We start from the raw sequence: 57671 nt of genomic DNA on the forward strand, positions 1-57671 counted from the left end.
GTATTAGGCACGCCGCCAGCGTTCGTCCTGAGCCAGGATCAAACTCTCCAATAAAGTGTTACTCATTGAAAAGAGCGATTAGCTCATGTTGAATCTGACTAATTTCTTAGTTTTCACTTGACGTGAAACCCGCTCACTCGTTGTTCAGTTTTCAAAGATCAACTTCGTTTTTAGCGTCGCTGCGTTCTCAGCAGCAACTCTTATAGTATATCATGTCCATTTCAGAAAAGCAACAACTTTTTTAAGCTTGTCTTTTCTAAAATCAACCAGCCGTTTGAAGCGGCGTTTAATCAATATATCAAATATTGCACCCAAATACAAATTGTAATTAATTCCAAATAAAAATACAGAAAAGGCCGGTCACCCCACGGGCGACCAGCCTTTAAAATACTTACTTATATTAATGACATTATTCTGCGCCAAGGAAAATGTAGCGGCAGAGGATCAAAACAGTCAGAATCCACATCAACCAGTGAATCTTAACTTTGTTCTTGTTAACCATGTTGCTGAATACAGCAAGAATTACGTAAGATACGATACCTGCCGAGATCCCGTTAGCAATACTTCCGGAGAACGGCATCAGGATAATGGTCAGGAATGCCGGGAATGCATACAGGAAATCGTCCCATTCAATCGACTTCACTTGACCCATCATCAATACACCAACTGTAATCAATGCCGGAGCCGTTGCAGCGGATGGAACTACTCCAGCCAGCGGCGCAATGAACAGAGCGCAGATGAACAGGATTCCCGTAGTTACGGAAGTCAGACCTGTACGTCCGCCTTCAGCAACGCCTGCCGTACTTTCCACGAAGGAAGTGATCGTACTTGTACCAAGCACAGCACCCGTACTAACGCCAACTGCGTCAACAAGCATCGCCTTACCGATCATCTTCTCGCCTTTTTCCTTATCCTTCATCAACCCGGCCCGTGTAGCCGTACCAACAAGTGTACCAAATGTATCGAACAACTCAACAAAGGTAAAGACGAATACAATTTCGAGCAAACCAAGCTTGAACGCACCTGCGATATCAAGTTTGCCGACTGCTAGGTCGCTCAGGTTAGGGAACCAAGTTGCATGCGACAAGCCGCTTACGTCAGTAACTCCCATCGGAATACCAATCAAAGTTGTTGCCACGATACCTATTAATAAAGCGCCTTTTACACGCATTGCCATCAGAATAGCAATCAGAATCAAACCGATTAATGTTAATTGGACATCATGACTATGAACAAAATCGCCAAAAGCAAAGTTAATGCTGCTGCCAGGAATCGTAACCGTTGCATCTTCAACTCCCGACAAGTTTGCGGCGATCAAATTACTCATTTTCAAACCGAGGCTTGCTACGAACAAACCGATACCCACCGTGATAGCGGCTTTAAGACTTTGTGGAACGGCAACGAGCAGCAATTGACGAACCTTCGTAATCGTGAGGATGATAAAAATGATACCGGAAATAAATACGGCCCCAAGGGCGGCTTGCCAAGTGATTTCTCCTCCAGAGCTAAGAACAACGGTCATGAAGTACGCATTAAGTCCCATACCAGGCGCAAGCGCGATCGGGATGTTAACGAATAATCCCATAATAATTGTAATCAGGCCCGCCCCTACCGTCGTTGCGAAGAAAACACCATCAGCAGGAATACCAGCTCCGTTTGGTCCAAGGAACAACGTGTTGACGAATAAAATATAGGCCATCGTCATAAATGTCGTAATACCCGCGATGATTTCAGTTTTTACATTTGTTCCGTGTTCCTTAAGCTTAAAGAACCGATCCATTGTTAAATTTCCCCCTTAAAAGTGCTTGTTCAAAAGCTATAGCTTAAAATAAGTCAGGAACGACAAAAAACCCGGGTTGTTACTAGCTTCCCAGGTCACTTGCTGAATAGAAGAAGCGCCGGGAGAATAGAATTCCAAGTCCGTACCCCGCATCTGGCGGATAAGGACATGATTCTATATATCGTCCGGAGTTATTGCCGGTGCGCCTCTTCTTTCCGTAGCCAGATCATTTACGGTGACCTCGTAGAAACTTCCGGGCCAATTCCCGGAATTATACGAAAAGCATATAGAAATTTGTCGATAGTTCCTGTAACAGCAGCTCTTTACTTGAAGATTTGCTACATGGACTATTCTAGGCGCGAACAATATTCTTGTCAACATGAAAAGCGAATGTTTTTGGATGTATTTCTTTTTAATGTTCGTGATTTGTCAAAAAATTAGTAATTTCTCCTATAGTATTGTTATATTATCCTGTATCCATACCACAAAATATTAGAATAAGACGATATGTTGTCATATTACATGGTCTAAGATGAGATCAAATACAACAAAAGGAGTGGTAAAAAATGGAACTATATATTTTGGAAAGCATTCGCACAAATAATTTTACAGACCCTGACATGTACTCAAAAATTACGGGGGTGTGGCAGAGCATACAAGCTCGGCCCGAGGTCGCGAACACGGTCATTTTCGGCGTATACCACAACTATGAGAGTAATTACAAAGGCGATTACGATCTTTCGATTGCTACCTCTTCCTTCAGTACAACTAACAAGCTCACTATATCTGAACAAGGTTATGAAATTTTCAAAGTAGACAGCTCCAAAGACAATGGTGTATTCGAAACCTGGCAGCAGATTTGGGCTTTAGAAGAAAACGGGGAGTTAGACAGAGCTTACACATTCGATTTTGAAAAATACGATATAAATGGAGAGATTGAAATCTATATTGCTATTAACAAAGCGTAACCACCTTAAATCTAGACAAGTGTCTAATTCCCTTTACCCTGTATAACTATCCAATACAAAACACTAATTGTGACTCTACCTCCCTCTTTTCAGGACAGAGTGTCTTGTTAAAGGTTAAATTCATGGATATCCCAATCAAAGCAGGCTTCTTTCGGCTAGGATAGTGTTAAGCTATGAAAATGTCTTTAGGACAGGGGGCAAATACGATTTTATGATGATCTTGGAAAGTATATTTGGAGAGACGATAACTTCTTTATTTCTTCCACCATCTATGAAAATCTCTATCCTGAAGGTTCCAAACTTGCCGATGGCAGAAAGTAAGTGATCTTATCAATATCAGTTCAAAATAACAAAACGATTAACCCTGCCCTCCTTTTTCTAACTATAAAAAAAGAGGTCAAGCAGGATACTTTCATTAATAATGATCCTGAGGGACAGACATCGTATTGAAAGCTAATTCTAATAAAATAATTATCATAAGCGTCAAGACTAAAGCAGCACGGTGTTGACATTATGGAAAAGAATAATATATTAGTGAAACAGTTAAGGGCTTTGGAATTAGTACAGAAAGCAATATATCATTGGCTACATTAAGTATTGATCCACTATCAACTGACAAAGAGTGTCCAAAAATGGACACTCTTTGTCATAATGTTTCATTGGTTCTTAGTTACCCTATCTTTAATTTCTTCCTTAAATGCTCTCATCTTTTTACCAAACTCAAACAATAAAGTCGTTAAAATAGTTTCGGAACACTACTTAAAAAGACCTGAGTTGTCAATTCATGAACGAACTTTTTTAATATTTGCTCTATTATCCTTATTGTTTTTTTGTAAAGGTATATTCTTGCCACCTGTTTAAGCGATATATACTGATATCAATGTACTTCTTGGCTCTGCCCCGTACTTCTTGATTTAGTCTGAAATCCTCGATTAACTCATTAATTTGGGCTATAAAAAAACTCCCTTTCATCTGGTAAATAACGCAGATAAAAGAGAGTAACTTTTATCATCCAATGGTTGCGGGTGCAATGGGAATTGCATTGCCTTAAACACTACAAACCCTTGTGACCAAGAATTCACGTCGTTTCAGATCATCATTTCTCTCAGTTTATTCCCACTCAATCGTAGCCGGTGGCTTCGAGGTAATGTCATACACAACGCGGTTGACATTCTCTACCTCGTTGACGATCCGTACCGAGATTTTCTCGAGCACATCCCAAGGGATACGCGCCCAGTCGGCGGTCATGCCGTCGATGGAGGTTACAGCGCGGATGCCGACGGTGTAGGAATAGGTGCGCTCGTCGCCCATGACACCTACACTCTTCATATTAGGCAGAGCGGTGAAGTATTGCCAGATTTCGCGGTCAAGGCCCGCATTGGCAATCTCTTCACGCAGGATATAATCGGAATCGCGAACGATCTTCAGTTTGTCTTCCGTTACATCGCTCAATACGCGAATGGCCAGACCTGGACCCGGGAACGGCTGTCTCCAGACGATTTCCTTAGGCAAGCCGCACTCTTCGCCAACTTTACGAACTTCATCCTTAAACAGCGCCTTCAGCGGTTCGACTAATTCGAACTTCATGTCTTCTGGCAAGCCGCCAACGTTGTGGTGAGACTTGATCGTCTGCGCCGTCGCCGTACCGCTCTCGACAATATCCGTATACAAAGTACCTTGAGCCAGGAACCTAAAGTCATCAAATTTGCTGGATTCTTCGTCAAATACGTAAATGAATTCGTTACCGATAATTTTACGCTTCTTCTCAGGATCATCCACTCCAGCCAGCTTCGAGAGGAATCGTTCGCGAGCATCAATCTTGACCACTTTCATATCGAACTTGCCAACAAAGGTCTCCATCACGCTCTCAGCTTCGCCTTTACGGAGCAAGCCGTGGTCGATGAACATACAAGTAAGCTGATCACCGATCGCTTTATGAATCAGCATGGCTACGACAGATGAATCTACCCCGCCGCTTAATGCGCACAGTACCTTCTTGTCGCCAACCTGGTTGCGAATATCTCGAATGGTATCCTCAATAAAGGTCTCCATGGACCAGTTGCCCTCGCACTTACAAACTTCATACAGGAAATTCTTAATCATCTCATTCCCGTGCAGGGAGTGACGAACCTCCGGATGGAACTGAACCCCGTACAATTCGCGCTCTTTATTAACGAAGGCAGCGATAGGTGCAGACCCTGTCCAACCCCCTAGTGTAAATCCTTCCGGCATTTGTGTAACATGATCCCCGTGGCTCATCCATAATGTCTGTTTTGTATCCAGACCCTTCACCAAAGCCAGATTAGGGTCAAAATCGACTTCAGATTTACCGTACTCACGTTTGTTCGCCCGCTCAACCTTGCCTCCAAGCTGTTGCGCCATCAATTGCATTCCGTAGCAGATTCCGAAAATCGGAACACCGATGTCATAAATAGCCGGATCGATATGTGGAGCATCTTCTGCATATACACTAGCCGGTCCGCCAGAGAACACGATGCCCTTCGGCGCCAGCTCGCGAAGACGCCCCACCGGGGTATTATATGGCAACAATTCGCTGTACACGCCCAGGTCGCGAATCCGTCTAGCGATTAGTTGGTTATATTGTCCTCCAAAATCCAGAACGACAATGATTTCATTTGGCTTATTCATAACTGGCCTCCCTCAATTAATGACAATAATTATACGCAACGACGAAAGATGTCGTCAAGGAAGATCATGAGGGAGATCGCGGTAACGATATGCCAAATCTCGGCATCTCCTCAAAAAATGCATACTTTCATGTCGCCCCAACCTGACCCTTCCATAATAGAGGTTTTCCCAGTTCATTATAAAATCATCCAATTCGGTATAATTTTCTCTGTTCCCAGCTTGCACCAAAGTCATGTACTCCCGTGCGGTCATAGCTTGTGGCTTAAGGCCAAAGCATCGATATAACTGACGCCAGACGATATCGGCTGCCAATAGCAATTCATCGGAACCAGGAAATTGTCGGCGCGGCTTAAGGAGATAGAGACTCAACAAAAGCGCGTTCCAGCAAAATAGCTCCCGACGATAACTCCAGAGCAACCAGACGACAGCGGGTATACTGCACAGCACAATGGTCCACATGAGCAGATTCGGCGCAATCCTGATCCAGAGCATATGGGCCGCCATAGACAGCCCTTGCTTCATTTGGTGTGCAATCCGGACTGCTTGTTCCATGATTAAACCCATATCAAGTTCAGAAGACGTCTCTGCGATATTCTCCTGGCCAAATACGGATAAGCTCTCAAAGCCTGGCGTTGGATCAAAGGGCACCCAGCCTAGCCCAGGAAAATAAACTTCTACCCAAGAATGAGCATCCGAATAGGCAACGTCATACTGATTACTAGTTGTCGCTATAAGTTCCCCGGGTGCGAAGCCTTTGACCCATCTGGCGGGCACCCCTCCACTTCGCAGCAAGACGGTCATCGCCGTCGAGAAATGATCACAATACCCGCTTTGGCTCTCGAATAGAAAATCATCCACAAAGTCATGACCGGATGGGGGGAGCGACGTATTAAGATTGTACGTATAGTTGTTCTGTAAATAGTTCATAACCGCAGTAACTGACTCATACCGGTTCGAGCCCTGCCCGACCAGTTCGGTCCCCAGACTCCTAACGCGTAACGGCAATTGCTGAGGCAATTGCAGCGACTGCTGTATGGTTGCCTCTTCTCCAGGATCGGCGATACCCCCAGCTTGCTTCAATTGATCCAACGTATATTGCTGCGGCTGTACCCTTACTTTATAGCCATACAGCTTCTCATTTCGCTCCAATTTGCTAAAGGCCGCATTCGAGGATGAATCGTATAAGATACCGCTGTCGGCCTTCTCCTCCAGATTCTCATCGACATATAAACGTCCGGTTCCCGTGGGCAGGCCGCCCGTAAACAGAGGAATATCCCTGCTCTCCGGCTTAGAGAATATAACAGTCTGTTCAAAAATAGCTCCCGCCTCGCTCGTCTCTCCGGCCTGGGCACCGCTAGAAGCCGGGATTGCGGGGGCATCCCCCACATTTTCAAGCAAAATTCGGTCTGTACCGGACTCCAGCCAGCCTTGTCCCGTATATACATTTTTACTCTCGCCGCGCCAATATGTACGATAGGGCGAGAAAGCCGTAAAGTATCTTTCATGCCGAAGGCTCAGAGCAGACCCCAAAGTGGAATCATCCTGGCCATATCCAGACATCTTATACGCCTGGGTTTGTCTTTCCCCGAGCCGTTCGCCATTCCAATTCTCCCAGGCCCGGATCACCTCATTCCAGGCGATCTCTCTTACGGGCTTCACGGGCATGCGGATAGTAAGAAAGGCTGTCCCTAACAAGCCTGCCAATAAAAAAACAGCACTAACTGCGAGCCAAATCCGCTCCATTCCTCTTGTTCGCAGCTGACCTGCAAGATTCCGATGTCCTTCCGCTCCTAAAACCTGCATTGGCATTCGCCATGAATGGCGCAATGGCTTTGTCTCTGGGAAGGACAGACCCCCCGTTATAATCTGCAGTCTTTGCCTGAACAGGACTAGCTGCAAAAGCAGCCCCCAGCATAGAGTGCGGACAAGGCCAGCATATATATTCAGTTCACCGGCTATTTCAAGCGCCAGCAAGTAAACAATCGATGCTACGAAGAACAACATCGCGCTCTGCCTGCCAAAGGCCAATATTTGCACGGAGGATACCAACAGTGTCCAGCCGATAAGAAGCAGCAGAGCACGCGTCTCGATGCTTACCTCGTATAACCGGCCTGATTGGACAATATCTGTAAGATCATTTCCCAGCAGCTGAGCATAGCTGGAGAACCATCTTCCCCCGCTTCCCACCCCATACAGGAAGTACAGAGACGCACTGACCAGCAAAGGGTATAAGCCAAACAGCAGGCCCTTTGGCAAGTTCAGGCAGCCGATGAACAACAGTGCACCTGTGAGCATCATAAACAGAGTGATGACACGATAATGATCATCACCGATCAACTTCTGCAGCGGAAATAGCCATTCCGAGAACAACGCAAATAGCAGCAGGGAGATCACACTTCTGTTCACCACTAATTGGCGGAATGAAGCAGGGCCTCCTGCCTGTAATGGTGCAGCGAACACCGTCAGGTTATCCCCTCTGACCCTTCCTTCCAGATTAGGCGCTGGCATGTCCGTCCCCCCTGTCATTAGCTTTCGCGGACACCCATGAAGCCAGGTCAACGTAAGGGATGCCCACACGCTGCAGTCGGGCTAACCACGTTCCACGCTCCGCCTCACTGCTAGGTATCGAAGACCAGATCTCTAGTTTCACGCCCGACTCCGCCAGTTGCGTAGCTACAGATACCAGCTCGGAAGTCACTCTTCCCGTGATCAGGGTATGGATCACCCCAACACGGGAAGTCATCGCGTCAACGGGAATGACAAGACGGGAAGCCGAACGATCGGTTCTAACTCCTGCCAACAGATCAAGCCCTTGCCGAAGCCCCTGAAGGGTGGAGACGATGATCGCTTCGGCGGATGCTCCATAACGAAGCTCTATCTCACTGCCACTGGCTTCTCGATCAGACATCTCGGCTGTCTCGTTGCGAAGAAGGTCCGCAGCTGCTTGAACGGCCAGCTCAAAATTAGCCCGTACCGGAACCACCGGACGGCCCTGCTGCGCTTCAGGCTCATACGCGATATGCCGAGTATCCAGCCATAAGCAGCGAGTTTCCTTCCCCCTCACATCTGGAATCCGGGCCAGCAGCGTGCCCGTCCTCGCGGAGCCCTTCCAATAAATGCGATGGAGTGGATCGCCTGGCAAATATTCACGAATACGCGCTATAGATGAACTTGTCTCCATATTTCTAAGAATTGCACCTGAGGTCATCTCCTCATCACCAACGGGATGTACCTCTTTGCCAGGGTAAGCAGCCAGACGCGAAGGGTGAACATAAATGGTATCGTCCATGACAATCCTTCGTGTCCGTTTGAAGTAACCCAGCGGGTCACCATAACTTACGTACACCGCTTCTGTTCCGTAAACTCCTCGCCGTGGGTTCGTTATTACATATTTTACGGTGTGCTGCCTGCGAAGCCCGCTTAGCAGCAAGCTCCCATTTTCGTATTCTTGATCCGGATCCATCCGTTCAGCTTGCATCGCCAGCTTGTCCCTTATAAGCAGCCAGGGGACGGGAATTCCCCCCGCAGCCTTAATACGCAAAGTCACTTCTATAGGCTCCCCAGCCTCTGGTTGTAGAGGCAGCCAGGAGCGTTCTATCTTAACGGAGCGTGGTCCCAATAATAGAATGACCACTCCCTGAAATATCAGCAAGCCAAGCAGCAGGCATAAAAAAAGCAGCGTTGCTCCTCCCCGCCAAATGTACAGTGCGACCAGCAGTCCAGCCGCCAGTGCATACCATAACCCATTCCAAGCCCTTTCCCTCATGACGGGACACCCGGAGCACGATGAAATACAGGAACCGGTATGCCATTTAATAGGTCAGCGATGACCTGATGGGGATTCAGCCCGGAGATTCTTGCTTCGCTATTCAGCATGATTCGATGTGCTAATACAGCTTCCGCTACCTGCTTGGCATCATCAGGGACCACATAGGTTCGTCCTTGGCAGAAAGCCATAGCCTGGCTCGCTCCCAGCCAGGAGAGCGTGCCCCGCGGGCTAATGCCCAGCGAGATCTGCGGATGACGCCGGGATTTATCCGCCACTTCTACCAAATATCGCTTGATTCTATCATCCACGAGCACCATTCTGACATGGCGCTGGATCGCCATCATCTCTTCCGGCAGCAATATTGGCTTTACCACTGCTGCCTGCGGGTCGCTGAAGCGCCCCAGCATCTCTATTTCTTGCTCCGGTGCCGGGTAGCCAAGAGACAACCTCATTAGGAAACGGTCTAATTGAGCCTCCGGCAACCGATAGGTTCCCTCATATTCCAACGGATTCTGCGTTGCGAATAGCAAAAAAGGCTCAGGCAGGGGACGGGTAATCCCGTCTACCGTTACCTTTCGCTCCTCCATCGCCTCAAGCAACGCGGATTGAGTCCGCGGAGCGGCCCGGTTTAATTCATCAGCAAGCACGATGTTGGCATGAATCGGCCCCTGCTTGAACTCGAAATATCCGGATTGCGGATGATACACCGTTACCCCGGTGACATCGGCAGGCATCAGGTCGGACGTGAACTGAATCCGTCCGAAGGTACCGCCTACGCAGCTCGCCAATGTTCTGACCAGCATCGTCTTCCCAACCCCGGGCACATCCTCCAGCAATACATGCCCGCCGCATAACATCGATACGAGAATAAGTTCAATTTCCTTTCTTTTACCGACAATGACACGTTCCACCCGGTTCACCAGGCGCTCAAGCAGCTCTTGAGCCAGTTCTTGATTCATCTCTACTATTCCTCCATTTCCGGCGATTCAATCTATCAACCAGTATCGCCAGAATCTAGCAGGAATAGACCTATAAAGTATAGTTAACCAGTCGTCCCTAGCCTCGTCTAATTGAAGCGTTTTGAAAAAAACGCACAACGGAAGCATAGGCCTTAGTGCTGATAACCAGCCTTTTGGAACGAACCCCTTAAGAGAGGAACGCTTCATCTGGCCCTTACAAGCCGTTCCTCGGTGGTAGAGGAAGTGGAGAGAATCGGATGTCCTGTCGCCTCGAGAATGGAGCGCAGCGGTACCCAAATGGCTCCGTTCTTTCTCGTAATTGAGATAGATTGAGCCTTCTCATTGCCATCGGCCAAATCGGACTCGGTCATGATCACATTTTCTATCGTATCGATAATAACCTTAGATTCTCCCCAGGTAATGACGGCGCTGCGATTCGGATGATCCCAGACCACTTTGGCCCCCAGGCGCTCCATCACTGCCCGCAGCGGAACCTGGTATTGCTCTCCCTGTAAGTCGTACTCCCCGGCGGCCAGCTTCGTCTGTACGCCACCAGCCTCTACATACAGCGGCAATCCGGGAGCGAACAAGGATGCGTTTGGCACAATATGACTATCAATCCAGGCCTGGGATGGGGCAGATCGCGTTGTACGCTTCATCTTGTCGGAGATCGAAAAATGCACGGACGGCTGCTCTGCTGACAGCGTGCGGAACATGTACCCTTGTTTTTTGTAGAAATCGATAATTCCTGGAAGCGCCTTGACCGTCTCCGCGTGTCCCGCCCCGTCATGCATCAGTACAATCATCTGATTCTTCAATTTATCCGGAGTACTGTTTCGTAAAATTTCCGCAGCCGGTACGCCCTTTCGCTTGGAGTCCCCGCTGTCCACGTCCCAATCAAATATTTTATAGCCGGCCTGCTCCATTAAATCAAAATAGGTCTTGTCAAAATGATCATAGGTACCGCCTGGGGCTCGAACCAGCTCGGGACGTACTCCGGTAATCTGGCGCAGCACTTCCTCTGTCTCCTTAATCTGGCCCCAGAATACATTGAAGCTCTTGTACAGCTCGCTGTATTCATGATTATAAGTATGATTGCCAATCGTATGACCTGCCTCAACAATCCGTGTAATAACCTCTGGCATTTTCTTGGCGTTCCCCCCCAGGACAAAAAAAGTAGCGGGAACATTTTCTTTTTTCAAAATTTTTAGCACTTGATCGGTTAAATTACTGGGCCCGTCATCAAAGGTAAGATAGACAACCTTGTCTGCCTTATCGGATTGAGTCATCGCAGCCGGCGTCCCAGCGGTCAGCGTCACCGCTCCGGCAACCGCTTTATCTGAATCCAGTCCTGATAAATCCGACTCTATACTTGAGCTGTTATTTACAGCAGGCGCTGCTTGCCGCGACTGTGTAATCTGCTCTTCATGAGCCTTATCCAGCGCTGCTTCCCCTGCCCCAGCCACCGTCTGTTCCGGTGTAATCCTGCTCTCCAAGGCCCCGACCTGTTTGGAGGAATAGGCCGAAGCCTCCATAATCCCCGCCTCCCGGGAGATGAAGAGCGAGCTTACCGCAAATACCAGCACTACAAAAAGGATTGGAATCATCACAAGACTGGAAATGAATCTTCTTTTCATTTATTTCTACCTCCGCCGTTTATATGAATCATTTTGCATCTGGTAGATTGTATGTCGGGAAGTATAGAAATAGACTTCTTCAATGAATCCTGGTAAAAGGATCATTCAAGAAGTCTATCGCTGTCACACGAAGTAATCCGGTGAAGTTCCTGTTAGGAGTTGAAATTCTCGTCTTTCGCGGACTTTCGATTCGTTATTTTATATGCAAGGCCAATGCAGGCTGGGATCAAGACAGGTAAAATAATCAAGCTTAAGAGCAATAACCCTGTGATCACGACAATTGCTATTTCGATAAGTGACAATACCCCCGAAGGCATTAAGGCTGCGAAGGTCCCGCTCAATATGATCGCTGCAGAGATAACTATGCCACCTATATGAATTGCTGAGTCCGTTATTTTTCTATCCGGTGAACCCTCGGTTTCCCGATACCGCATCATCAAAAATATGCTGTAATCAACGCCTAAAGCGATAAGCATGACAAAGGAGAAGAACGGTATATTCCAGCCCATTTCGGAAACGCCCAGGAACTTGTCAGTAATCCATTCGCCGATTCCAAGCGACATCCCGTAAGTTAATACCAGTGAGCCAATAATTAGAAGCGGCTGCCAGATGGAGCGTGTGATTAAAATAAGAACCAGGCCGATCCCCACCAGCATAATTACAGCTGTACGGCTGAAGTCGCTTTTGGAGAGATCCCGCAAATCCAAGTTTTGCGAGGTTTTACCACCAATCGCGATATGAGCATCACTTAATTCTGTTCCCTGAACAGCAGATTGAACCTGCTTATCCAGCTTCTCTACCATGTCCATAGCTTCCTCTGTAAAAGGATTTACATCTAGAATGATGAGAACTTTGGTGCTCTTCCGATCCCTGGACATAAACATGTCTAGCGATTGCTGGAACTCTTCCCCTTCCATGACCTCTCGAGGGATATATAATTTGCGGGATGCCTCCGATTCCCCCAGATCACGCAAATATTTATTGGCATCATCAAGCCCCGAATGAATCTGCTTCAAGCCTTCTGTACTATCCGATAATCCCGATTTCAATTGATCCAGCTTGCCCGTTAAATCATCCAATCCAGTCAGCATTTGCTGTTGTCCTTCACTGATTTGCCCGAGTCCGGTTTCAAGCAGGGAGGTTTTATCCGATATTTCCGCTGCGCCTGTTGCGCCCGCTGTAACCCCGGCCTCCAGTTCTGAAGCAGCTCCTTGCAATTGTGCCGCACCTTGTTGTATCTGCGACAAAGCACCATTAACCTGTGTCAGAGATGTATTGGCTTGCTTGAAAGCATCCATCGCTGATTCATATTGGGGGGTCAATTGCTTCAGTTCCTCTGTGAATTGGGTTAACTGCTGCTTCGCGCTCGCGGCAACGGCGAGTGTGCTTTGCACATCCCCATCTTTGGCGAGCTCAGGCTTTTCCTGAAGCAGATGATTCATCGACTGTTCTATCATTTCAAATCCCTGCTTTGCGCCATCGATCGCTTGACGAATGGACGCAAATTTATCGCCGAAGCTTCCTAATCCGTTGGCTAATTGAACATAGCTCTCATGCAATTGATTGGCTCCCTTGGCAAGAGTCGTCATTTGTTCATTTAATAATGCCAGCCCTGCCTTTAGCTTGCCAGCGCCTGCGGCTCCATTTTGAAGTCCAGACGATAACTGAGTCAATGCTTCTCCTAATTGGTCTGCACCCTCTTTTACGGCCTCAGTTCCGTCCGCCAGTTTCTGCACCTCGTCCATTCGAGCTGAGTCGGTACTGAGCTGTGACTCGGCCGTAGATAATCCACCCGATATTTTGCCAATCCCATTTTTGGCCTCATCAATCCCACTGTTCAGCTGCTGACTTTGGTCGTCAATATACAGCTCATCGATTTTCTCACCCATCGGCCGGGTCACCGAATAAACCTTTGAAATCCCATCGACCTTGGATATTTTATCTACAATCTCATCAAGAGCTTGCAAGCTTTGCGGATCCTCCAGGGAATGCTCTGATTGAATGACAAGATTAACCGGCGAGGAAAATCCCGCTGGAAAGTGATCCTCAATCACAGTAATCCCCTGCTTGGAGGCATACGAGTCATCCACCTCAAGAAGATCGTTGTAGCTGAACGAATTACTGTAAGTCAAAATACATGGGATGCTAATCATCGCAACAATCACAATGCTTGCGACGGGACGCAATACAGAGTTTTTAGCCAGAAAGCCCCATAGGCGATTTTCACCGTGACCCTTAAACGTTTTGATCGGCCAGAACATTTTTTTGCCGAGCAGCGCCATAAAAAACGGATTTAACGAATTCAGCGCGAGCAATAACACAGCGATTCCAATCGCTACGGCGGAAGCAGAACGATACACTTTGAACTCGGCCAGGATCAGGGTGATAAAACCGATGAACACCGCTGCACCACTGTACATAACCGTTTTCCCTGCTGTTTTAAAGGTCGCTTTGACAGCCGCTAATACATTATCCGCAACGCTTAATTCTTCCTTGAATCTGGAATAGAGCAATATGTTATAGTCCGTCCCTATACCGAACAGCACGATAACAATGAACACCTGAGTAAAATTAGAAAACGGATAATTCAATTGCTCAACCAGATTCCCGACGATCGACATCGACACCAAATACGACACACCGACGGTCAGCAGTGAAATGAGAGGAACAATCGGCGAGCGAAAGACAGCGATTAATACTATTAAAATAAAAATGATGGCAATCAGCTCTGTTTTCTTAACCCCTGCCTGAACCGATTGGACAAAGTCCTCGATAATAACGGCGTTACCCGTCAAATAGGATTCCACATGATCTACTTGCAGGTATTTATCCAGCATCGTCTTCACTTCATTGATCGTATGATCCTGCTTGTTCACACCGATTTGCACCAGCATCGTCGTCCGGTCTTTGGAGACAAGCTGTTCCACCATCTGCTTATTATTAAATGGAGACAGAATCTCCTGAATGCCTAGTTGATCTTGATCTATAGTTAATCGTGTAACCGCCTGTTCAATAGCGTTTCGCTGGTCTTGGGACAATGGCGCCTCGCTCCCGCTATGAAACACTGCGATGAGATCATACTTCTCCTGCCCCGTATCAGTCATCTCGCGAGTCAAAACCTTGGCAATCTCACTTTGAGTCGTATCCGGTATGCTCACCTGCCCCTTTTCACGGATCAACCCATTCAAATCAGGCATCATCGCTATAGATATAACCGCAACTATAATCCATGCCATAAGTGTTCCTGTACGCCAATTCAGTATTTTTCTCAATCTCTCCATCTCCTTCTGGGAAACATTACGGAGTGAACGTTCATTCCGTTTTCCTTTTAGTTTATAGGGAATGAATATTCATTCCGTTTATAGTAAAGCTATAGAATCAATTGATTCTAATAGCGTTCCAGCAGCATTCCTCAATTCCGTCAAGCAATTCCTCAGTCCATTGAAGAACACCATATTGTATCAGTTTATTCAATTGAGAATAGGCCCCGTATACAATGGCGATTAGTCCTTGCGTTGGGAAGTGGTCCACAATAATCCCCTGCTCCCTGCCTTTATCAAGAAACTGGCTCAAAAAATTCAGAAAGCTTCGGAACATCTCCCGACTCTGATCTGTGAGATAATGCCCCGTACAATGCGACTCAATAAATGTGACCAAGTAAACATCCTGCTTCGTAAGTTCAATCATTTTTTGAAAAATATGATGAAATTGCTCCCGCAGATCAGTGCTGCTATACGGAAAATTCTCTTTAATTTTATTTAAGAAGCTCTCTAGGCATGATTGGAACAGTTCATTAACCAATTGTTCTTTATTCTCAAAATATCGGTAAATCGTGCCTGCCCCCACTTGAGCCTTCTCCGCAATCATCGGTATGGTTGTTCCATCATAACCACGCTCTGAGAACAGAGCCAAGGAGGCATCCATGATATCTTTCTGCTTTTGATTGGACATGTTTTCACCTCATCCATTCGGAATGAATGTTCATTCCGGTATTTTACGCCTATTATAGGCTTAACCTTTTAGATTTTCAAGCTTTGAGCTTTAAAGGCTTGTTTCTTTTATTGCCTCCAGAACCAGCTCTACATGCCCCTTCACCCTGATTCCGCGCCATTCGCGGACCAATCGTCCTTCTTCATCAATTAGAAAGGTAGAGCGTACGATCCCCTCATATTCACGGCCATACATCTTCTTAAGCTGCCATACGCCGAACATCCGACAGACCTCATGATCTGCATCCGATAGCAGTAGAAACGGAAGGTTCTGCTTCTCCACAAAGCGGTCATGCGACTTCACCGGGTCCCCACTAATACCGAGCACAACCGCATCTCGCTCGCTAATAGCACTATAATTGTCGCGAAAATCACAAGCCTCTTGAGTACAAGCTGTAGTCATGTCCTTCGGATAGAAATAGATTACAACCTTCTGTCCGCGGAACTGACTTAAGCTGACTTCTTTGCCCCCGTTAGCGGGAAGGGTGAAATCCGGAACAGGTTGTCCAAGTTCAACTGATTGCCGATTCATAAGAAAATCCTCCTAAAAGAATACTAACTCACATAAATTGATTGTAACTCTAAAAAAAATTATAATGGTTAAAGTACTGCCATCAAAATGAACTCATCGTTTTTTCTGAAAGGAACGAAATTTATATGACAAAACGAACTAAGCGAACCATCCTCTGGTCGCTGCTCGCGGTCCTGGTCATCGTTGTCGGATTTTTGGCTTATTATTTCACCGCGATTTATAACCAGGTAGACCACTTCCAGAAGACCGGCGAAGATTCTCCATTTTATCAGGTTAAACCGACGGAGACAACCAAGACCCCGGAACCGCCAAAATGGGAAGGCACCGACCGAGTGAATATTCTGCTCATGGGTGTTGACGCACGTGGTCTCAAAAAAGGCGAAGTTCCACGTTCCGATACCATGCTGGTAGCCTCGCTTGATCCGGTAACCAAACGCGGGTACTTATTCTCGATCATGCGGGACACCTATGTCAAGGTCCCTGAATATGGCATGAATCGAATTAATACGGCGATTACTCATGGCCCGAACACAGCCATGAAGACGGTCTCCGACTTACTAGGCATTCCAATTCAATATTATGTATATACCGACTTTCAAGGATTCATCGAGCTGGTGGACGCCATCGGCGGGGTGGATTTCTATGTAGAGAAAGATATGCATTATACAAGCAAAGCGGATAATCATGAATACGATATCGATTTGAAGCAAGGACAACAGCATCTGGATGGCAAAACAGCGCTGCAATACGTCCGTTTTCGGCATGATGCGCTCTCGGACTTCAGCCGTACAGAACGGCAACGTAATTTTTTGACAGCTGTGGCCAATAAAATGATCTCGACGACCTCCTTGCTCAAGCTGCCGTCCATTCTGGAGAAAGTCAATCCATATATCGATACGAACCTGACGATTAACGATATGTGGAAGCTGGCCAATTTAGGCTATTCCAGCAAAATGATGGCCAGTGAGCAAATCCCGCCAATGAGCCTGCTGATCGAGAAGAGTGTTGGCGGAGCCGACGTGTTGGGCGTTAAGAGTGATGAAGAGCTCAAGGCTTATGTCCAGGAAGTATTCAATCGAACGGAAGACACCTCTACAGATGAGCAAAACAGCGGGAATGACAGCAATTCTACGACGAACGGCGGCAGTAGCGCGCCGAAGATTAAGAATGAAGCTGCGGATACTTCCAGCGGGCCTTGAGCCTGAGGAGACGGGCAAAACCTGGATTCTATGCTCTGGAAGTTCTATTAGAGGTTGTTTAAAAAGTCCGCTTTTGATAAGAAGCCGATCGCAGTCATTCCAGGATGAATGACCGCGATTCTAAACCGGACTTTTTGAACACTTATCATTACCTACTGTGAAAGGAAGTTTACTCATCATGAATAGGAAACAATCCGAAATACTATATGAAGAAGCGCTTCAGCATATCGTAGGCGGCGTCAACAGCCCCTCCCGCTCTTTCAAAGCGGTTGGGGGCGGGGCGCCCGTCTTTATGAAAAAAGGCGAAGGCGCCTACTTCTGGGATGTTGATGGCAACCGGTATGTTGACTATCTGGCCGCATATGGCCCAATTATTACTGGACATGCCCATCCGCATATCACGAAAGCAATTACTGAAGCGGCGGCAAACGGTACGCTTTATGGTACGCCTACCGAGCTCGAAATTCAGCTTGCAGTAATGCTGAAAGAAGCCATCCCGTCGATGGATAAGGTCCGCTTCGTCAATTCCGGTACAGAAGCTGTTATGACAACAATCCGCGTAGCCCGCGCTTATACCGGCCGCAACAAGATCATCAAATTCGCCGGCTGCTATCATGGCCATTCCGACCTTGTGCTTGTTGCTGCAGGCTCCGGTCCCTCCACGCTTGGTATTCCAGACAGCGCTGGTATCCCGACAAGCATCGCCCATGAAGTTATTACCGTTCCATTCAACGATGCGACCGGGTTACAGGAAGCACTGGAGAAATGGAGCGACGACGTTGCGGCTGTCATGATTGAGCCCATCGTCGGCAACTTCGGGATGGTCATGCCGAAGCCTGGCTTCCTTGAGGATGTATGCAGGCTGGCACGCGAGCACGGCGCGCTCGTCATTTACGATGAGGTTATCACAGCCTTCCGCTTCCATTACGGCTCCGCCCAAACTTATGCGGGTCTGGACAACCACGAGGCGATCAAGCCGGATCTGACTGCTCTAGGCAAGATTATCGGCGGGGGCCTGCCGATCGGCGCTTATGGCGGCAGCAAAGAGATCATGGAGAAGGTTGCTCCGCTTGGCCCGGCTTATCAAGCCGGAACGATGGCCGGCAACCCGGCTTCTATCTCCGCCGGCATCGCTTGTCTAGAAGTGCTGCAGGATCCTAATGGATATGAGGAAATGAACCGCCTCACTGTGAAGTTGACTGATGGTCTTGCTGAGTCCGCCAAGCGTCATGGAGTACCATTAACCATCAACCGTATTCGCGGCTCCTTCTCGACGCATTTCTGTGACCATCCGGTAACAAACTATGATGAAGCCCAGGATACAGATGGCGAAGCATTTGCCGCCTTCTTCCGCGCTATGCTGAATCGCGGCGTGAATCTCGCTCCATCCAAATATGAAGCCTGGTTCCTGACGACGGCTCATACCGAAGCAGACATCGACTTCACACTTGAGGCAGCTGAAGCTTCCTTCAAGGAGATCGCCGGCAAATAAAAAATTACATCCATTTAAGCCCCCTGTGGCCCAGGTATTTTCCTTGGACTGCGGGGGGCTATTTTGTGGGGTAATAACTAAAGAAAAGTAATAGGAACAGCAAAATCTAATATATTGAGCTTCTTTTATTAAATTCTAGTGAATCCGAGGATGGAGTGATGACATTTTAACTTCTGTATCCAGAGTATCTCAATCGAAAATATCAAGATTACCGATTATAGTAATGTAGCCAATTCGTTGAAGAAGCAGCTCGTAGGTTCTACTTGTAATTTTCGGAAGTCCCGTTCTATCAAAAAGATCGGCGTCCCTGTGGACGCCCCTTGCCTCACGGCGGATTTGCAGCTCACTCTAACGAAACGTGGTATCGCTATTCAGGCCCAAATGAGCCTTGAAAAAATATAACGAAACAGGGTATCGCTATTTAGCAAAAATAACTGCTCATAGCCCAGAATTAGCCCAAATAACGATATGATGTTTCGTTAAATTTTATACACGCTTGTTTTTGAGCAAATAACGATATGACGTTTCGTTAGAAAATGACCGGGACCCTCGTCCATCTACTCACCAAACTTCCCCCCAGCGTCAAGACATCAGTCATTACAGCAAAATGAGGCGCCCAAATAAGGACGCCTCATTTACTGCACAGCTGTGTAACTATTAACTAATCTGATTATTTCGCTTCAATTTTATCAAAGTAATTCTCCTGCACGAATTGTGCAGCTACATCAAGCTGTTTCTTCGAATCCGTATCCTTCTTCGAGAATGATTCCTGGACTACATTGGACATCGTTGCATAATAGTCCTGTGTGCCGAATTGAGCTTCCGGTTTGCCTTCCAGCAAGGAGAACAGGTTTGGATCGTATTTATATACGTTGTCGTACTTGTCATAAATCGCTTGGATCTTGCCTGCATACTCGGAATCTTCCTTGAAGTACTCAAGTGGCGTAGGAACATAATACTTACCTTCTGCCTTGCGAGCATTAATCGTATCTTCAACCGCCTTCAAAGAGCCCTCTGAGAAATAATCAAAAGTAATATAGCGGAAAGCCATCTCTTGCTCATCCTTGGTTGCGTTCGGGTTAATAACCAGATAGTTGCCGCCTAAAATTCCGTAGTGCTTGCCGCCAGCTTCAGCAGCCGGCATCGGATAGACGAGCACATCCTCAGGCTTCATGCCACCTTCATTCAAAGCAGCTTGAACGACGTCAAATGCGCCCGCAATAACCATTCCTGTACGTCCTTGTTGGAACGAGCTTACGGCATCGCCCCAGCCGAGAGCCCAGTCCTGCGGAATTGCATTTGCTTCCCATCTCAGCTTCTTATAGAAATCGAGGGCTTTGATACCTGCATCGCTGTTAAATACAGCCGTTACTTTGCCATCTACATTATTCTCAATATCCCCGCCGGCCTCGAACAAGAAGTTCGTCCAGTTCCATCCGGCTTCGTTGCCTTTGCCCATTGGGGCAATGCCTGAGATCCCTTTTTTCGGATCAGCAACCTCTTTGGCTGTATTGTACATATCATCCCAGGTCCAGTCGAGGGCAGGAATGGAAACTCCTTTATCGTCCAGAATCTTTTTGTTCACTACAGTAGAGGTAATATAACCGTTTTGTGTTATACCAAATACCTTGCCATCCACGATGAACTGATTTTGTATAACAGGGTTAATCTCGTCTTTATACTCCCAACTGTTCCAAAGATCCGTAATATCAGCGACCCAGCCTCGTTCTACCAGGAAGTTCGCTTCTGTAGCCCAAGTGTTGTAGAAGGTTGGGGCTTCGTTGGAAGCCATTTTTACGCCGATTTCATTAATATCGTATTGCCAGTCATCCTTAATGATTGTGACATTCGGATACATCGCTTGGAAGCGGGCGATCTTGTCATCTTCTTGCGCACGAAGCGTCGTTTCATCCGGCAGCGGATAATGGATTTTCAGCGTCACTTTCCTCTGTGTAATGTCATCCTTCGGCTCATCCGTCGCTGTGTTAGTACCGCCGGTATTGCTTGGAGTATTTGCTCCTCCGTTATTAGCCTGATCGCTTGCATTGTTCTTTCCGCCGCACGCTGCGAGCAGTGAACCTAGCAGCATTAGGCACATCAGTACTGCTGAGAACTTGCGCATTGAAACTCCCCTTTTCCATAATTGTTGTCAACTGCTACATTTTTATATTAGAAGATTCCCGGTGTAAGGACGATGTGTATTCATATGGCGATCATGTGCAGCACTACGCTAAATGTAAACGCTATCTCCACTCTGCTTACCCTTTGACGGCGGTCAGGCTGACGCTGCGCACAATGAACTTCTGGAATCCCAAAAACACGAAGATCGGCGGAATCATAACCATGAACAGAATCGAGAACTTGATGCTGCTGTCCAAGCTCCGCGCATTAATGACGTATTTATATATTGCAGTAGCCAAGGTATATTTGTCCTCCGTATGCATAACGAGCGATGGCCAGAACCAATCGTTCCAGGCAGTGGAGAAAATGAAAATCGATAATGTGGCAAAGATCGGGACGGACAGCGGAATAGCTATTCGCAGATAGCTCGTCAGCTCCGAAGCACCGTCAATCCGCGCCGCTTCAAAGATTTCCGGGTGAATGCCATCAAAGAAATTCTTCATCAGCAGGAAGTAGTAAGCATTTGCTCCCGCAGGCAGCCAGAAAGCCCAATAAGAGTTGAGCAGTCCAAGCTGCTTCAGATTCACGAAGTTAGGAATCATATAGCTTGTTGCAGGTATGAACAAGGTAAGCAGGATAAAGAAATAGATAACCCGGCTATACGGAACGCGAATTCGCGATATACTAAATGCTGCCAGACCGAGTACCAGAATCGTCATCAACAGATTCCCGAGGAAAATAAACACCGTATTCTTCAGAAAAACCGGTAAAGCAATATAGTTCCAGGCTTTGGAGAAATTCTCCCAATGCCAGGTTGTCGGGAAGAACTTCGGTGGAAAGGTATTGATCTCAGGATTGCTCTTAAGTCCGTTAAACATCGTCATGAGGATGGGATATAGCATCGTAACAGCCATTATGGCAATACCCAGAACCATGATTCCATAGACGATCTTATTCACCGGCTTCTTCAAATCGGATGGTGACAGGATGCCTCTTTCCATATTAGTAATCCTCCCTGTTCATCTTGAATTGAATGACGCCAAGGATACCCAAGACGATAAACATCAGTACGCCCAGCGCTGTACCCGCTCCATAGTCCAACTGAGTAAATGCATATTTCACTGTAAAGAGCGCATAGGTCAACGTAGCCTTGTTCGGGCCGCCATCCAGCAAGGCCAATTGAGATTGGTAAGCCTGTGATGTACCGATGACCTGCAGGATGAGCATCAGAACAATCAAGCTGCGCATCGATGGAAGAGTAATATATTTAATCCGGCTCCACACTCCGGCACCGTCGATTTCCGCCGCTTCATACCAGTCCCGCGGGATACTCAGTACCCCGGCCAGATAGATCAGCATCGCCGAGCCGAACTGCTGCCACGTCTCCATGAAGACGATCGAGATCATCGAGAAACGCCCGTCGGATATGAACGAGATCGGCTCAACGCCGAACAAGCCAAGCAAGGCGTTAATCGGCCCAACCGGATCGTACATCCATCTCCACATGCCATAGAGCACCACGCCAGGAACGACGAAGGGCAAGTAGGCGGCTATGCGGGCAAAGCCCTGAAAGAACTTCAGCTCCGATATAGATATCGCCGCCACGATCGGCACCCAGAATCCGATGACTAACGTAAGGAACATAAAATACAATGTATTTTTAACGGAAAGCCATAAATCAGGGTTGTGGAATATTTTGGCATAGTTATCAAATCCGACAAAAGAGTTGCCCTTTACGAAATCGACGTTGTAGAAGCTATAGACGATCCCTTTAATAATTGGAACCCATAGAAAGACGATAAAAATGACGATAGCCGGAACGAGAAAAAGATACCCCCACATGTACTTTTTCCAGTTTGATGTTCTTCGTACTTTTTTGAGCTCTTTCTGAGGCCCCTTGACCATGTTTCCTGGTGAAACCACCGATTCCTCCATGAGTTTCCCTCATTTCTCTTTAGTGTCCAGCTTTCATTTTAGAAAATCATGGGGCTCCGGAACAGGTGTAATACTATGCGAAGTATAGCTGTTCTTACTTCTTCAGCTCACTGGGACTAAGACCGAAATACTTCTTGAAAATTTTACTGAAATGTTCGGGAGATTCGTAACCAACGCGCTCAGCAATTTCATAACGACGTAGATCCGTATTGAGCAACAGCGACTTGCTCTCTTCCATCCTCAGTTTGATCACATACTCCCACAGATTGTATCCGGTGTTCTTCTTGAACAGGAAGCTAAGATAATTAGGGCTGACATGATTCTTCTTCGCGACCTCGTGAATCGTCAAGCCTTTCTGTCGGTAATGATCTTCGATATATTGCTTGGCGCTGTCGACAATCCGGTTATTCTGTGTCGTTAGTTCCTCGGCCGTCGGGTCCTGGGCATAATTGCTCCAATTGAAGTCCCCGTAATAGAACACATGGTAATCCCCATGCTTCCCGCCCCACACAATCGCCTTATCCGCTTGACGATCCAGCACAGGCAGAAATTCAGCCCCTTTTAAAATCTGGCTAATTCCGATAATGGCCGGAATATTTAAGTACTTCTGCACATGATGATGCAAACTTCGTCCGATCATCTCCAGATGATTGATTTTATTTATATCCAGCTCTTCATACTCTGTCTCGTTCCACTGCAGCAGAATGCAGATATCTTGCTCATCGGAATAGCAGGTCAATACTTTCTCTTCTTTATGTAGCAGCTCCTCGGCCACGTTCCGCGCGGCATAGTGTAATAGACGGATGTCCCTCTCCGAATAGAAAGCCTCACCCTCTCGCGGAATATCAAGCTTCATTCTTATCACAGAGAAATAAGGCCCCAGCAAGCTTGACTCCGCCAAAATATCCTCAATATCCTCCTGCTGAGACACCGTTCCGTTCAACAAACGTTGCAGAAGCTCGTTCTTCTCCGGGCGAAATTCCTCCATTCGAAAATGATCCGTATCCGCAGATAAAAACTCATCGATTTGCACAACAGGCCGCTCCATTTTCAGCAGGGCATTGCGGACGGAATCCAGGAAATTTTCACTATTCAGCGGTTTGATCAAATAATCCTTGGCCCCGAGTCGCAGCGCCATCTGCGCATACTGAAACGTCTCGTGCGCAGAGATAATAATCGTCTGCACCCATGGCTTAACCATTTTGGCTTGCTGCATCAATTCGATCCCGCTCATCTCTCCCATCTGGATATCAGTCACAAGCAGATCGATCTCCTCCATACGAATATAATCGAGAGCTTCATGTCCGCTATAGGCAGTGTACACCGCCCCAATATCAATGCCGGAGCCGTTCAGAAGCCCAGCCAGCCCTTTGCAGATTAATGGTTCATCGTCAACGACCAGTATTTTGTACATTCTCTTCTCCCCCTGTGCTTTTTGAGTTCACTTTGGATCGCGAAGTTAATCAGGAAGCGTTATTGACATCGAATCTTGAATTCATCCGGGCCCAAGCGGATGCTTACGAAGTTATGTTCCCTGCTAAGGGAATATCTCAGGTGCTCACGTACAAACTACGTACACTCCGCTCCTCACGCCCTAGCTTCATTCAACTAAGCCTTTTGAAAAAAAACGTACTTCAGAAGCATAGACTCCGGTGCCGAATACCCCGAACTTTTTGAATATTAACGCCTCATGTTATGGCTGTTCTCGCACGGACTTTGGAAGCTTTAACATAACCCGGGTCCCGCCATCCTCACGCCTCGAATATTGAAGTCCATAATGGACTCCAAAATGCAATCTGATTCGCTGGTGGATATTGCGTATTCCATAGCCAAACGTCGGGTCCGGATTCTCTTCGTCAAGCAGTCGATTAATCAGCTCGCAATCTACCGGCTTGTACCCGTTATCTTCTATGAATATAAATAGATTTTCCTCATCCGAGGCAGCACGAATCACAATCTCGCCGTCCTCCCCCATATGCTTCACACCATGAATAATGGAATTTTCGATTAAAGGCTGCAGCGTGATTTTCGGAATGGAGATCGGCAGAAGCTCCTCGGGAATATCGATCAAGACCCGGAACTGATAATCATATCTATGCTGCTGTAATTTGATATAGGCAGAAGCATGCTCAAGTTCCTCCCCAAGCGTAATCAACTCCCGCCCCCGGCTAAGGCTGATCTTCATCAGCTTGGACAACTCTTTGATCATTTCGGCAGAGGCGGTATTCCCTTCCATTGTACTTTTCCAATAGATACTCTCCAGCGTATTGTAGAGCAAATGCGGATTAATCTGCTGATACAGAATCTGCAGCTGGGATTCCTTCTGCTTCAGATCCATCGTGTATTTATAATGAACCAGCGCATTTAACCGCCGCGCCATATCGTAAATGCTATGCATCAGTACGCTGATCTCGTCCTTTTTCTCCCTGCTTGGGGTCTCCGGAACGATATTCCCCGGTTCATAACGTCTGACGAAGTAAACCAGCTTCTGAATGGGCATCATCAGGGATCGCCAGAAATAGAGCATGAAGATCAGGCTTCCGGCAAAAAAGACGATCGAGATCAGCTGGATTACCTGCTTGATCTCCTTCTGCTGATGCAAAAGCGCTTGTACTGGAACTTTATAGACCAGCTTCTGCTGCAATACATGGTTATAATTAACGACGTAAATATAATCGCTGGTAATGACATCCTTCACGCCGCTGGTTATGCCCATATCCGCAACCTCCGGCGGAAGCTCCAGCACGTCCTCGTGTTCATTGCTCTGAGCGCTCAGAACGCGGTTGCTCCAATTTGTAAAATAAAGCTCTCCCTCCGGCAGCGATACGGTCTGCAGCGATTCCTGAACCCGAGCGTCCAGATTTGTAACCACCAAAACCCCAATCGTGCCATTTCTATAGATATTGTTGATTGCCCGGATATAAGCAAGCGTTCTTTGATCGCCTTGGCCCTTGGAAGGCGGCGACAAATGATCGATCAGCCGCAAATACCCTTTTCCTTTCTTGTCGACAGCCTCATCGAACCAGTCCGGCTTCTCGTCGTCCGAGAAAAAATAGACTCCCGATTTTTTCGGCCCTGGATAGAAGGGAGCAAAAAAGTAAGTGTTCTCCGGATCATACACATAGAGCGAGTAATAGACTGGCTCCCGCTCATCTGTCTCTTGCGAATACGTGGTCAGTAAATTTTCAAGTTTTTCGTAATTTTTCACCCTTTGCAGTATTGTTTCATCGGTAGAAAGCGGATTCAATTGCTGCAATAGAGAGTTTTGAAATACCGTTGAAGTCACCTTGTTCACTGCTTCAATGTCTCGATTAATCAGTCGGAAATTTTGCTTATTCAGCTCGATATAGGCGTTGGTAACATGACGCTTCAAGATTTGATCAGCCTTGTAATTACCGTAGGCATTCAAAATTAATAGTGGAATAATGATAATGAGGAATAACAGGAATAACTGCTGCTTTACATTCATTCGATTTAATGGATTATTTAGTCTATATTTCAATCGCCGTTCCCCCCTGGCACTTGAAGCGGTAGTCCAACAACCTCCACACCCCTTTCATCCAACTGAAACGTTATGAAAAACGCAGATCAGAAGCATGGGGTTCGGTGCTAAAACCAGTCTTCTTGTTGAACACACACTATAAGTGTAACAAGAATAAAAAATATCAATGGTGTGTATTTCTACGCACATCATAGTTTTTCCTACGATCGGCGGCTATGGAAAATTTCAGAAGCTATCCCTGAGCAAGCAACCACCTCCCCGTATTTCTGTAACGAAACTACGGATCGCTATTTCCTCAAAAACACTGCTAAATTAACTCTAACGAAACTACAGATCGTTATTTGAGATTAATTCGGGCTTTTTACAGTCCATTCCCTAAAATAGCGATACCTAGTTTCGTTACATTTTAAAACGGCACTTTTGGACCTAAATAACGATATCCAGTTTCGTTAGAGTGCGAGCGTTTCCAGATTGCATAAAAAAAGAAGCTATCCTCAAGTAGTAAAAACACTACTATCGGATAACCCCTTACTGGCTTCGTATAACGGTGGTCAACCCCATTTAATCTTCCGGCCATCCATGCTCTATATTCAAGCTCTATTCTATACTCCCGTTCAGGCTCTATGCACTATTCCCATCATACTTTATCCTCTATGCTCAAGCTCTGCACACTATACTCATCATACTTTATCCTCCATGTTCAAGCTCTGCACACTATACTTATGCTCCGTTCAAGCTCTATACTCATACTCTATCTCTATCTCTATGTCTAGCTCGCCAAATTTATCAATCAGCTCTACATTAACCCTACCATTACCCGCCATACATGACCTGAAATACACTGCACCTATCTGTCACTACCCAACCAGCTCATCCAGTCCCCGGATCACTCTGTCAGCCGCGAACAGCACCTCTGAGCTGCCGATGCCGACTACTCGACAGCCGGCGGCTTTGCCGGCTTCCACGCCTGCTGCCGCGTCCTCGAACACGACGCAGTCCGCTGGAGCGAGACCAAGCGCTTCGCTGGCTGCCAGGAACACCTCCGGGTCCGGCTTCGCCTTGGACACCTTCGTACCGTCGATCACCGCGTCGAACAGCTCCGCGATGCCCAGCCGATCAAGAATGAACGCCGCATTCTTGCTGGCTGAGCCAAGCGCAATCTTCACGCCCTGCTGGCGCAGCTGCTGCAGGTACTCCTTGGCGCCCGGCAAAATCTCGGCCGGCTCAAGCCGTGAAATATACTCGACGTATTCTTTATTTTTCTCCTCAGCCATTTTGAGTCGCTCCGCTTCGCCTGCCTCTACACCGCCAATCTCCAGCAGGATTTTCAGTGATTCCACCCGGCTTACTCCTTTGAGCCGTTCGTTACCCGCTGCTGTGAACTCAAATCCGAGCCGTTCAGCGAGCGAGCGCCAGGCCAAATAATGATATTTTGCAGTATCGACGATCACTCCGTCCAGATCAAAGATCGCCCCTCGCATCGTATCCAGCATTTTTCCTCTCCCTCTCTATCAAGTTAGTTATTAACGGCTTTCCCGCTTTCCGGAACGTTACTTCCAGCCTGCTACTGCAAGGAAACAGACAGAATCTGGCCCGGGGCCGCCATTACGTTCTCTAAACTAGCTGCAACCTCCGAATCGGCTATCTCTGTTTCCTTGCCTAGCCGTCGCTCAATTCGGAACTTGATCGAAACCTGATTCTCTTCCGCAGCCTCTACCTTCACTTGATCCGCTTCGATCGTAACGGTGAAGCTTGCCCCTCTCAGCCGCAGCGGGAAACTGACCGAGCTCCAGGCTTCAGGCAAGGATGGGGCAATTGAGACGGCTTCTCCGTCGAACCTCACCCCTGCAAAACCGAGCACCGCAGCCATCCACGCTCCCCCATTCGCGGCGGGATGAGTTCCTCCGATATACAAATCGCCGACATATTGCTTCGAGTCCCCGGTCAGATCAATGGTTGCTGTGCGTTTGAAATACGGGTATGCCCAATCCGATAATCCGATATCTGCGGCTACTAACGCATAAATACAGGAGCTTAAGCTTGAACCATGCTCTGTGCGGGGCTCATAATACTCCCAGTTGCTCCGCTTGATCGCTCTGCTGAACTTATCCTTCAACAGATGCAGCATCAGAACAACGTCGGCCTGCTTCAAAATTTGCGTCGTCGTCGCTAATCCATTGCCGCCGCCAAGATATTCATGCTTGTTCAGGACTCGAGATTTCAACTGCTCCAGCGTTACATCCTCAAGCGTGAAGTAGCGGTCGAACTGCTCGATCACTCCGCTGCCCTCGGCAGGCTGCGGGATATACAAACGATCGTGCATGTCGCGAAGCTGCTCCGGCTTGATTCGGCTGTCCCCGATAAGAGGCTCGGCCACGTCTGGGTATTTACTCTGTAAATAATCATGAACCTGCAAAGCAATATGCAGACAACGCTTAACCATCGCGTTTGTGAAGGCGTTGTTACTCACCCGCTCATGATACTCATCCGGTCCGGTCACATCCAGAATCTCGTAACGGGATTTAACAGAATTATAGTAAGCATAAGAGTAGAAGAAGCGGGCGCATTCCAGCACCGTCTCCGCCCCACCGTCCAGCAAAATGCGGTCATCTCCGGTGAAGATAAAGTACTGCCAGATGCCGTAAGCTACGTCCGCGCTGATGTGCACTTGCTTATCGCGGAAATAAGTCCGCATCGGACGTCCGGTGAACACATCATTGACATTGAACAGGGTGCAAGCATCATCCCCGTTCTCCTGGCTCTCCCAGGCGTAGAACGCTCCTTCATAGCCGTATTCCGCCGCCTTCCTGCGCGCACCATCCAGTGTATGAACCCGGTACATCATCAGATTGCGGGCGATGTCTGGCTGGGTATACAAGAAGAACGGAAGCATGAACATCTCCGTATCCCAAAAGATTGCGCCTTTGTAGACCTGTCCTGATAAGCCGCGCGCCGGGATCGACAGCTTCTCCGAATGTCCCGGAGCAATAATATGCAGCTGGTAAAGGCTGTAGCGAAGGGCAAGCTGAGCCTCGTCATCCCCTGCGATGCGAACATCAGACTCCTTCCATTTTTGCTCCCAGCAGTCTGTATGTCCGGCATATAGTGCCTCGTATCCGCACGATGCTGCTTCCTGGCTATCCTGGAATGCCGCTGCAATGGTATCCGTCGCTTCATCCAAACCGGTAAATACAGACACATACTTGTAGAAGGTATAGCGCTTGCCCGCTTCTGCCTGCAAGCGAATCTCTTTTCCGAGGAAGTCGTCGGTGTCTATGGTGCGCTGCTTCCCGAATCCGCACGCCAGGGAATGGCTAACCGAGACCGGAATGTTCAGTTCATGCGTCCAACCGGTACTAATCATTGTCTCTCCCTGCGTACCTGCCTGGATTGTTCCCTCCATCCGCTCCAGATGCGGACCATTGATATCCCATATCCGCCTGTCGATCCCTGTGGTGATGATTAACTCGCCATCCTGGCTGGCAGTTATCGTTACGCGATTGACGAGCAAGTGCAGGCGCTGCAAGCTGCAGAAGCGCTCCGACTCAACAGTAACGGTTCCGCCGCCCTTAGCCGGATATACCGTCCTGCGACGATGAACGCCGTGGCGTATATCCAGCTCCTGCTCATGTTCAAGCGGCTCACGCTCAAGCACGCTTAAGGTAACGCCGTCGCATATCACTGTGGTGGACAAGCCGTTTGGCGCGCTGATTGGCTCACGCCATTGATCGCCTACTTTATCGTATAATCCGGCCATAATAGTTGCCGTTAGCTCAGATCGTGTGAACTCATCCAACGTACCGCGATAACCCATATAGCCATTGCCGGTCATAAATTTATTGCCGCTGATGGCGATTCGTTCCTGATTAAAGCCGTTTTCTCGAATGACCCAGCTCATTCTTCAGCCCTCCTTCTTCAGATCCAGCTCGATCCCTGCCGGACCCACGATATAGTCCTGACCATAGACTTGGATCGAAGCGGGCTCGCCGCTGCGTACACTAATCTTCACCCGCTGCTGGTTCACATCGACCGCAAGCTCGGTTCCCTGATAGGTAATCGGGAAGGAATATTGGCTCCAGCGCTCCGGAATCGTCGGATTGAAGATCAGCTTATCCCCATCCGAACGCATCCCCCCGAAGCCGTACACAATATTCATCCAGGCCGCGGCAATCGAAGTCGTATGCAGTCCCTCTCTCGTATTACGATTATAATTATCGAGATCAAGCCGGGTGGCGAATTCGAAAAATTTGTAAGCTTCCGCAGGTCTGCCAATCTCCGCAGCCAGAATCGAATGAATCGATGGAGACAGCGACGATTCATGGATGCATCTCGTCTCGTAATAATCGTAATTAGCCCGCTTCGCCTCGACTGAGAACTCGCCGCTGTACAGGAACATGAACATAAGCACATCCGGCTGCTTAATCATGTCATAGCGATAGAGACGATCATAGGACCAGTGCGAATAGAGCGGGAACTCGGTCACCGGGATCGAATGAATATCCAGATGCGGCATATCGAAGAAACCGTCATGCTCCTCGTAGATTCCCGTCTCGTCATCATAAGGTATCTTCATGTTGTCAGCCTTGTTCTCCCAGTCCATCTGCTCCTGCATCGTCAACCCCAGGCGATCCGCCAGCGCTACAAAAGCGGACAGCTCAGCCTGCTCCATCTCACCAATCGTCTGCAGCGTAAACTCGAACAGCTTCTTCGCCATCAGATTGATATAACAGTTGTTATTCACCATAAGCTGGAACTCATCCGGTCCCATAACCCCGAAATAACCGTATTTGCCGCTCTTTTGTCCCCACTGCCCACGGGTTGCATAGAAACGGCTGATCTGAATCAGCATCTCCAAACCTTTTTCATATAAAAATGCCTTATCGCCCGTAATGTTTACATAATGACGAATTCCATAAGCTACGGCCGTACCTACATGCAGCTGTAAATTGGAATGCTGCCACAGATCGCAGCTCTCCGTCCCATCGATCGTCGCAATCGGATAGAACGCTCCTGCACAGTCCAGCTCCTTCGCCCTCTCCAGCGCCTGCGGCAAGGTCTTGTACCGAAATTCCAGCAGGCTGCGCGCCGCCTTTGGATTATTAAAAATATAGAACGGCAGACAATAGGACTCCGTATCCCAGAAGGCCAGGCCGCGATAAGCTTCCCCGGTCAGCCCTTTCGCCCCGATGTTAAAACCCGGATTGTCGCCATGATAGGTTTGATACAATTGGAAAATACAGAAGCGAATCCCTTGCTGGTTCTCAGGATCCCCCTCGATCACGATATCGGAATGCTTCCACACCTTCGCCCAATATAACTCCTGCTGCTCCGCAGCGGCCTGATAGTCCACCTCGGCATACTGCTCAGCCAGCTTCATCCCCTTGAACCAGACCTCATCATCACTTTGCTCCCGATCCTTATCCGCATAATTAATGACCAGCTTATCTACTACAATTTCTTCTTCCTTATTTAGCTCCAGAAGGACCTCCTCGCCTATGAAACTTTCTTCACTTAATGCCGCGCTTTGAGCTCCCTCCGGCAGGACAAGCCGATAGCTTGAGAAAAGCCGATTTCCCGTATTCGCTGTCTGGCCCAGCATAGCGCTAATTCCGCGTTGGCTGTCCTGCTTTACATTTTCCCAATATCTTGTGTGCTGATCTTCATGGATTGTCGCAAAGTCAAGCCCCATGATTACCTGGGCTGTACCGGTGAAGTTAAGCGGCTTCAGCACGAGTCTCTGACATCCCAGATTCGACACCTCCATACTTACCAGCCTTTCAAAGACCAGCTGCACGCTTTTTCCATTCTGCAAATGCCAGATAAGCTGACGCGTATATACGCCACGTTTGAAGTCCAGCTCCCTGCGAAAATTCGAGAACTTGCTCGTTCCCATATTAAAGGTTTCATCGTCGATCGTAATGCGTGTATAGAGCCAGTCAACCCCGTTGACCATAAAGCGCAATGAGCGAATGATTCCCTTATAGTGCGCCCCAACCTCACTCTCTTCAAACAATCCATTGAAATAGCTGCCTATTAACGTGTCACCGCTATAACCTTCCTCGGCATAGCCGCGAACCCCCATATATTCATTGCCTAATGAGAAAATAGATTCCGACACCCGGCTGCGCTGCGGATCGAACCCTTCCTCAACGATCTTCCATGGATCAACAACTAGATATTTATCCGCTATCTTCGGCATATTTGATCTCTCCCTATTGAATATAAATTCTGTTCTGGCCACCCTTCCTCCAGATTAGCCAAAACATCGCTCTGTACGAATGTCCAGGTCTAATGAGCTTATGTGTGATCTTACTGAACTTGAACTGTATCGCTTATCTTCATAGGCTATACCTATTAGCAAGATTGGATTTATATATTTAATCAATGCGAATTTATATGTCACAATAAAGATAATTCATTGGAGGAGGTCCGGTTATGGAGGCAAGACAAGTATGGAATGCCCAGCTCTACGATACGAAATTCAGGTATGTATCCGAATACGGCAAGGATGTGCTCGAGCTCTTGAACGCACAGGCAGGAGAAGAAATCATTGACCTCGGCTGCGGTACAGGGGATATCTCTTATGAGATCGCCAAAGCAGGAGCCGTTGTCAGGGGCTTTGATCTATCGGAGACGATGATTCAGCAGGCCCGCCTCAAATATCCGGACCAGAAGTTTGAGGTTCAGAATGCGGCCTATTTCACGGTGGAACGCCCTGTTCAGGCCGTATTCTCCAATGCCGCGCTGCATTGGATCAAAGATGCCGAAAATGTAGTCAAATCCGTCTATCGCGCTTTGGATCATGGAGGAAGATTCGTTGCCGAATTTGGCGGCAAAGGAAATGTGGAACTCATCGTCCAGCACATTACCAAAGTACTTGGCGCGGATTATGGCATCGATGCCAAGCCGCTTGACCCCTGGTATTTTCCAAGCCTCGGTGAATACAGCAGTTTATTAGAAGCGCACGGTTTTCGAGTGACCTATGCCGTACATTTCGACCGGCCTACCAGGCTGGAGGGTGGGGCCATGGGTATGCAGCATTGGCTCCGTCTGTTTGCAGAGGATTCATTTCTATATTCCCTAAGCGAGCCTGACAAGGAGCAGGCCATTCAGCTCATTGCCAAATCCGCAGAACAAGATCTGCTGGTCGGCAATGACTGGTACGGGGATTACAAACGGCTGCGAATTGTCGCCATTAAGGAAGGACGGTAAGATAGGCCGCATCCCCTGCCAGCACAAAAAACGGATACCCCATTTTATCCATGGCGGTATCCGTTATATTTTTTACAAGTATATTTCATTAATCAGACCTTTGCTTCGATAAGAGATCATATAAGTTATGACTTATCGCCATCGCTTCTCTCTTTATCCATATGTCCCGTTTTCCTTAAATAATCATCGTATCGGTCGTCAACTTCCTTGGCGATTTTACGGTATTTGAACGTCTCTTCCACGATTGGGTCAAGCTGTGTCTGAATCCTTACCTCATATCGCGGGGACAAGCGGCGCCGTTCTTCTGCGCGGCGCTCTTCCTCACTAATTGGTTCGCCTTCCGTCAACAGTTCATTCAATTCCCGTTCCAGATTTTTCTCATCGCTCATGGTATTTGAACTCCTTTTCGATCAGAATTCGGTCTCCACAGGATACTTCGCATCGTCTGACCCCTAGACCCCTGTGGCTTCAGCTGTCTTCAGGACATCAAGCAGCTCCTGATGGATTTTGCCATTGGTGGCCACCAGGCGGCGAACGCCAATATCATAAGGATTGCCTACCGTGTCGGTAACGATACCTCCCGACTCCTTAACCAGCAGAGCCCCCGCGGCAATATCCCATGCATTCAGACCAACCTCATAATAACCGCTAAGCCGACCAGCGGCAACATAGGCAAGATGCAAGGCGGCAGAGCCGGCGGCGCGCAGGCTGCGAGTTCGATCCGACAGTGCGGTGATCCCCTTCATATTAATAGGCAGCGCAACCTCACGGTCCGGGTTGAAGCCCACCGCCAGGACGCTGTCCGCGAGTTTGTCATCCCGAGACACCTGCGTCGGGTTGCCATGAACATAGGCTCCCTTGCCCTTCTCGGCAACAAACATCTCATCGCGGATCGGATCATAAATTACGCCTATAATTACTTCACCACGATAGGCCAAAGCAATCGACACACAGAAAAAAGGATAACCTTGCACAAAATTCGTCGTCCCATCGATCGGATCGATGATCCATAAATATTCAGCTTCCTTCTTCGCCTCTGTCAATGCATTCGCGGATGCCTCCGCGCCGGGATCGACACTCTCTTCCCCAAGGATCGCATGATCCGGGAAATGCGTCAGGATCAGCTTGCGAATCATCAGCTCTGCCCCTTTATCAACATCGGTGACCAGATCCTGTGGTGAACACTTCGTATTTATCTCTTTAATTAGTCCAAGCCGGCTCTTAATCCATTCTCCCGCTTTGGAGGCACTGTTGATCGCCACAGCCGTCGGACTCTTGCTTCCTACTACGTATGGAATTTTAGGCTTAGGTTCCAATGGTTTCACACTACTTTCTGATTGATTTTCAACTTGCATAGCTCTTCTATGAATCTTGCAATTTTTACCTTTTTTAAAATATACGCCCCGAATGGCGCAAAGTTGCATCATTTGAGTGATTTGTGTAGAAAATCAGGCTGAATAGCTGCAAATCGATCTGTATTTAATATACCACCATTTATATAAAAAGTCCGTAACCAGCCAAATAGTACGGCTAATTACGAACCTCTCTCACGAATATGAATCAACTAAACACGATCTTCTATTTACAGAGTTCCCGCCGTCAGGAAAATTAAACCTCGCGAAAACTAACCCTGATTTTCCCTCAAAAGCTTGTCCCTCAATATACCCCAGGCATATGAGCCCCATTGACCGAGACAAGCTCCTGAGCGAAGGGGGCCCCAATTACTTGGGCTCTCCGAAGAACATCTCGTAAGCGAGGGCCGTTTGGAACGCAGACTCTTCATCCGTTAAAGGACGTACCAGGTCCAGCTCGACTGCGGTCACCTCTTCACCGTTGAAGTTAATCTCAGCAACACAGGCGGTAATCTTCACAATCGCTACGGCCTTATTGTCCGGGCTATAAGCAATGACCTTCTGCCCGGTCGGGAATACGCGCAATCCCTCCTTGCGCATCTTGCCACGGCCATATTCCAAAAGGTCGAACAGCTCTTGTTCATTCTTGAATTTACACACCGAATTAAATTCCGTCTGGAACCCCATGCTCATCTTCCTTTCCGTCCTGAATTCTGTCTGTTCCCGAACCGTCTCGCCGGATTAATTAATCCCGTTCTCAAAGAACAGATCCTGTCTCTTTGCAAAGCGCTCCATGGCCAGCTCGATCAGTCGGTCAAGCAGCGTCTCATAAGAGAGTCCTGTCTCTCTCCACAATAGCGGGTACATGCTGTATGGCGTGAAGCCCGGCATTGTGTTCACTTCGTTAATCAGGATACGACCGTCCGTCTTGCGTATAAAAAAGTCAGCCCGGCATAATCCATTGCAAGCGATAGCCTTAAAGGCTTTGACTGCCACATCGCGAATGCGCTCAGCAAGCTCGGTGTCCAGCGGGGCCGGAATCAGCATTTGCGATTTGCCATCAAGGTATTTAGCTTGGTAATCGTAATATTCGCCAGAGGATACGATTTCTCCTGGTACGGAAGGCAACGGAATATCGTTGCCAAGCACCCCAACCTCAACCTCGCGGGCTTTAACAAATTCCTCTACGATGACCTTAGTATCATATCGGAGTGCCAGCTTAACAGAGCTTATTAGCTCCTCTCTCGTCTTCGCCTTCGATATTCCGACGCTGGAGCCCAGATTAGCCGGTTTAATGAAGCATGGGTAACCCAGCTTCTCCTCCACCTTCTGAATCTGCGAGAAGCTATCGCGCTCCCATTCACCATCTGTGAAATAACAGTACCCGCACTGCTCAATTCCTGCATCGGCAAACAGCTTCTTCATAATCACTTTGTCCATACCGGCAGCGGAAGCCAATACGCCTGCTCCTACATATGGCATGTTCGCCATCTCGAACATGCCTTGAATGGTGCCGTCTTCGCCGTTGGTACCATGCAGAAGCGGGAAGGCAACATCAAGCTTTGCTTCACCCGTTGCCAGCTTGCTGAACAGCGTATTGATCGCCGCGCTTGTATCCCCCGCGTCCGATTCCAGCTTCAATTGTTCCAACGCGGTAAAAGGAGCGGATTGATTGCCGCCGACTCTCCACTCCCCTTGCTTCGTAATATAGAAAGGCAGCAATTCATATTTCTCGTAATCAAAAGCCTGCATGACTGCCAGAGCCGTCTGTAGCGACACCTCGTGTTCTCCGGATTTGCCTCCGTAAATCAGCCCTACAGTCAATTTGTCCTGTCCCATGGGTAACCTCTTTTCTAAATGTAAATACACGTCTTGATCGCATGAAACTCCCTGATGTCAGAACCGGTCCGCTATATGGAAAAACCGATACACGGTATTCTCAGTCCAGGCATAGGAATCCCGATAGTCCCAGTAGCGATGCTGGCTTGGCGTCGTATGCGCGTTCACCAGCGGCATGCCGCCAGCGTCAAAAGCGGTAACGATCGTACTGTGCTGATATGCACCGTTCCCATCCCAGTCGTAAATAATTACATCTCCCAACTGAAGCAGTTCAGGACGGTCAACGATCTCCGCACGCAAATGAGAGCTGCTATGGGTCAAATATAGCTGCAGGGCATTCGCCACCGCCCAGCTATAGCTCCAGGCCTCCTGTTTGCCTACATATCCTTTATACCACCAGCCCGATTCTCTTTTTCCAGTATAGTTTATTGGGGCTCCGCCTGCAAAGAGACATTGGGAGATATAACTGGTGCAATCGACTTCAAATTGGGCGAATTCCGGATTAAAGCTGTCCCACCAGCGATCTGCGTACAATACCGCATCTTCACGCCGATAAGCTGTGCTTCGCTGGGAACCGCCCGCGCCGAGAATTTGATGATTCAGATAAGGACGGGACGGACCGGCCTTTTCTGTGTAGTCCTGATTGTAGATGGAGGCAACATTCACCGGCGCGCTCCGCTCCGGAACAGGCTGATATACGCGAGACACCGTCCAGCCCTCCCCCTCGCGCAGCAGCGTCAGGCGCTGCTGATCAACCCGCTGCTCCTGGTGTCTGGCTCCGCCTTTATCATAATAGATCTTCTGCAACAGCATCAGCTCGACCTCGAGTTCGCCTGCCCGATGCTCGATCTCACGAATCAGCCGCGCCTTCGTCTCGCATCGGACCGGAGCTGCCCCCCGTTCCCTGTACCACATCTCCAGCTTATGTTTGCGCTCCCCGCTGCGGATCAAGTAATCCAGATCGGTCACGACGGAATCCTCCGTGCGCACCCGGTAATCCACTTCATCCTGATTAAGCTGATTCACATACTTTGTCAGTATTCTTCTCCATTCGTCCGCCATGGTTCTCGCCTCCTTCAAATACATTCCCATTCTATTTATATGAACGCATAATATTGAGTATGTACTAACTAGAGGTATGCGTTTCTATTCAACGCTTCAGCTGGATGAGGCTAAGGGCTGAGGAGCGGAGCTGTATGTTTTTGGAGGAAGCTGGCCTGTTTGAGCTTACAGTTTAAATAGAAGCAACTGGACAAAAAACACTTTACTCACTTCGGTAGGGAAGCTATACTTAAGATAGTGAATATGAAATTGTGTTTCACCTAACGGAACAAGGAGGTACATTCATGTCAAAGAACGATTTTTTCACTGCTGCCCGTCAACTGTCTGTTGGTGGTAAGAATTATCGCTACTATGACCTGCAGGCGCTGGAACAGCAAGGGCTTGGTCAAATTTCCAAGCTGCCGTTCTCGATTAAGGTATTGCTTGAGGCGGCTATCCGCCAATATGACGGCAGAGCTATTACTGAAGAACATGTGAAGCAAATCGCTGGCTGGGCCGAGGGCCGCGATGAGAACAAAGAGATCCCATTTATCCCGGCAAGAATCGTGCTGCAGGACTTCACCGGCGTACCGGTTGTCGTCGATCTGGCGGCAATGCGTGATACCGTGAAGAAAGCTGGCGGTGATCCAAAGCAGATTAATCCGCTTGTTCCCGTCGATCTCGTTATCGACCACTCCGTCATGGTTGATGCTTTCGGTTCCCCTGATGCGCTCGAATATAACATGAACATTGAATTCGAACGGAATGAAGAACGCTATCGCTTCCTGCGCTGGGCACAAACCGCATTTAACAACTTCCGCGCGGTGCCGCCCGCAACCGGGATCGTACACCAGGTTAACCTGGAATACCTCGCCTCGGTTGCCGCTACGAAGACTGTAGATGGCGAGACGGTCGTCTATCCGGACTCCCTGGTCGGAACGGACTCTCATACGACGATGATCAACGGCCTGGGTGTTGTTGGCTGGGGTGTTGGCGGTATTGAGGCAGAAGCCGGCATGCTTGGGCAACCGCTTTATTTTGTAGCGCCTGAAGTTATCGGCTTTAAATTGACCGGCAGCTTAAGCGAAGGTGCGACAGCAACAGACCTGGCCTTGACGGTCACAGAAATGCTGCGCAAAAAAGGCGTTGTCGGCAAATTCGTTGAGTTCTATGGACCTGGCTTAACCAACATCAGCCTTGCTGACCGTGCAACCGTAGCCAACATGGCACCGGAATACGGCGCGACGATCGGTTACTTCCCGGTTGACAAAGAGACGCTTGCTTACATGCGCAGCACAGGCCGCACTGAAGAGCAAATTGCGCTCGTTGAGGCCTACTACAAAGCGCAAGGCATGTTCCGCACCCATGAGACTGCTGATCCCGAGTTCTCGGATCTGATTGAGCTGGACCTTGCTACCGTCGTACCAAGCTTGGCCGGACCTAAGCGTCCGCAAGACCGGATCGAGCTGACTGAGATGAAGAACAAATTCAACGATATTATCCGTACGCCTATTGATAAAGGCGGCTACGGCCTGAGCGATGAGAAGATTGCGCAGCGTGTTCCGCTCACCCATCCTGACGGAAGCACCAGCGAGCTCGCTCCAGGTGCAGTAGTTATCGCAGCAATTACAAGCTGTACGAACACATCCAACCCAAGCGTAATGCTAGGAGCTGGCCTGCTTGCCAAGAAGGCTGTGGAACGCGGCCTGACCAAGCCGGGATATGTGAAGAGCAGCTTGACTCCAGGCTCGCTCGTCGTCACTGAATATTTACAGAAGTCCGGTCTAATCGAGCCGTTGGAGAAGCTCGGCTTCTACGTAGCAGTTTATGGATGCGCTACTTGTATCGGCAACTCCGGACCGCTTCCAGAGGAAGTGGGCAGCGCAATTGCCGATAACGATCTGACAGTTGCTGCTGTATTGTCCGGCAACCGCAACTTCGAAGGACGGGTTCACGCCCAGGTCAAAGCGAACTATCTCGCTTCGCCTCCGCTCGTCGTTGCTTATGCCCTCGCTGGCACGGTAAACATCGACCTCCAGAACGATCCGCTCGGCTATGATCAGCAAGGAGAGCCGGTTTATCTGAAGGATATCTGGCCAACCTCGATAGAGATCAAGGAAGCCATCGCTTCTTCGATTAGTCCGGAGATGTTCCGCAGCAAATATGAGCATGTCTTTACGCAAAATGAACGCTGGAATTCGATTGCTGTCCCTCAGGGTGAGCTCTATGAATGGGATGAGAAATCCACCTACATTCAGAATCCGCCGTTCTTTGAGAAGATTGGCGACGGCATGCAGGATATCGCGGATATCCACAGCGCGAGCGTACTGGCTCTGCTCGGCGATTCGGTAACGACCGACCATATCTCGCCAGCCGGCAACATCTCGCCTACCAGCCCTGCCGGGCATTACTTGAACGAACGCGGAGTGGCCCGCAAGGACTTCAACTCCTACGGCTCGCGCCGCGGCAACCATGAGATTATGATGCGCGGCACCTTCGCTAACATCCGTATCCGTAACCAGGTAGCCCCTGGCACAGAAGGCGGCGTAACGAAGTACTTGCCAACCGACGAAGTGATGTCCATCTATGATGCGGCCATGAAATATCAAAGCGAAGGGAAGAACCTGGTCGTACTTGCTGGCAAGGAATACGGAACAGGCAGTTCGCGTGACTGGGCAGCCAAAGGAACCTACCTGCTCGGCGTGAAAGCTGTTATCGCGGAGAGCTTCGAACGGATCCACCGCAGCAACCTTGTTGGTATGGGTGTCCTTCCACTGCAATTCCAAGAAGGAACGAGCTGGAAGATCCTGAACATCGATGGCACGGAGACCTTCGATATTCTCGGTCTAAGCAATGACGTTATGCCAGGCCAAGAGTTGAAGGTAGTAGGGACGCGCCAGGATGGCAGCAGCTTCGAATTTACGGTAGTCGCCCGTCTCGACAGCATGGTGGATGTGGACTACTATCATAACGGCGGTATTTTGCAGACCGTATTGCGCCAGATGATCAGCGCAACGAACTAATTTTTTTGGAATTATACCCACTTTGCAATATGCAGACCTGCCATTTCCCTAAACATAACATTCAGGGGGAATGGCAGGTCTTTTTATGGTTTACATATATTTATGTTATCTGTTATATTATAAGTATAACAGTTAGAACAAAGAAGGTGATGGCTGTGATTATCCGGCTTGATATGCAATCCGAGCTTCCGATATACACTCAGTTAGTAAATCAGATCATTGAAGGCATTGCCAGCGGACGCTTGAAACCAGGGGAGCCCCTGCCTTCCGTACGCAGCCTGGCCTCAGATATAGGCATTAATCTGCACACTGTCAATAAGGCATACACGCTGCTCAAGCAGGACGGATTCATCCTCGTGCATCGTCAGAAGGGCGTCGTCATTAACCCCGATGGTATGCCGGGAATTACGGAGGACTACCGGAGCAAAATGAGCGGAGAGCTTAAACCTATTGCCGCAGAAGCGATCTGCCGCGGAATGAACCGGGAGCAGTTGCTATTGGAAGTTGAACGAATATACCAGGAAATAACGCAGACAGACAAGGAGAATGATTAATATGAGTACACTATCCTCCCTTTTGATTGCCCTTATATTTCTGCCTATGATGATTTCCTTAACTGCTATGCCTTATTTGACGCGGGAGACGATAAGCTTCGGCGTAACCGTCAGTGAGGACATTTATCGGAGTGATACGCTGCGCCGTATGCGCCGTTCCTATAGTATGTACAGCGGGACTTTATATGCCGTCTTGTTCATCCTTTGTGTTATCCAGCTGCTCCGCAGTGCTCCCGTACAGCAGAACGGAGTCATTGGCGCTTATATCATCATGGTTATACTGATCTCAACAGCTATGAACGTCATTTATTATTTTAGAATGAAGAAGCTGCTTCCTTCGCTTCCCTCCACCCCATCTCCTTCGGTGCTGGCCGTGGATACGAGCTTCCGCCAAGGCAATCTGGTTCTCTCCAATAAATGGTTTTTGATTCATGCAGTTATTATTCTTGCTGGGCTCATCGCCGTATTGAACCGCTATGAGCAGATACCCAGCCTGATTCCCATGAAGTTCGATTTTATGGGAAATGTAACTCGCAGTGCGGTCAAATCATATCGCTCAGTTCTCTACCCGACGATTATTCAGACCTTCATGACCCTGCTATTCGTCTTTATCAATTGGAGCATCCGCAGTAGTAAACAGCAAATTCAGGCGGATGATCCGCAGCGTTCCCTGCGCCAGAATATCGTATTCCGCCGCAGTTGGTCGTTATTCACGGTGCTGTCAAGCTTCGCCCTGCTGCTCCTGTTCACATTGATCCAACTTCACATGCTGGGCCAGATCAATGTGAACAGCCTGATGCTGATCAGCTTGCTTACCCCGATCTTCGTCGTTCTGTTGGCCTTCCTGATCTCCTTCAGAACAGGTCAAGGCGGCAGCAAAATCGGGCGCCCGGCAGCGGGCTCCAAGCTTGCTCCGGTAAATAACGATAGCCACTGGAAGCTGGGCATGTTCTACTTCAACCGCCAGGACCCGGCCCTATTTATCGAGAAAAGAATAGGCGTCGGCTGGACGCTGAATTTCGGCCACCCGCTATGCTGGCTGGTACTGTTAGGTATCGGTGGTTTCATCGCGATAACCTATGTGTTCGCGAGATAATATATACCTTTTTTCTTAAGGAGGAAATTGTATGTTCAAGAAGAGAACCCCGCTCTATGCTGCCGCTGCAGCCACGATCGCTCTAAGTCTCATGCTGCCTATAGGCGCTTCCGCTGCCCCTTCATTCAGCAGCTCGACAGCACTTACACCGCTAAGAGAATCAGCGCTTGAGTATGGAGCGGATGTCAAATGGGACCAACAGACTCGCACAATTATTATCACGAAGGGCAACACTGTAATTAAGCTGGAAGCGGGAAACCGCCAAGCCCTTGTCAATGGCAAGCAGGTCGCTCTGGAACACCCCATCACCATCGTATCAGGACACGCTCTAATTGATGCCACATTCATAAATGAGCTATTTCAGAATTCGCAGCAGTCCACCGATCCGGCGGACCTGTTCATCCAAGGCCTGCAAGCTGGAGATGGCCCCGAATCCGCCAAATACGTCAGCCCATCCTCTGCTGCTGCGCTACAGGAGAATCTGTTAAAGGTATTGTGGAGCAATTACGAGACCGTCTACGGTAAGATGAAGCTGACTGGCGGCAAGACAGAAAAGGTCAACGCTATACACCGAAATGTAACTTACGGGGTCGAATCAGAAAGAGTTCCGCTTCAAATCACCGTCCGCATGAATCTCTCAGGTCAAGTGGATGACCTGAACGTAACGACTGCCTCCGATGACTCCGGATATAAGAAGCCATCCTATGACATTGCGGACAGCTACATCGAGCAAGAAGTGACCGTTGGTCAAGGCAGCATGGCCTTGCCGGGGACACTCACCTTGCCTAAAGGGGACGGTCCTTTTCCTGCCGTAGTGCTCGTCCAAGGTTCCGGGCCGCATGACCGCGATTCATCCATAGGTGGAACGAAGCTGTTCCGTGATCTTGCTGCAGGGCTTGCTTCACAGGGAATCGCCGTACTGCGCTATGACAAGGTGACCTATGAGCATACCTTCAAGGTAGCTGCAAATCCAAAATTTACGATAAAGCAAGAAAGCGTTGACGACGCGTTGGCTGCGGTACAATTGCTCAAGGGGAAGGCAAGCATCGACAGTTCGCGGATTTTCGTTGCCGGCCATAGCCAGGGCGGATACGCGATTCCTCTGCTGATCACCGAGGACAAGGATCATAATGTAGCGGGAACCGTGGTCATATCCGGACCAAGCGGCAAGTTTGCCGATGTGCTGGCTGAACAGCAGCAGGAGCTCGTTCAGCGCGTCAAGCAGCTTGGCATGAATGCTGCGCCATATGAGCAGCAAGCTGCTCAATATATCGCACTTGCCAATATGGTCAATGATCCGCAATATACAGTAGATCATATGCCGGAGCAGTTCCCGCTACAGCCTGCTTACTGGTGGTTCGAACAGAAGAACTATGTTCCGGCTGAGCTCGCTAAGAATCAGAGCACCCCGATGCTGATTTTACAGGGAGAAAATGACTGGCAGGTGACGATAAAGCAATTCGAGAACTGGAAGACTGCTTTGAAGGACCGCAAAGATGTGAAGTTCAAATCTTATCCGAATGTAAATCATCTATTGACCTCCTACCAGGGTGTCTCAATTGGAGCTGAATATGCTCAGCCAGCCAATGTATCGGAGGACATCGTTGACGATATCGCCACCTGGATTAAAGAGAGCAAATAATCCTTTACCAAAAAAATCGCGAGTCTGCATGGCCTGATTCTGGCCAGGGACTCGCGATTTGTTATCTAGATAGGGATATCAAGTTTAACTGGGATGAATCATCATCCCCATCTCTCTGGCCGCCTCGATTAATATCGGACCATACTCATGCAAATTCTGAGGATTCAAGCGGCTGACCGGACCGGATAAGGAGAGCGCTGCGGCAATTTTGCCGTTCCGGTCAAAGATCGGAGCTGCGACCGCTGAAGCCCCGGGCTCACGTTCCTCATAGCTGATGGCATAGCCCTGCTCACGAATCTCCTGCAACTGCTGCATATACGCTTCCCGGTCCACAAAGGCGGGCCAATCAGGGCTGTCCAGGACAGCCTGAACAACAGCATCATCCGCATAAGCTACCAGTACCTTGCTGGAAGCGCCAACGAACAGCGGCAGCCTTGCGCCAACCGGAGCAACCCTGCGAATAGCCTGATTGCTCTGTACCGCTTGAATACGCAAGCGGTCCGTTCCGTCCCGCAAGTATAAGCTTACCGTCTCGCCAAGACGATCCCGGAGCTGCTCCATTTGCGGAAGAAGCAGCACTGCCGGATCATCATTATGCGACAGATGCGCGGACAGCTCCCATATTTTCAGACCCAACCTGTATTTCTCGGTAGATGCATTACGGACTACAAATCCCTTCTCCTCAAGGGTATTCAACAGGCGATGCACCGTGCTCTTATGCAGGTCAATCTCTGCGGCAATTTCTGTTAACCCAAGGTCATCCTTCTTCGTGAAGCACATCAATATGTCAAGCGCCCGTTCTACGGCGCGTACGGTTAATTTCCGCTCTTCCATATGGCATCCCTCCCTTTCGTTTCACTATATGAAACTCGGTTACATAAATTATATGAGAAAACCATCATTTCCGTCAATGACAAAGGCCATAAATTCCCCCTCACGCATTGACAATCGAAAAAGGTAGCCGTACGATATTTTCATAGTTCCCTTCATAAATCATCTTTTTTCGACACGATCTTTGACGTCCGCTTGGAATTTCGATAGAATGACAACTTTAAGAGATTTAGATTGATGTAAAAAGCGATTTTCCTCAGCCGGACATATAATATAATTAAACATTTATTCTTAGATGAGGAGGAGCAGCCATGAAATTATCGAATCGCAACGATCTTCCTCTGCAGCCTGATTGGATCGGATCTGACTCTTCCGTGCATAAATCGAAGCGGATTAGTCTTAAGAATATTATCGTCGCTCTGTTACTGTCCATAATCTTCTTCCTGATCTTCTGCTTTGTAGCCCTGCACGGCTTCATCGCTTGGGTGTTGTCCAATCCGACAGTGGCCCCTTTATACTCCAACCCGAAGCTGGCCAAAAATCTGGATTACTATAATATCTCCTTCCCCGCTGCGGATGGCAGCCGGATGATGCAAGGCTGGTATATACCTGCAGATTCTTCACGTAAGACCATTGTGTTCAGTCATGGCTATGGCGCGAATCGGGAGGAGAACTGGATTCCGATGTACGATCTCGCCCACTATGCCCACCGTCTGAATTTTAATGTCCTTATGTTCGATTATGGATTTGCCGCCGGGGGCAGCAAAGAGGTTGCGACGGGCGGGAAAAAGGAAGCCCAGCAGTTGCTAGGAGCGATCCAATATGCCAAGCAGCATGAAGGCGATGAGCTTATCGTCTGGGGCTTCTCCATGGGAGCCGGCACGGCGCTGCAGGCTGCACTATATAGCAAGGATATCGATGCCATGATCCTGGATAGCACTTTCCTGCTTGAACCGGATACGATGTATCATAATATTCGACAGCATATCGATTTGCCGCGCCACCCTTCGCTGGAGATTATCGGGCTGTTGCTGCCCGTGCTGAACGGTACAAGTTTGCGGCAAATCCCCTATCAAGCAGTCAAGACGGAGGATTATCTGTTCCCAATCCTATTCGTACACGGCACCAAAGACGACAAGGCTCCTTACCCCATCGCCGAACAATTGGCCGAGAACCAGACGAATCCGATCTCTGATGTATGGATCGTCAAAGATTCTCATCATGAATTGATTTTCCGCGAGCATCCGAAGGAGTATTTGCGTCTTGTCTCCAGCTTCCTTGGACGTGTTGAGGCTGCGATGGGTTCTGACAGCCCTTAATGCTTGTCCAAAAAGTCCGGTTTTCGGCTCTTTTGAACCACCTCTTTATATTCAAATCGTTGGAAATTTTTAGTATAGTCCAACCTGCCTCGGTAATAAACTAAGTATAATGACATACGACCGAGGAGGTTAATGAATGCTATTCATTTATGGCCCCTATCTGCCTGTGCGTATTCTGGAAGAGATCTACTGCTGGAAGCGCCAGGAAGCCAGGCACACGCAATTAATTAAAGCGGCTATTCCCGGACTGGAGCCGGAATACGTCAAACTGCTTGAAGAATGGAATCATGTATTCCGTGGAACGGAGGAGGAAGCAAGCCGTCTCTTGCATCATGCTTTAGGCAACACCCATGCAACCTCAGATCCCCATTTTATGAAAGAGGTCGAGAAGCTGCTTGATGTCTCCTGCCGCCAATCCCATGAGTTCATCAGGCAGCTGCATTATATTCTCGATCATAGCGCTGCTGTACAGTCCAATCCACATGCACAGGCTTTACTACGGCACATCATCCAGGAATCGGAACATTACCTGCTGAAGGCCCAAAGCATAAATGCCCCACACCATCCTGCACATATGATGGATAATAAATCTTCCAACGATCCCTTCTCCACAGCAGAAAATACAGCTCGCCCCAGACCCGAAGTTCTCCCTGAAGAGCAAAATTTGCAGGCGGACATCTCTATTTCTCCAGAAAATGTCCCCAACCGAGACAATACGGAAAACAACGATGTGACTGCCAGTATATCCGAAGAAGCTGCTGTCTCTTCTGATATCCGCAAAGAACAAAGCGGCGGCAGCCTGGTGAATTCAGTCACCCCGATAAACTCGCCTAATCAAGCTAATCCGGCTAAACCCGATGATCCGCCAAACGATAATGAGCATCCCGTCCCGATCGGCAAACATACATTGCCGCCACTGCCCTACGCTTATAATGCTCTGGAGCCTTATATTGATGAGAAGACCATGCGCATCCATCACGATATCCATCACAAATCTTATGTAGACGGCCTGAATACAGCCGAGAAAAAGTTGCAGGATGCCCGGAAATCAGGCAATTTCGATCTGGTAAAGCATTGGGAACGGGAGCTCGCCTTCAATGGCGCCGGCCATTATTTGCACACAATCTTCTGGGATATTATGAATCCGAAAGGCGGCGGCAAACCAGAAGGAGAGCTGTTAGAGTATATCAAGCGTGATTTTGGCAGCTATGATGCCTTCAAGAATCAATTCTCAAAGGCTGCCGAAAAGGTAGAAGGCGGCGGTTGGGCGATCCTGGTCTGGAGCCCGCGCAGCCACAGATTGGAAATACTCACAGCCGAGAAGCATCAGAACCTGACCCAATGGGATGTCGTTCCGCTGCTTGTTCTGGACGTATGGGAACATGCCTACTATCTAAAGCATCAGAACGAGCGTCCGAAATATATCGAGGATTGGTGGAATGTCGTCTACTGGCCGGCGGTCGCCAAGCGGTTCGAGCAAGCGAAGAAATTAAAATGGCAGCCCTTCTAGCGGCTGCTTTTTTTATGGCTGCAGATTATTCAAGCTCCGATCCTGCCCGTTCTCCTTGCAATATCCACGATATTGAATCAGTAGGCGGGCCGCTCCAATACAAAATAACAAAAATCCTCCAGTACACCGTTCCATAGCAGCGTTCATTCGCTGTTGGGCAGATATACTGAAGGATTGATCATGAAAATCTATTATTCTTTAATTAGAGATAAAAACTCTGCTCTGGAAGCAGCATCGGTTCGGAAGGTACCTCTTACTGCCGAGGTAATGGTCTTGCTGCCCGGCTTCTTCACACCGCGGGCACACATGCACATATGCTCGCCCTCAACGACAACGATCACACCTTGCGGTTCAAGTACTTCCTCCAGGATGTCGGCGATTTGCGAAGTAATCCGCTCCTGAACCTGCAGTCTGCGAGTCACCGCTTCCACCAGCCGGGCCAGCTTGCTAAGTCCGGCAATTCTTCCACTTGGAATATAACCAATATGTGCCTTGCCGAAGAAAGGCGCCATGTGATGCTCACATTGGCTGAAATATACGATATCTTTGACGATAACCAGTTCCTCATGATCTTCTTCGAAGGTTACTCCCAGTACATCGCGAGGATCTATTTCATACCCGGCAAAGATCTCCTCATACATTCGGGCCACGCGGGCCGGTGTCTCGATAAGCCCTTCCCGCTCAACATCTTCACCAATCAACTTCAAAATTTCGCGAACATGGTATTCAACCTTTTCCCGATTTTCACCCACATGTGCATTTACGTAATCCTTTAATCCTGACATTATAGCGCCTCCTCCTTTCATTCCAATCCACTAAAACTTCGTGCGCATTAATTCAGCCCTCGTTAGCTCTGGAGAGTCTGGATGAAAATAGCTCTAGCCTCCCCCGATCCTACGGGTCACATAAGAATACAATATGGCAACCTCACCTCACAGACCCGTAGAGATCCGAGCTGCTAAGCTGCTGAATTGCTGCGTCACTGTATTGCCAGGCCTGAGGCCGTTAGTTCTACTTCTTCTTCTTCTTCCCAGCTACAGCCGGCGGCTGATTTTTCATCATTTGCTGCGCGCGCTGCATCTGCTTGTTATTGAGATTGTAGCCCATCTGCTTGGCCATCTTTTGCAGCATTTGCGGATCATTCTGCATCTTCGTAAGCTGGTTCTTCAGATAAAAGACGCCGATCGCAAAGCCACCAACCAAACCAACGATTAAAGTAATAATAGGAATTGCAATATTCACTCCCGGACTCCCCCCGTACCCAATCTTCGAATTTCATCATGTACCTCATGCATAGCTAGAGTTACTCAACATATAATAGCATTCCGCCACTGCAGTATTCAAGCCAAAACCGCTTCAATAAAAGTGGTAGTCTCTGTAGCAAGGTCCAATTCCTTCACTTCCATCGCCTCACTCGTTCCATGAACGATGCGAATGACCGGCCTGCCCGGCAGCCCTCTATGCTGTCGAACAACGACACCAATCTCCTTCGTGGACAGCCGAACCGATGAGCCATTCGGATAGACGGACACAATCCTCGTGAACTCGACGAGTGCATCATGATCCAGCTCTTGCTCAGAGCAAGCCATCAGTCGTTCACAAGCCTCATGGGGAAGCAATGGACGGCCTCCGCTCCCTTCGCCACCCGCGATCAGATTATCGTACATATTGGCGACAGCTACAATTTTCGGATACAGATGAATATGACTTTCATCCAGACCACGCGGCAGCCCGCTGCCATTCAGACGCTCATGATGCTGCAGCGCTGTATGGGCAATCATCAGGTTAAATTCGCGCTTATTCTTCAATATTTCAAATCCGCGCCAGGTATGATGATTCTTCATGTTTTCCGCATCTGCCCCTTCTGGCAAAGGCACAGATTTCCCAATATCATGAAGCAGCGCACCAATAGCCAGATCCTTCAATTGCGAGTAATTCAGGCCCAGATTCAGACCGATCATGGTTGACAGCAAAGCAACATTCACCGCATGCATATAACCCGCATTGTCATTAGTACGAATATCCGTAAGCTGGATCAGCACCTCTTTATTGTTCAGAACATCTGTCAGAAGCGAATCCACAGCGACGCCTACCTTGCGTGGACTCCAGTCCTTGCCCGAGCGAATCGCTTCCATCGTCTCGCTCATATCCCTGAACACAGCCTGCTTCGTTGGTTCACTGAGTACATCGTCTATTTCAATATCCTCGAATCCGGGATCCTTGATGTACAGCATAGTGACACCAACCCGTTTCAAAGTATTGATCATAAAAACCGTAAGCTGTATATCCTCCGACAGCAGCACTGTCCCATTCGCCGAATATACGGTTCTTCCTAGTATCTGTCCGGGCTCAATGTCCTCAACACTTATAAATCTCATGAATATCCCCCTCGGTAGCCATCCCATATTGTCGCTGACTAAATCTTTCTTTACTTAGACCCTCATAAAGAAATATCGGTCAACGAGCCGCCGACTTTAAGCATAAATCAATTGAGATGAGCTTCCTCCGCCTCCAGCAGCTTATGCTCGGCGCGTTGGAGCCGTTGGAGAACTTCTTCATCCTGCTCCACCGCAAGCGCCCGCTGCACGCCGTCCAGCGCTTCCTGACCGCCTATGCGGCTCAAAGCCCAGGCCGCTGTTCCCCGTATAACAGGCCGCGGATCCTTAAGCATGACCTCTACTATCTTCGGTACCGCAGAGCGATCCTTGAAGTTGCCAAGCCCGATCAGCGCATTCCTCTGGATCGGCTTCTTGCCGCGCCATGCGGCTGCACTGCTTCCGAACCGCTCCTTGAACTCCCGGTTGCTCAGATCGAGAATCGGCAGCAGCAGCGGCTTCACAGTCTCTGGGTCAGGCTGCAGCTCAGGCCGATGGTTCCATGATTTCCCTCTATTCTTCGGACAGACGATCTGACAGGTATCGCAGCCATACAAGCGATTGCCGATCTTCACCATGAACTCCTCGTCCAGGAACCCCTTGGTCTGCGTCAGAAAAGAAATGCATCGCTGAGCGTTTAGCACCCCGGGACCGACCAGCGCTCCTGTCGGGCAAGCATCAATGCATTTCGTACACTCGCCGCAATCCTCGGTTACCGGTGTATCTGGCGAAAAGGGAATATTCGTAATCATGTCGCCTAAATAAATCCATGAACCCCATTTGGGCGAGATAATGGCGCAATTTTTGGCCTTGAACCCGATGCCTGCTCGCTCAGCAACAGCACGGTCCACCAGGGCACCTGTATCCACCATGCTCTCCAGACGGGCATCCGGCACACGCTCACGAATGAACGCCTCCAGGTTGGCCATCGCTCTGCGCAGCACCAGATGATAATCTTCCCCCCATGCCGACCGGGCAAGAATACCTCGGCGTTGTCCCGGCTCCGACTTTGGCGGATTGTCCAGCTTGGACGGGTAGGCCACCGCGATGGAGATTAGAGAAGCTGGCTGCTCCAGCGTCAGCTCGGGGTAGACCCTTTTATCAATATCAGGCTCCTCGAAGCCCGATTCATAACCTTTGGCTCGACGGTCAAGCAGCACCGACTTCAACGACAAAAACGGGTCCGCGGTAGCAAACCCGATATCATCAATTCCAAGCGATGGAGCCGCTTCAATAATCTCTCGCTTCAGCTTGTCCCATACCGCTCTACCTGTTAAATTGGCGCTTGTCTTCAGCTCCATGCTTGTCCCTCCTCGATGTTCTGTCATTCAGATAAGCGTTTAATCGCTTCACGGGCGAGAAAATCACAATGATTGTTCAATTCATTATCGCTATGTCCCTTAACCTTGATGTACTCCACCCGATGGATGCCCATTAAACGCCATAATTCCTGCCATAGATCCTTGTTCTGGGTCGGCTGATTTTTGCTGTTCTTCCAGCCATTCCTCAACCAGCCCTGAATCCAGCCCTGCTGGAAGCAATTGACCACATAAGCAGAATCACTGTACACCTTTACCTTGCATGGCTCCTTTAGCTCGGCAAGCGCCGAGATCACAGCCTGGATCTCCATCCGATTATTTGTGGTCAGCTTCTCGCCGCCGGACAGTTCTTTGCGATGCCCTTTATATAAAAGAATGGCTCCCCATCCCCCTGGGCCGGGATTCCCCGAGCAAGCGCCATCCGTATAAATCGACATTTCCTTCACGTTTCTCCCTCCAGCTTTGGGCAGTAACTGAGCTTCAACACAGCCGAATGCTTCTTGTTTCTAAGCCGTGTAAAATCCCTATATAATAGAAAAGCATATCCAGTCCCCTTTTGCAACGGGTAGCCAGACATGCCTAAAAATATCAATATTGGATATTCTTTATAAAAAAATCAAAAAACGCCTAATTTCTTATGATCCTGACAAGGATTGAACAGCAGCAATGCTAAGCTTCTGGAACGCCTCCAAAAATTTGCTGGCGCCGTACCCCAAAGTCTCATACAAAGGTGCGATTGCTTTATTATGTTCGTCTCCGGCAATCACAATTTTGCAAACCTTGCGCTGTTTGAAACGCTGCTCCATGCCGCTCACAAGCCCGGTTGCTATACCTTGACGACGGTAATCCGGATGAACAACCGTACGGTAGATACAACCTACATTATTGTCGATTGTACCGATCAAAACACCAACGATTTCCTCGTCCACTTCAGCAATTACAATTAAGTCTGAGTCCCAAGACAATTGCCTGGCAAATGCCCGCTTTGTGTCTTCACAACAATCTTCCGATAAGGCCACTTGCAAAAGCTCCATCACTTGATTAGCATCACTCAACTGAAAGGAACGAATACGCATGCTATGATCTCCCTTTTCTTTTCGCAAGATAGATTATGTAAAAATGTCCTCCCATTTTTACAAAACTGAAACAATTGAAATCAGACAAAAATCGAGAAAAAATACTCTCTTTGTCCATTAAAGCATATTTATCGTGGAAATACACCATTTTTCTTCTGAAAGCGCTTTATATTAAGCGTTTACATTGATTTAACCCTCATTTATTTCCATTAACGGAAATGAAACTGTTTTAATCTGCTTGTTTAATAACCTATCTCTCATTTTAACACTCTACTTACAATGTCTATTATACCTCTGAAAGAAACAAATTTTTGTTCAAATTCAAAGTAACAGCCTCATTGGTTTAATCCATTTGAGGATCATCTTTAATTTATTGGCAAATTACACATACTAATGAATGAACCGGCAGGTTAACCATAGATCTCGCCCAATCACACCATGGATGGAGGAAATAATTAATGGACAATAACCATTCGAACCTTAGCAATGATCCACAGGAGCTGCTCAAAGCCAAACATAAACAGGATCAGCATAAAGCACAGTTCACTAACTTCGCCCGTAATGTCAGCGGTGATACGCCTGTCGATTCAGGCCAGGCCAGTCCGGACCAGCACCGTGAGCCGGATCAGCAGAATACGATGAAAAGTGTCGAAAATCGCATGATTGGCGACTAAAGAAGTTTCTACTCTACCTGCGCCATATACGCGGCTATGGGCTATGAATGAATACGCTCCGTCATAACAAGAAGCAGCCTCGGCTGAAGACATTCATCGAATGTCCTGCCTGGACTGCTTCTTGTCATAACCGGCGGCGGTCTGGCTCTGCGCCAGCCTTATCTTGTAGAGAAGTATTGGTTCAGGATGCGAATAAAAACATTAGGGAAAGCCAGCTCTCCCATATCCTTCTTCGTAATCCAGCGATATTCGGCCCGGTCAGGATCTGGGCTCAGACCGTTCACATTATCATCCGCTTCATAAGCCGAAGCGGACTCCGCCACGGCCGTCAGCTCGCCGCCACGGCCATTCACCTGCTGGAAGCGAAAGACGCGCATATTCCAATGAATATGGCTGAATGTATGCNCCGCTTCCATCAGGGCTCCCTCCGNGGCGGCCAGTACGCCCGCGCCGCCTAGTGCAGCAGCGAGCCTGTCCATCGCCGGGCCGTCCGGCAGGCCGGCCCCTTCACCGGGCTCCGCCGCTGCGGGGATGTGGGGCAGCTCCCACATTCTGGCGAGCAGCCCCGAATCCGGGCGCCGGCGGACGAGCACACGCCCGGACTGCTCTCCGTCGCCCTCGACCAGGGCGACGAGCCGATACTCCGGCCGCGGCGGCTTCGCCTTGCTCTTCACCGGCAGGCGGTCCTCCGCCCCTTCCAGGCGGCCGGCGCAATGCACCATCACCGGGCAGATCAGACACTGCGGTGATTTTGGGGTACAGATCAGAGCGCCGAGCCCCATCAGCGCCTGATTAAAGTCACCGGCACGTCCCGGAGGAATCAGCTCGGTGGCCAGATCCTCCATCGGCGTTCGCGTACCGATCTTCATAATATCTTCCTCAATTAAGAAATACCGCGACAGAACGCGCATACCATTGCCGTCTACCGCCGGTTCCGGCTGATTGTAGGCGATGCTGAGGATAGCTCCCGAAGTATAGGGGCCAACCCCCTTCAGGGCCGATACATCCTTCTTGTTATCCGGCACGATCCCGTCGTGGCGTTCCATCACCTGCCGGGCCGCTGCCTGCAAATTACGAGCTCGCGAGTAATAGCCAAGCCCCTCCCAGCATTTCAATACCTCTTCCTCCGGCGCCTCCGCCAGAGCCTGGATCGTGGGAAATCGCTCAATAAAGCGCTGAAAATACGGGATTACCGTATCGACCCGCGTCTGCTGCAGCATAATTTCCGAGACCCATATATAATAAGGATTGCGATGGCGCCTCCATGGGAGATCGCGCTTCGCGGTCTCATACCAGCCCAACAGTTCTTTGCTGAAATACAGCTTGCTTTCCTTGCTCTCCTGCATAATTGCGTTGCTCCTCCCCTTCTTATAAACCGCCGTATTTCCCCATCCTCTCCACCACGGCGAAAGCGGAGGCCAATTGTCGCTCATGCGTAATGCTGATATGCACCACATAATGGTTCGGACCGGATAATCCGAGACGCTCCCAGGCTTCAGACTGCAAATATACCGACGGCTTACCGTTTGCGTCCGGTACAACCTCGATATCCTTAAATCCAAGCGTCTTGCCAATCCCGCAGCCAAAAGCTTTGCTGACCGCTTCTTTGGCCGCGAAGCGGCCGGCAAGAAATTCAGCAGGGCGCTTGACCCTGCCCGGCAGTTCATACTCAGCAGATGTCAGTATCCGCCAAGCGAACTTGTCTCCGGCACTACTGTCCAGCATCTGTCTGATTCGTTCGATTTCAACCACATCATGGCCGACTCCATATATCAACAGGATTCCCTTCTTCCTCATCTGCCTGATTTCATGCCAATCATAGCCTGTCCTCCATCCCTATGCCCGGGCTAAATACAAAACATTCAACCGGATGTTGGAGATGTTAGAGCCATATTTTCATGATTCCAACGTTCATCCTTGCTTGGACTACCCACATTGTACAGGGAAGCCATAATGAAGGAAAGCCTGTTGAAAATTATCATGCTATAATCCAGTTAAATTTGAAACTCGTACACAGTCATCTGTTTTGCGTGCAAAAGCAAGAAACGTCAAGAGGCTCGATCCGCCCTATTCTATACTTAGAACATAGACCGGTCTGGAGGAAGTTCATGAACAATCACAACCTTATCTCACGAAGTATCGACTATATTGAGGAACATCTGGAACAAGATCTTAGTTTAAAAGGAATCGCCCAGGCGATGTTTTACTCGGAGTACCATTTCCATCGCACCTTCCAGTATTTTATGGGCGAGACCGTTTCGAATTATATTCGCAAACGGCGCCTGTCCAATGCCGCTGAACTGCTGGCCTATACTGACCGTAAAGTGCTGGATATTGCGATTGAATGCGGTTTTGGTGCTCATGAGACCTTCACCCGAGCGTTCCGCAAAATGTACGGTATATTGCCTTCAGACTGCCGTAAGCAAGGCTTTCCACCCTTTATCGTGCCAAGAGCAGTCCCCCTGCTGTCGGACGAATCTATTACATTGAATTGGAGTGATTATCGTATGCAGCCCCGTATTGAGACATTGCCCGCAATGAGAATTATTGGCTTCTCGCTGGCTACGTCAACGATTGACGGCCAGAATCACAAGGAAATACCTGTATTTTGGCAGGACTATATGCGCGAGCAATGGAGAGATCGCGTTCCCGGCAAGAAAAATCCTAATGTCGAGCTTGGCGTATGCACCGCCATCGATGAAGACGGCTCCTTCCGTTATATTATCGGCTTTGAAGCAGATAACGAAACCGCCGTACCGGAAGGATTAGTCGAGTACTTTATCCCTGAAGCAACCTATGCGATCTTCACCACGCCTCCTGCGGATAACGAGCAATTCAGCGCAGCTATCCAAGGGACATGGGGGAACATCTTCCGTGATTGGTTCCCTGGTTCCGGGTATGAGCAAGCTTATGCGCCGGATTTCGAATGGTACGACGAGCGTTGCTGGGGTGAGACCAATAAGGTGATTGATATTTACATTCCTGTTCAGCCAGCCGCTGGCCAACAAGCTAACCCTTAATATTTTATAGAAAAGCAGTTCTTCGCCTGCCTTCACACAGCGGAAGAACTGCTTTCTTTTTAATAAGATGGCCGCCATCTCCAGTCGATAAAACATGTAAAAAACCGCCTCTGCACAGTACCGGGCAACCGGAGCAAGGGGCGGTTTGAAGCATTTCTATCGCGGAGTACTTATTTGCAAAAACGATCGAATGCACTCGTCAAATCCGCAGCGATCTCTGCCGCAGAACGATCCTCGATCTGATGACGCTCGATAAAATGTACGAGCTCCCCATCTTTCATCAGAGCGATCGATGGCGAAGACGGAGCGTAAGGCGCAAAGTATTCCCGTGCTTTTGCCGTTGCTTCCTTATCTTGACCAGCAAATACGGTGAACAGCTGATCTGGCAGCACTGCATGCTGCAGAGCTTGGGCTACGCCTGGACGGCATTGTCCGGCTGCACATCCACATACCGAGTTCACTACAACCAGCGCGGTTCCTGCAGCTGTAGGCAATGTTGCTGCAACTTCCTCAGGCGTTCTAAGCTCCTTAATCCCCAAGGTTGTCAGCTCGTCACGCATCGGTTGAATCATTTCTCTCATATATTGATCATATGACATTGACATATATCTTCACTCCTCATAACCTATTGTGTTGCAAATATGATTAATATCACTTCAAACTATAATTAATTATACATTTCGTCATCAGGAAAGCAACAGCTACTATGCAGCCTAAGCCTCGATCCGCTCGGAAACAAATGGAAAAAATACGATAAACGTCGTTCCCAATCCTTCTTCCGATTCAACGTGGATTCTCCCGCCATGCCGCTCCATAATGCTTAGGCATAGCGACAGACCCAGGCCTGTTCCCTTGCTCTTCGTCGTGAAAAACGGCTCGAACAGCCTCTCCTTCTGGGCTGGCGGAATTCCTGGGCCCGTATCCGTAACATACAGTTCAACGCCCTCTGGCTGCAGCTTCATTTCCAGTGTTAATTTGCCCTTCTCTCCCATCGCCTCCATGGCATTGCGGCCAAGGTTGAGAATGAGCTGCTTGATCTCTTTATGATTAAGCATTAGAAGCGGCGCGTTCTCATCGAGGCGCACTTCAATGCTCTGTCCCCGCAGGTTGGCATCCGCCCATAATAGCGGAGTCAGCTCCGAGATAATCTCATCCAATCGATACATCTCCATCTTGACGACCCGATTCTGGGCCAGCGACAGGAAGTCATTAATGATCCCGTTAGCCCGATCCAGCTCCTCCATCACAATGCGGTA

General features: G+C 48.7%; 44 protein-coding genes, 1 pseudogene and 1 riboswitch (1 of these 46 running past the window's edge). Of the genes and pseudogenes, 12 read left to right on the forward strand and 33 right to left on the reverse strand.

The window, feature by feature from the left end; genetic code table 11:
• Positions 1–409: 409 nt before the first annotated feature.
• The gene (locus DMN77_RS18865) at positions 410–1780 is read right to left on the reverse strand and encodes an NCS2 family permease (protein ID WP_179016009.1); all 1371 of its coding nucleotides are present in this window, start codon (positions 1778–1780) and stop codon (positions 410–412) included.
• 198 nt (positions 1781–1978) lie between these two features.
• A riboswitch (purine riboswitch) is annotated at positions 1979–2079 on the reverse strand.
• Between the two features lie 267 nt (positions 2080–2346).
• Between DMN77_RS18865 and DMN77_RS18870 the strand changes: the two genes are divergently transcribed.
• Complete coding sequence (locus DMN77_RS18870) at positions 2347–2748, forward strand: GyrI-like domain-containing protein (protein WP_179016010.1); 402 nt, start codon at positions 2347–2349, stop codon at positions 2746–2748.
• 1110 nt (positions 2749–3858) lie between these two features.
• Here DMN77_RS18870 and guaA read toward each other — a convergent pair.
• From guaA to bcp, 8 genes are all read right to left on the reverse strand, one after another.
• The gene (gene guaA / locus DMN77_RS18875) at positions 3859–5397 is read right to left on the reverse strand and encodes a glutamine-hydrolyzing GMP synthase (RefSeq protein WP_179016011.1); all 1539 of its coding nucleotides are present in this window, start codon (positions 5395–5397) and stop codon (positions 3859–3861) included.
• Positions 5398–5451: 54 nt separating this feature from the next.
• The gene (locus tag DMN77_RS18880; RefSeq protein ID WP_179016012.1) at positions 5452–7905 is read right to left on the reverse strand and encodes a transglutaminase-like domain-containing protein; all 2454 of its coding nucleotides are present in this window, start codon (positions 7903–7905) and stop codon (positions 5452–5454) included.
• Entirely contained in the window at positions 7892–9163 is a 1272-nt protein-coding gene (locus tag DMN77_RS18885) for a DUF58 domain-containing protein (protein WP_179016013.1), read from the reverse strand. Before DMN77_RS18885 ends, DMN77_RS18880 begins: the two co-directional genes overlap by 14 nt.
• A complete protein-coding gene (locus DMN77_RS18890; protein ID WP_179016014.1) occupies positions 9160–10125 on the reverse strand; it encodes an AAA family ATPase in 966 nt (321 codons plus the stop codon). The genes DMN77_RS18885 and DMN77_RS18890 overlap by 4 nt, the downstream gene beginning before the upstream one ends.
• Before the next feature lie 203 nt (positions 10126–10328).
• Positions 10329–11762 (reverse strand): polysaccharide deacetylase, encoded by a 1434-nt coding sequence (locus DMN77_RS18895; protein WP_256872491.1) that lies wholly within the window; start codon positions 11760–11762, stop codon positions 10329–10331.
• 152 nt (positions 11763–11914) lie between these two features.
• The gene (locus DMN77_RS18900; protein ID WP_179016015.1) at positions 11915–15034 is read right to left on the reverse strand and encodes an MMPL family transporter; all 3120 of its coding nucleotides are present in this window, start codon (positions 15032–15034) and stop codon (positions 11915–11917) included.
• Positions 15035–15140: 106 nt separating this feature from the next.
• Entirely contained in the window at positions 15141–15713 is a 573-nt protein-coding gene (locus tag DMN77_RS18905; protein WP_068779733.1) for a TetR/AcrR family transcriptional regulator, read from the reverse strand.
• A gap of 90 nt (positions 15714–15803) precedes the next feature.
• On the reverse strand, positions 15804–16283 hold the full coding sequence (gene bcp, locus DMN77_RS18910) for a thioredoxin-dependent thiol peroxidase (protein WP_068779732.1): 480 nt from the start codon (positions 16281–16283) through the stop codon (positions 15804–15806).
• A 125-nt stretch (positions 16284–16408) separates the two neighbouring features.
• Here bcp and DMN77_RS18915 point away from each other — a divergent pair, with 125 nt between their 5' ends.
• Complete coding sequence (locus tag DMN77_RS18915) at positions 16409–17482, forward strand: LCP family protein (protein ID WP_068779731.1); 1074 nt, start codon at positions 16409–16411, stop codon at positions 17480–17482.
• A gap of 178 nt (positions 17483–17660) precedes the next feature.
• Positions 17661–18974: a glutamate-1-semialdehyde 2,1-aminomutase gene (locus DMN77_RS18920; RefSeq protein WP_068779730.1), complete on the forward strand. Its 1314-nt coding sequence runs from the start codon at positions 17661–17663 to the stop codon at positions 18972–18974.
• A gap of 670 nt (positions 18975–19644) precedes the next feature.
• On the opposite strand, the gene DMN77_RS18925 is transcribed toward DMN77_RS18920, so the two are convergent.
• The 8 genes from DMN77_RS18925 to DMN77_RS18960 form a co-directional block, all read right to left on the reverse strand.
• Positions 19645–21096 (reverse strand): ABC transporter substrate-binding protein, encoded by a 1452-nt coding sequence (locus DMN77_RS18925; RefSeq protein ID WP_179016016.1) that lies wholly within the window; start codon positions 21094–21096, stop codon positions 19645–19647.
• Positions 21097–21232: 136 nt separating this feature from the next.
• Positions 21233–22096, reverse strand: coding sequence for a carbohydrate ABC transporter permease (locus DMN77_RS18930; protein ID WP_068779728.1), 864 nt, complete (start codon positions 22094–22096; stop codon positions 21233–21235).
• A gap of 1 nt (position 22097) precedes the next feature.
• Positions 22098–23030 (reverse strand): carbohydrate ABC transporter permease, encoded by a 933-nt coding sequence (locus DMN77_RS18935; RefSeq protein ID WP_068779727.1) that lies wholly within the window; start codon positions 23028–23030, stop codon positions 22098–22100.
• Between the two features lie 94 nt (positions 23031–23124).
• Positions 23125–24444, reverse strand: coding sequence for a response regulator (locus DMN77_RS18940; protein ID WP_179016017.1), 1320 nt, complete (start codon positions 24442–24444; stop codon positions 23125–23127).
• Positions 24445–24723: 279 nt separating this feature from the next.
• Positions 24724–26532: a sensor histidine kinase gene (locus DMN77_RS18945; RefSeq protein WP_068779725.1), complete on the reverse strand. Its 1809-nt coding sequence runs from the start codon at positions 26530–26532 to the stop codon at positions 24724–24726.
• An 857-nt stretch (positions 26533–27389) separates the two neighbouring features.
• Positions 27390–28025 carry a beta-phosphoglucomutase gene (gene pgmB / locus DMN77_RS18950; protein WP_068779724.1) on the reverse strand — a complete coding sequence of 212 codons (636 nt, stop codon included), beginning with the start codon at positions 28023–28025 and terminating at the stop codon, positions 27390–27392.
• A gap of 71 nt (positions 28026–28096) precedes the next feature.
• The gene (locus DMN77_RS18955) at positions 28097–30430 is read right to left on the reverse strand and encodes a glycoside hydrolase family 65 protein (protein WP_179016018.1); all 2334 of its coding nucleotides are present in this window, start codon (positions 30428–30430) and stop codon (positions 28097–28099) included.
• Between the two features lie 3 nt (positions 30431–30433).
• Positions 30434–32731 carry a glycoside hydrolase family 65 protein gene (locus tag DMN77_RS18960; RefSeq protein ID WP_068779723.1) on the reverse strand — a complete coding sequence of 766 codons (2298 nt, stop codon included), beginning with the start codon at positions 32729–32731 and terminating at the stop codon, positions 30434–30436.
• Between the two features lie 236 nt (positions 32732–32967).
• Here DMN77_RS18960 and DMN77_RS18965 point away from each other — a divergent pair, with 236 nt between their 5' ends.
• Positions 32968–33744 (forward strand): class I SAM-dependent methyltransferase, encoded by a 777-nt coding sequence (locus DMN77_RS18965; RefSeq protein WP_179016019.1) that lies wholly within the window; start codon positions 32968–32970, stop codon positions 33742–33744.
• Positions 33745–33869: 125 nt separating this feature from the next.
• On the opposite strand, the gene DMN77_RS18970 is transcribed toward DMN77_RS18965, so the two are convergent.
• The 5 genes from DMN77_RS18970 to DMN77_RS18990 form a co-directional block, all read right to left on the reverse strand.
• Positions 33870–34133, reverse strand: a complete 264-nt coding sequence (locus DMN77_RS18970; protein WP_068779721.1) for a hypothetical protein — start codon at positions 34131–34133, stop codon at positions 33870–33872.
• A gap of 63 nt (positions 34134–34196) precedes the next feature.
• On the reverse strand, positions 34197–35099 hold the full coding sequence (locus DMN77_RS18975; RefSeq protein ID WP_068779720.1) for an inositol monophosphatase family protein: 903 nt from the start codon (positions 35097–35099) through the stop codon (positions 34197–34199).
• Positions 35100–35465: 366 nt separating this feature from the next.
• A complete protein-coding gene (locus tag DMN77_RS18980; RefSeq protein ID WP_179016049.1) occupies positions 35466–35783 on the reverse strand; it encodes a hypothetical protein in 318 nt (105 codons plus the stop codon).
• A 54-nt stretch (positions 35784–35837) separates the two neighbouring features.
• Positions 35838–36935 (reverse strand): D-alanine--D-alanine ligase, encoded by a 1098-nt coding sequence (locus DMN77_RS18985; protein ID WP_179016020.1) that lies wholly within the window; start codon positions 36933–36935, stop codon positions 35838–35840.
• Positions 36936–36992: 57 nt separating this feature from the next.
• Positions 36993–37997, reverse strand: coding sequence for an amidase domain-containing protein (locus DMN77_RS18990; protein WP_179016021.1), 1005 nt, complete (start codon positions 37995–37997; stop codon positions 36993–36995).
• Positions 37998–38281: 284 nt separating this feature from the next.
• Here DMN77_RS18990 and acnA point away from each other — a divergent pair, with 284 nt between their 5' ends.
• The 4 genes from acnA (at position 38282) to DMN77_RS19010 (ending at position 44291) form a co-directional block, all read left to right on the forward strand.
• Positions 38282–40999 (forward strand): aconitate hydratase AcnA, encoded by a 2718-nt coding sequence (acnA, locus tag DMN77_RS18995; protein ID WP_179016022.1) that lies wholly within the window; start codon positions 38282–38284, stop codon positions 40997–40999.
• A 155-nt stretch (positions 41000–41154) separates the two neighbouring features.
• Positions 41155–41553 carry a GntR family transcriptional regulator gene (locus DMN77_RS19000; RefSeq protein WP_068779715.1) on the forward strand — a complete coding sequence of 133 codons (399 nt, stop codon included), beginning with the start codon at positions 41155–41157 and terminating at the stop codon, positions 41551–41553.
• A gap of 1 nt (position 41554) precedes the next feature.
• Positions 41555–42649 (forward strand): DUF1648 domain-containing protein, encoded by a 1095-nt coding sequence (locus DMN77_RS19005; RefSeq protein WP_179016023.1) that lies wholly within the window; start codon positions 41555–41557, stop codon positions 42647–42649.
• A 31-nt stretch (positions 42650–42680) separates the two neighbouring features.
• The gene (locus DMN77_RS19010; protein ID WP_179016024.1) at positions 42681–44291 is read left to right on the forward strand and encodes an alpha/beta hydrolase family protein; all 1611 of its coding nucleotides are present in this window, start codon (positions 42681–42683) and stop codon (positions 44289–44291) included.
• 84 nt (positions 44292–44375) lie between these two features.
• Here the strand turns inward: DMN77_RS19010 and DMN77_RS19015 are convergent, their stop codons facing one another.
• Complete coding sequence (locus DMN77_RS19015; RefSeq protein WP_068779712.1) at positions 44376–45125, reverse strand: IclR family transcriptional regulator; 750 nt, start codon at positions 45123–45125, stop codon at positions 44376–44378.
• A 308-nt stretch (positions 45126–45433) separates the two neighbouring features.
• Here DMN77_RS19015 and DMN77_RS19020 point away from each other — a divergent pair, with 308 nt between their 5' ends.
• Complete coding sequence (locus DMN77_RS19020; RefSeq protein ID WP_179016025.1) at positions 45434–46441, forward strand: alpha/beta hydrolase; 1008 nt, start codon at positions 45434–45436, stop codon at positions 46439–46441.
• A 136-nt stretch (positions 46442–46577) separates the two neighbouring features.
• Positions 46578–47951 (forward strand): Fe-Mn family superoxide dismutase, encoded by a 1374-nt coding sequence (locus DMN77_RS19025; protein ID WP_068779710.1) that lies wholly within the window; start codon positions 46578–46580, stop codon positions 47949–47951.
• A 191-nt stretch (positions 47952–48142) separates the two neighbouring features.
• On the opposite strand, the gene folE is transcribed toward DMN77_RS19025, so the two are convergent.
• The 6 genes and pseudogenes from folE to DMN77_RS19055 all read right to left on the reverse strand — a co-directional run bounded on the left by folE (position 48143) and on the right by DMN77_RS19055 (position 52721).
• Positions 48143–48736 (reverse strand): GTP cyclohydrolase I FolE, encoded by a 594-nt coding sequence (gene folE, locus DMN77_RS19030; protein ID WP_068779709.1) that lies wholly within the window; start codon positions 48734–48736, stop codon positions 48143–48145.
• 226 nt (positions 48737–48962) lie between these two features.
• Positions 48963–49193 (reverse strand): YneF family protein, encoded by a 231-nt coding sequence (locus tag DMN77_RS19035; RefSeq protein WP_179016026.1) that lies wholly within the window; start codon positions 49191–49193, stop codon positions 48963–48965.
• Between the two features lie 98 nt (positions 49194–49291).
• The gene (locus DMN77_RS19040) at positions 49292–50329 is read right to left on the reverse strand and encodes an HD-GYP domain-containing protein (RefSeq protein WP_068779707.1); all 1038 of its coding nucleotides are present in this window, start codon (positions 50327–50329) and stop codon (positions 49292–49294) included.
• A gap of 119 nt (positions 50330–50448) precedes the next feature.
• Positions 50449–51627 (reverse strand): annotated as a pseudogene (gene queG / locus DMN77_RS19045) (tRNA epoxyqueuosine(34) reductase QueG); the annotation flags it as partial.
• A 23-nt stretch (positions 51628–51650) separates the two neighbouring features.
• On the reverse strand, positions 51651–52091 hold the full coding sequence (gene rnhA / locus DMN77_RS19050; RefSeq protein WP_179016027.1) for a ribonuclease HI: 441 nt from the start codon (positions 52089–52091) through the stop codon (positions 51651–51653).
• A 189-nt stretch (positions 52092–52280) separates the two neighbouring features.
• Positions 52281–52721, reverse strand: a complete 441-nt coding sequence (locus DMN77_RS19055) for a GNAT family N-acetyltransferase (protein WP_068779704.1) — start codon at positions 52719–52721, stop codon at positions 52281–52283.
• Between the two features lie 458 nt (positions 52722–53179).
• On the opposite strand from DMN77_RS19055, the gene DMN77_RS19060 reads away from it, so the two are divergent.
• The gene (locus DMN77_RS19060; RefSeq protein ID WP_068779703.1) at positions 53180–53395 is read left to right on the forward strand and encodes a hypothetical protein; all 216 of its coding nucleotides are present in this window, start codon (positions 53180–53182) and stop codon (positions 53393–53395) included.
• Positions 53396–53553: 158 nt separating this feature from the next.
• On the opposite strand, the gene mutY is transcribed toward DMN77_RS19060, so the two are convergent.
• Positions 53554–54741 (reverse strand): A/G-specific adenine glycosylase, encoded by a 1188-nt coding sequence (mutY, locus tag DMN77_RS19065; RefSeq protein ID WP_179016028.1) that lies wholly within the window; start codon positions 54739–54741, stop codon positions 53554–53556.
• A gap of 22 nt (positions 54742–54763) precedes the next feature.
• The gene (acpS, locus tag DMN77_RS19070) at positions 54764–55171 is read right to left on the reverse strand and encodes a holo-ACP synthase (RefSeq protein WP_179016029.1); all 408 of its coding nucleotides are present in this window, start codon (positions 55169–55171) and stop codon (positions 54764–54766) included.
• 332 nt (positions 55172–55503) lie between these two features.
• On the opposite strand from acpS, the gene DMN77_RS19075 reads away from it, so the two are divergent.
• Positions 55504–56415: an AraC family transcriptional regulator gene (locus tag DMN77_RS19075; protein WP_179016030.1), complete on the forward strand. Its 912-nt coding sequence runs from the start codon at positions 55504–55506 to the stop codon at positions 56413–56415.
• 170 nt (positions 56416–56585) lie between these two features.
• Here the strand turns inward: DMN77_RS19075 and DMN77_RS19080 are convergent, their stop codons facing one another.
• On the reverse strand, positions 56586–57020 hold the full coding sequence (locus tag DMN77_RS19080) for a BrxA/BrxB family bacilliredoxin (protein WP_068779698.1): 435 nt from the start codon (positions 57018–57020) through the stop codon (positions 56586–56588).
• Between the two features lie 108 nt (positions 57021–57128).
• Positions 57129–57671, reverse strand: partial view of a two-component system sensor histidine kinase NtrB gene (locus DMN77_RS19085; protein ID WP_068779697.1) — the 3' portion only. 1158 nt of this gene lie beyond the right edge of the window; 543 of the gene's 1701 nt are visible here — the last part of the coding sequence; the start codon falls outside the window, past its right edge; its stop codon occupies positions 57129–57131.

Source organism: Paenibacillus sp. 79R4 (assembly GCF_013393165.1).
Classification (GTDB): Bacteria; Bacillota; Bacilli; order Paenibacillales; family Paenibacillaceae; genus Fontibacillus.

Excerpts from the sequence above, each read along its gene's own strand:
- guaA (WP_179016011.1), bottom strand. The coding sequence starts at position 5,397 with ATGAATAAGCCAAATGAAATCATTGTCGTTCTGGATTTTGGAGGACAA.
- DMN77_RS18985 (WP_179016020.1), bottom strand. The coding sequence starts at position 36,935 with ATGGGACAGGACAAATTGACTGTAGGGCTGATTTACGGAGGCAAATCC.
- DMN77_RS18975 (WP_068779720.1), bottom strand. The coding sequence starts at position 35,099 with ATGCAAGTTGAAAATCAATCAGAAAGTAGTGTGAAACCATTGGAACCT.
- DMN77_RS18920 (WP_068779730.1), top strand. The coding sequence starts at position 17,661 with ATGAATAGGAAACAATCCGAAATACTATATGAAGAAGCGCTTCAGCAT.
- acnA (WP_179016022.1), top strand. The coding sequence starts at position 38,282 with ATGTCAAAGAACGATTTTTTCACTGCTGCCCGTCAACTGTCTGTTGGT.
- DMN77_RS19005 (WP_179016023.1), top strand. The coding sequence starts at position 41,555 with ATGAGTACACTATCCTCCCTTTTGATTGCCCTTATATTTCTGCCTATG.
- DMN77_RS19060 (WP_068779703.1), top strand. The coding sequence starts at position 53,180 with ATGGACAATAACCATTCGAACCTTAGCAATGATCCACAGGAGCTGCTC.
- DMN77_RS18880 (WP_179016012.1), bottom strand. The coding sequence starts at position 7,905 with ATGCCAGCGCCTAATCTGGAAGGAAGGGTCAGAGGGGATAACCTGACG.
- DMN77_RS19015 (WP_068779712.1), bottom strand. The coding sequence starts at position 45,125 with ATGGAAGAGCGGAAATTAACCGTACGCGCCGTAGAACGGGCGCTTGAC.
- DMN77_RS18905 (WP_068779733.1), bottom strand. The coding sequence starts at position 15,713 with ATGTCCAATCAAAAGCAGAAAGATATCATGGATGCCTCCTTGGCTCTG.
- DMN77_RS18935 (WP_068779727.1), bottom strand. The coding sequence starts at position 23,030 with ATGGAGGAATCGGTGGTTTCACCAGGAAACATGGTCAAGGGGCCTCAG.
- folE (WP_068779709.1), bottom strand. The coding sequence starts at position 48,736 with ATGTCAGGATTAAAGGATTACGTAAATGCACATGTGGGTGAAAATCGG.
- DMN77_RS18895 (WP_256872491.1), bottom strand. The coding sequence starts at position 11,762 with ATGAAAAGAAGATTCATTTCCAGTCTTGTGATGATTCCAATCCTTTTT.
- DMN77_RS18980 (WP_179016049.1), bottom strand. The coding sequence starts at position 35,783 with ATGGGGTTCCAGACGGAATTTAATTCGGTGTGTAAATTCAAGAATGAA.
- DMN77_RS19075 (WP_179016030.1), top strand. The coding sequence starts at position 55,504 with ATGAACAATCACAACCTTATCTCACGAAGTATCGACTATATTGAGGAA.
- DMN77_RS18940 (WP_179016017.1), bottom strand. The coding sequence starts at position 24,444 with ATGTACAAAATACTGGTCGTTGACGATGAACCATTAATCTGCAAAGGG.
- DMN77_RS18990 (WP_179016021.1), bottom strand. The coding sequence starts at position 37,997 with ATGGCGGACGAATGGAGAAGAATACTGACAAAGTATGTGAATCAGCTT.
- DMN77_RS19010 (WP_179016024.1), top strand. The coding sequence starts at position 42,681 with ATGTTCAAGAAGAGAACCCCGCTCTATGCTGCCGCTGCAGCCACGATC.
- DMN77_RS19080 (WP_068779698.1), bottom strand. The coding sequence starts at position 57,020 with ATGTCAATGTCATATGATCAATATATGAGAGAAATGATTCAACCGATG.
- DMN77_RS19040 (WP_068779707.1), bottom strand. The coding sequence starts at position 50,329 with ATGAGATTTATAAGTGTTGAGGACATTGAGCCCGGACAGATACTAGGA.
- bcp (WP_068779732.1), bottom strand. The coding sequence starts at position 16,283 with ATGAATCGGCAATCAGTTGAACTTGGACAACCTGTTCCGGATTTCACC.
- DMN77_RS18890 (WP_179016014.1), bottom strand. The coding sequence starts at position 10,125 with ATGAATCAAGAACTGGCTCAAGAGCTGCTTGAGCGCCTGGTGAACCGG.
- pgmB (WP_068779724.1), bottom strand. The coding sequence starts at position 28,025 with ATGCTGGATACGATGCGAGGGGCGATCTTTGATCTGGACGGAGTGATC.
- DMN77_RS18960 (WP_068779723.1), bottom strand. The coding sequence starts at position 32,731 with ATGCCGAAGATAGCGGATAAATATCTAGTTGTTGATCCATGGAAGATC.
- DMN77_RS18965 (WP_179016019.1), top strand. The coding sequence starts at position 32,968 with ATGGAGGCAAGACAAGTATGGAATGCCCAGCTCTACGATACGAAATTC.
- DMN77_RS18925 (WP_179016016.1), bottom strand. The coding sequence starts at position 21,096 with ATGCGCAAGTTCTCAGCAGTACTGATGTGCCTAATGCTGCTAGGTTCA.
- DMN77_RS18865 (WP_179016009.1), bottom strand. The coding sequence starts at position 1,780 with ATGGATCGGTTCTTTAAGCTTAAGGAACACGGAACAAATGTAAAAACT.
- DMN77_RS18885 (WP_179016013.1), bottom strand. The coding sequence starts at position 9,163 with ATGAGGGAAAGGGCTTGGAATGGGTTATGGTATGCACTGGCGGCTGGA.
- DMN77_RS19025 (WP_068779710.1), top strand. The coding sequence starts at position 46,578 with ATGCTATTCATTTATGGCCCCTATCTGCCTGTGCGTATTCTGGAAGAG.
- DMN77_RS18915 (WP_068779731.1), top strand. The coding sequence starts at position 16,409 with ATGACAAAACGAACTAAGCGAACCATCCTCTGGTCGCTGCTCGCGGTC.
- DMN77_RS18970 (WP_068779721.1), bottom strand. The coding sequence starts at position 34,133 with ATGAGCGATGAGAAAAATCTGGAACGGGAATTGAATGAACTGTTGACG.
- DMN77_RS18930 (WP_068779728.1), bottom strand. The coding sequence starts at position 22,096 with ATGGAAAGAGGCATCCTGTCACCATCCGATTTGAAGAAGCCGGTGAAT.
- DMN77_RS18955 (WP_179016018.1), bottom strand. The coding sequence starts at position 30,430 with ATGAGCTGGGTCATTCGAGAAAACGGCTTTAATCAGGAACGAATCGCC.
- DMN77_RS19020 (WP_179016025.1), top strand. The coding sequence starts at position 45,434 with ATGAAATTATCGAATCGCAACGATCTTCCTCTGCAGCCTGATTGGATC.
- DMN77_RS18870 (WP_179016010.1), top strand. The coding sequence starts at position 2,347 with ATGGAACTATATATTTTGGAAAGCATTCGCACAAATAATTTTACAGAC.
- DMN77_RS19055 (WP_068779704.1), bottom strand. The coding sequence starts at position 52,721 with ATGCGTATTCGTTCCTTTCAGTTGAGTGATGCTAATCAAGTGATGGAG.